Raw genomic sequence first — 56,339 nt, 5'->3', positions numbered from 1 at the left:
GAGGTCTTCGGCCCGGACCGTCCGTCCGACCGCCCGCTTCTCCTCGGCTCCTCCAAGTCCAACATCGGCCACGCGCAGGCGGCCGCCGGGGTCATCGGCGTGATCAAGATGGTGCTGGCCCTCCAGCACGCGACCCTCCCGCGCACCCTCCACGCCGACGAGCCCAGCCCCCACATCGAGTGGGACGGCAGCGGCCTCTCCCTACTTCAGGACTCCACCCCGTGGCAGCGCGGCGAGCGCGCCCGCCGCGCCGGTGTCTCCTCCTTCGGGCTCAGCGGCACCAACGCCCACCTGATCCTGGAGGAGGCCCCGACCGTCCAGGCGGCCCCGGAACCGGAGCAGCCGACCGTCCTCCCCGTCCTCCTCTCCGGCCGCGACGAGCCCGCCCTGCGCGCGCAGGCCGCCCGCTGGGCCGACTGGCTGGAGGCCAACCCGGCCACCCCGCTCACCGCCGTGGCCGCCACCGCCGCCCACCACCGCACCCACTTCGAGCAGCGCGCCGCCGTCATCGCCGCCACCACGGCCGACGCCGCGACCGCGCTGCGCGGCCTGGCCGAAGGCCGTCCGGCCGCCGGTACGGTCACGGGCAGCCCGCTCCAAACCCCGGGCCTCGCCGTGCTGTTCACGGGGCAGGGGAGTCAGCGTCTGGGGATGGGGCGTGGTCTGTACGAGTCCAATGCGGCGTTCCGCGTCGCCTTCGACGAGGTCCTGAGCGCTCTGGACGCGTACGCGGCCCGTCCGCTGAAGGAGGTCGTCTTCGGCGAGGATGCGGGGCTGTTGAACCGTACGGAGTTCACTCAGCCCGCGCTGTTCGCTCTGGAGGTGGCGCTGTTCCGCCTCTGGGAGTCCTGGGGCGTCACGCCTGCCGCTGTGGCCGGTCACTCGGTCGGCGAACTCGCCGCAGCTCACGTCGCGGGAGTGCTGTCCCTGGACGATGCGGCGCGTCTGGTCGTGGCGCGGGGCCGGCTGATGCAGGCCTGCGAGAGCGGCGGTGCGATGGCCTCGATCGAGGCGGGTGAGGAGGAGGTCCTCGCCGTCCTGGAGGGCCGGGTCTCGGTCGCGGGCGTCAACTCTCCGACGCAGACGGTGGTCAGCGGCGACCCGGAAGCCGTCGAGCGACTCATCGCCTCGATGCCTGGGCGTCGTACGCGCCGTCTGGAGGTGTCGCACGCGTTCCACAGTGCGCACATGGACGCGATGCTGGAGGAGTTCACCGCCTTGGTCGCCACCTGCGACCTGCGAGCCCCGCGCATCCCGCTGGTCAGCACCCTCGACGGCACCCGCATGACCGCCGACCTCGCCCCCGGCGAGGGCCTCCGCGACCCGCAGTACTGGGCCCGCCAGGCCCGCGAGGCCGTCCGCTTCCTCGACGCCATCCGCGAGCTGAACGCCACCGGCATCCACCGCTTCCTGGAGTGCGGCCCCTCCGGAGTCCTCTCCGCCATGGGCGCCGCCTGCGCCGACAACGCCACCTTCGTCCCCACCCTGCGCGCCACCGAGGACGAACCCACCGCCCTCCTCACCGCCGCCGCCACCCTCCACACCACCGGCCAACACCTCGACTGGACCACCACCCTCCCGACCACCAGCACCCCCACCCCCCTCCCCACCTACGCCTTCCAGCGCCGCCCGTACTGGCTCGACGCCCCGAAGGCGGGCCGCGACGCCCGCTCCTCGGGCCTGGTCGCCGCCGCCCACCCGTGGCTGGCGGCGGTGACGGCGCTGGCCGGCGGCGAGGGGTTCCTGCTCAGCGGCCGGGTGTCGCCGGCCGACCACCCGTGGCTGGGGGACCACACCGTCTTCGGCGCGGTGCTCGTGCCCGGCGCCGCCCTGCTGGACCTGGCGCTGTCCGCCGCCCACCAGGTGGGCGCACGCCGGGTGGCCGAGCTGACACTGGCCCAGCCGATGGTGCTGCCCCCGGCCGAGGGGCTGCGGCTCCAGGTGAAGGTCGGCCCGGCGGAGGAGGACGGCGCCCGTACGGTCGGGGTCCACAGCCAGCCCGAGTCCGCCGCCGCCGACGCCCCGTGGACCCTGCACGCCGAGGGCCGCCTGGCCGAGGACGGCAGCGACCTCGGGATCACCCCCGCCGACGGGACGGCCGACCGGGAGCCCGTCGCCCTCGACGGCCTCTACGCCGCCCTGGCCGACCAGGGCCTCGGCTACGGCCCGGCCTTCCGCGGCCTCGTCGAGCTGCACCGCACCCCCGGCGCCCGCGTGGCGTACGGCCGGGTGGTGCTCCCCGAGGGCCTGGGCGTCGACGGGCACACCGTCCACCCGGCGCTGCTGGACGCGGCCCTGCACACCCTCGCGGGCGTGGACGGTCGGGCGGACGCGGAGGAGGGCACCGTCCTCCTGCCCTTCGCCTGGTCGGACGTCACCCTCCACGCGACGGACAGCACCGAGCTGCGCGTCCGCGTCGAGCTGATCGACGAGCTGGCCGCCCGGGTCGAGGTGACGGACGCGGCCGGCGAGCCGGTGCTCGTCGCGGGCCGCCTGGAGGTCCAGCGGGCCCGGGCCGAGCAGCTGCGCGGCAGTGCGGGAGCGGCCGGGACGGAGCACCTCTACCGGGTCGAGTTCCAGCCGCTCCCGCAGAGCGACGCGCAGCCCGAAGCCGAGCCGACGGCGGCCCCCGACACCGTCGTCATCGGCGCCGCCCTCGCCGCCGCCCTGGGCCTGCCCGCCGAGCCCGCCCTGGAGGCGGTGCTCACCCGCCCCGCCCTCCCGGCCCGGCTGCTGATCGACGGCACCGGGGCGCCCGTCACCACCGCCCTGGAGCAGGTCAAGCTCCTGGTCACCGACGTGCGCTTCGCGGCCACCGAGGTCGTCTGGCTCACCCGGGGCGCCGTCCCGGCCCGCCCGGAGGACGAGGTGGACCGTCCGGAGCAGGCCGCCCTGTGGGGCCTGCTCCGGTCCGTCCGGGCCGAGCACCCGGAGCGCCGCCTGCGCCTGCTGGACCTGGACGGGGACACCGAGCGGGCGCAGGTCCTCACCGCCCTCGCCGCCCAGGACGAGCCCGAACTCGCCCTCCGCGGCAGCGCCGTGCTGGTCCCGCGCCTGCGGCCGGTCGCCACCACGGACCGTACGGCGGACGCGACGCTCCTCCCGCCGCCCGGCGCCGGGGCCTGGCACCTGGACATCCGGGAGAAGGGCCGCCTGGACACCTTCGCCCTCGTCCCGGTGGCCGACCGGGACCGGCCCCTCGGCGAGTACGAGATCCGCCTGCGGGTGCACGCCTCCGGCCTCAACTTCCGGGACGTCCTCAACGCCCTCGACATGGTCCACGCCCCCCAACTGGGCCTGGAGTGCGCGGGCGTGGTCCTGGAGGCCGGTCCGGGCATCGCGCACCTGAGCCCCGGCGACCGGGTGATGGGCCTGACCGTCGGCACCTTCGGCACGGAGGCCCGGGCCGACGGCCGGATGATGGTGCGGATCCCGGACGGCGTCGGCTTCGCCGAGGCCGCGACCGTCCCGCTGGCCTTCCTCACCGCCCACCACGGCCTGTTCGAACTCGGCGGGCTCACCGCCGGGGAGCGGGTGCTGGTGCACGCGGCGGCCGGCGGCGTCGGCATGGCGGCCGTCCAGCTGGCCCGGCACGTCGGCGCCGAGGTGTGGGGCACGGCCAGCGCCGGCAAGTGGCCGACGCTGCGCCGGCTCGGCCTGCCGCAGGAGCGGATCGCCTCCTCCCGCGACACCGGCTTCGCATCCCAGTGGCGGAGCGGCACCGGTTTCGACCTCGTCCTGAACTCCCTCACCGGCGAGTTCGTCGACGCCTCCCTCCGCCTCCTGGAGCCGCGCGGCGGCCGCTTCCTGGAGATGGGCAAGACGGACATCCGGGAGGCGGCGCAGGTCGCCGCCACGCACCCGGGCGTCTCCTACCGGGCGTTCGACCTGATGGACGCCGGCCCGGAGCGCATCCTCCAGATGCTCACCGAGGTCGCCGACCTGCTCGCCCGCCGGGTGATCGCCCCGCTGCCGTACGCGGCGTACGACGTGCGCCGCGCGGCCGACGCCTTCCGCTTCATGGCGCAGGGCCGGCACATCGGCAAGCTGGTGCTGACCTCCCCGCGCCCGCTCGACGCCGACGGCACCGTCCTGGTGACCGGCGGCACGGGCGAGCTGGGCCGGCTGGTCGCCCGCCGCCTGGTCACCGGGCACGGCGTGCGCCACCTGCTGCTGACCTCGCGTCGCGGCCCGGCCGCCGAGAACACGCCGGCGCTGGTGGACGAGCTGCGCGCGGCGGGCGCCGAGTCCGTCCGGGTGCTGGCCTGCGACGTGGCCGACCGCGCCCAGGTGCAGGCGGCCCTGGCGGCCGTCGACGCCGCCCACCCGCTGACCGGGGTGGTCCACCTGGCCGCCGTCATCGACGACGGCGTGGTGGTGAACCAGACGGCCGAGCGGTTCGGCCGGGTCCTCGCCCCGAAGGTGGACGGCGCCCGCCACCTGCACGAGCTGACCGGCGGGCTGGACCTCGCCGCCTTCGTGCTGTTCTCCTCCGTCGCCGGCACCCTCGGCTCCCCGGGGCAGAGCAACTACGCGGCGGCCAACGCCCACCTGGACGCCCTGGCCGCCCACCGCGTCCGCCTCGGGCTGCCCGGCACCAGCCTCGCCTGGGGCCTGTGGGAGCAGGGCGGCACCGGCCTGACCGCCCACCTCGGTGACGCCGAGCTGGGCCGGATGCGCCGCCAGGGCGCCCAGGCGCTGAGCGTCGAGCAGGGGCTCGCCCTGTTCGACGCGGCGCTCGGACGGCCCGAGCCGCACCTCGTCCCGCTGCGGCTGGACCTGGAGCGGCTGCAGCGCGGCGCGGGCGCGGAGGGCGCCGAACTCCCGCCGCTGCTGCGGGCGTTGCTCCGTTCCCCGCTGCGCCGTGCGGGCCGTGCGACGGCCTCGGCGGTGGACGGGCTGCGCGAGCGGCTGGCCGGGCTCCCGGGCCCGGAGCGGGTCGCCGCGCTGACCCTGCTCGTCCAGCAGGAGGTCGCCGCCGTCCTCGGCCTGTCCGGCATCGAGAGCGTCCGGGCCGAGCAGCCGCTGCGCGACCACGGCTGGGACTCGCTGATGGCCGTCGAGCTGCGCAACCGGCTCTCCGCCCACGCGCAGGTGCCGCTGCCCAGCACGCTCGCCTTCGACTACCCGACGCCGCAGGCCATCGCGGACTTCCTCAACGTCCGCCTCGACCTCGGCGCCGCCCGCCCCGAGGAGCCCCAGCCCCAGCAGTACGGCGCCCCGCCGCAGGAGCCGGAGCAGGCCGCCCGCTGGGCGCTGTCGCGCATCCCGGCGGACGAGCTGAGCCGCAGCGGCCTGCTCGCCCAGCTGCTCGAACTCGCCGGGGTGCCGCAGGCCGCCCCGGCGGGCGGGCGGCCGGAGGCGCTGCGGCTGGCGGAGGAACTGACCGTCGACGAGATGGACCAGGCCCTGGACGCCGTCCTCGGCCGGGCCCTCTGAACCCCTGACCCCCCTGACCCACCCTGACCCACCCCGACCCACCTGCGGCGGGCGGCCCCGAGCAAGGGCCGCCCGCCGTACGCACCCGACCCCGGAGGTCACCTCGTGTCCACCACCACCGTGCAGGAGGCCGTGCGGCCCGCCGCCGCACCTCCCGCCCCCGCCCCCGAGGAAGCCGAGGAGGAGGCCTCCGCGCCGCTCAGGCTGCGCTGGCTGCTCCTCGCCGTCGTCACCGGCGCCTCCTTCCTGGACAGCCTCGACGTCAACATCGTCACCGTCGTCCTGCCCGCCGTGCAGCGCGACCTGGGCACCGGATTCGCCACCGCCCAGTGGACGCTGGCCGGTTACGCCCTCGCCTTCTCGCTCCTGCTGATCACCGGCGGCCGCCTCGGCGACATCCACGGCCGCAAGCGGGTGTTCCTCGCCGGGGTGGCCGGGTTCACCCTCGCCTCGGCCGTCTGCGGCTTCGCGCCGAACGCCGAACTCCTCGTCGCCGCCCGGCTGGTGCAGGGCCTGACGGCGGCGCTGATGGTGCCGCAGGTGATGTCGGTGATCGTCACGCTGTTCCGGCCCAAGGAGTGGCCGGTGGCCTTCGCCGTGCTCGGCGCGGCGCTGACCCTGGGCAGCGTCGGCGGCCCGCTGCTCGGCGGGCTGCTCACCGGGCTGGACCTGTTCGGCCTCGGCTGGCGGGTGATCTTCCTGGTCAACGTGCCGCTGGGCGCGCTGATCACGGTGCTCGCCGCCCGCCTGCTGCCGGAGACCAGGCAGGAGGGCGGCCCCTCCCGGCTCGACCTGCCCGGCGTCGCGCTGCTCACCGCGGCCGCGTTCGCCCTGATGTACCCGCTGGTGCAGGGCCGCGAGCAGGGCTGGCCGGCCTGGATGCTGCTCTGCGCCCTCGCGGCGCCCGTCCTGCTGACCCTCTTCGCCCTCCAGCAGCGCCGCCGCCACGCCCGGGACGCCGGTGCCCTGGTGCCGCCGCCGCTGTTCGCCCGGCGCAGCTTCGCCGTCGGCCTGGCGGTGACGCTGCTGGCCTTCACCGGCATCGGCTCGCTGGCGCTGATCCTCACCTACCACCTGCAGTACGGCCTGGGCTGGTCGGTGCTGCGCACGGCGCTGGCGACGGCGGCCTGGCCGGTCGGCATCGCCGTGACCTTCCAGATCGCCTGGCGGCACGGGATGCGGCGCGGCCGGCTGTTCGTCGGCGCGGGCGCGGCGGTGATGGCGGCCGGCTCGCTGCTGCTGATGGCGGCGGTCCGTACGTCCGGGGCGGGCCTGTCCTGGTGGCAGGTGGCCGGGGCGGAGCTGGTGGTCGGCTTCGGGATGGGCCTGTGCTCGCCGGTGCTGGCCTCGACGGTGCTCAGCGAGGTGCCGCCGCAGGACTCGGGGGCGGGCTCCGGGGTCGTCAACGCCGTCACCCAGTTCGGCTCGGCGGCCGGGGTCGCGGTGGTCGGCGCGATCTTCCTCTCCGCGACCGGCGACCTGGGGGCGGGGGCCGAGGCCGCTGCCGACCCCGCCCGGATCGACCGCTTCTGCTCCGCCACCGGCGCGACGCTCTGGTACAACGCCGCCGCCTTCGCGCTGACCGCCCTGCTCAGCCGCCTCCTCCCGGGCCCGGCGCCCGCTCCGACCGAAGGAACCAGCTCATGACCTCCTCCAGACCCGCGATCGCCCCGCTGTCCGCCTTCCACCCGCTGTTCCGCCCACTCACCACGGAGGTCCCCATGACCGCGAACACGTCCGCCGAGCTCACCGCCGCTGCCGCCCCGCAGGACGACCTGCGCCGCCGCTTCCAGGAGGCGCTCGGCCAGAAGGGCGCCGCCGGCCAGGCCCGCGAGGCGCAGCAGGCCGGCCGCAGCAAGGTCGGCGACCTGCACGGACCGGCCGCCCGCAAGCGCAGCTTCCGCCGCAAGACCGGCTGAGCGCCGGAACACGGGCGGATCGGACGGCGGGCGGGGCTCCCCGAACAGGGGCCCCGCCCGCTCTCCGTCGGCCCCGATCCCTCTCGATCCCTCTCGATCCCTCTCGATTCCTCGAACCATGAAGGTGTGTGAGGTGCCGTGATAGAAGACATCCTGCCGGCCGAGGTGGCCTCGGCCGAGGCGTTCAACGACAGCCTGGAGGGCCCGCTCTACCCCGAGGAGGCGGCGCAGATCGCCCGGGCGGTGGAGTCCCGGCGGCGCGAGTTCACCACGGCGCGGCTGTGTGCCCGCCGGGCGCTGGCCCGGCTGGGGCTGCCGCCGGTGGCGGTGCCGCCGGGCCCGCTGGGCGAGCCGCGCTGGCCGGCCGGGGTGCTGGGCAGCATCACCCATTCGACGAACTACCGGGCGGCGGCGGTGGCCAGGACGGCGGACGTGCTGGCGCTGGGCATCGACGTGGAGCCCGATCTGCCGTTGCCCGAGGACCTGTTGGAGTCGATCGCCTCCCCGCAGGAGCACGCCCGGCTGCTCGACCTGGAGCGGGCCGCCGCCGAACCGGTGAACTGGGGGCGGCTGCTGTTCAGCGCGAAGGAGAGCGTCTACAAGGCCTGGTTCCCGCAGGGCCGGCGCATCCTGGACTTCTTCGACGCGGACGTCACCTTCGGCCCCGAGGGGTCCTTCCGCGCGCGGCTCCTCCTCACCCCGCTGGAGCGGGAGTTGGGGCTGCGGGCGGACTACGCGGGCCGCTGGCTGGCACGCGGCGGGCTGCTGCTGACCACGGTGGTCACGCTCGCGCCCGCCCGCGTGCCGCAGCTGGCGACCGGACCGGTGACGAATGTAGGGGCGCCCCTGGGGGCATCGAACGGGGCGCCCCGGCTCGGGGGTTACGGTGTGCGCTGAGACGTACGGGCCGTCACCAGGTGCTGCCGCAGGACGTCCGTCACCGCGGCGGCCTGCTCGACGAGGTAGAAGTGCCCACCCGGGAAGTCCCGCGTGGCGAAGCCTCCGCCCGTGTGCCGGCCCCAGAGCAGCACCTCCTCGTGCGGTGCCTTGGGGTCGGTGTCGCCGTTGAGCGCGGTGATCGGGCAGCGCAGGGCGGCGTCCGGGCCGCAGCGGTACGTCTCCACCGCGGTGTAGTCCGCGCGCAGGGCCGGCATGACCATCCGCAGGAAGTCCGCGTCGGCGAGCAGCGCGGCGTCCGTCCCGGCGAGGCCCTGGAGTTCGGCGACGATGCCCGCGTCGTCGCGCAGGTGGACGGTGCCGGTGCGCGGCACGGACGGGCCGCCGCGGCCGGAGGCGAACAGGTGCACCGGCTCCAGCCCGTCCGCCTCCATCCGGCGGGCGACCTCGAAGGCGACGACGGAGCCCATGCTGTGCCCGAAGAGGGTGACGGGCCGGGCGGCCAGCCGGGGCCGCAGCGCCCCGTACACGAGGTCGGCGAGGACGCCGATGTCGCTGGGCGCGGTCTCGTCGTGGCGGTCCTGGCGGCCGGGGTACTGGACGGCCACCACCTCGGCCACGTCCGCGAGTTCGGCCGAGAGCGGGTAGAAGAAGCTGGCCGAGCCGCCGGCGTGCGGGAAGCAGACCAGCTGGCCGCCCCCGTCCGGGGCGGGGTGGTACGTCCGGGCCCAGAGGGAGTCCTCGGTGGCGGTGGTCATGCGGGGTCTCCTCCTCGGAACCGGGTCAGGTGGTGCGGAAGCGGTCGATGGCGGGCAGGTGCCGCGCGCGCATCTCGTGGTCGCGCACGCCGAGCCCGGTGCGCGGGGCGAGGCCGAGCACGCCGACCTTGCCGCTGTGCAGGTTGCGGTGCACCGCGCGGGCGGCCTCGCCGACCTCGTCGAGCGGGTGGGTCACGGACAGCGTCGGGTGCACCATGCCGCGGGCGACGAGGCGGTTGGCCTCCCAGGCCTCGCGGTAGTTGGCGAAGTGGGTGCCGACGATCCGCTTGAGCGAGGTCCACAGGTACCGGTTGTCGAACTGGTGCTGGAACCCGGAGGTGGAGGCGCAGGTGACGATCGTCCCGCCGCGCCGGGCCACGTAGACGCTGGCGCCGAAGGTCTCCCGGCCGGGGTGCTCGAACACGACGTCCGGGTCGTCCCCGCCGGTGAGTTCGCGGATGCGGGCGCCCAGGCGCTTCCACTCGCGCGGGTCCGGCGTCTGCTCGTCCTTCCAGAACCGGTAGCCCTCCCGGGCCCGGTCGATGACGAGCTCGGCGCCCATGGACCGCACCAGGGCCGCCTTGCGCTCGTCGGAGACCACGCAGACGGGGATGGCGCCGCCGTTGAGGGCGAGCTGGGTGGCGTACGAGCCGAGGCCGCCGCCCGCGCCCCAGATCAGCACCACGTCGCCCTGCTTCATGCCGGCGCCGTTGCGGGAGACCAGCTGCCGGTAGGCGGTGGAGTTGACGAGCCCGGAGCAGGCCGCCTCCTCCCAGGTCAGGTGCTCGGGCTTGGGCATCAGCTGGTTGGCCTTGACCAGGGCGAGTTCGGCGAGGCCGCCGTAGTTGGTCTCGTACCCCCAGATCCGCTGCTCGGGGTCGAGCATGGTGTCGCCGTGGCCGTCCGCGGACTCCAGTTCGACGCAGAGGCAGTGCGCCACGACCCGGTCACCGGGCCGCCAGCGGGTCACCCCGGGGCCGGTGCGCAGGACCACGCCGGCCAGGTCGGAGCCGACGACGTGGTACGGGCGGTCGTGGTGCGCGGCGCCGGGCCGGGTGCGGCCGTAGCGCTCCAGGAACCCGAAGGTGGGCACCGGTTCGAAGACGGCGCTCCAGACGGTGTTGTAGTTCACCGCGCTCGCCATCACGGCGACGATCGCCTCGCCGGGGCCGAGCGGGGGAGTGGGGACGTCCTGGACGCGCAGGGACTTGCCCGGGTCCTTGTCCCGCGAGGCCATCCCCTCGAACATCCCGGCCTCGTCCTTGAGCACCACCGCGCCCCGGTACGACTCGGGAAGCCTCAGTGCCGCGAAGTCCGCGGCGGTGGCGGTGTCGGCCTGGATCGTGCTGATGATCTCTTCCACCGGTCCCCCTCGTGATCGCCCGTGGTCGTCTGTTCGGTTGCCTGGTCGCCTGGTTGCCTGGTCACCAGGTCGCCTGATTGCTGTGTGACGGAGGCTCAGCCCCAGTGGGTGTCGGCCGGCTTGACCGGGCCGCCGCCGGTGCCGCCGGTGGTGCTGGTCACGGTGGTGTCGGTGGCGCCGGCGCCCCAGTGGGTGTCGTCGGTGAGGCCGGTGGGGGCGACGACACCGAGGCCGATCACGCCGGCGAGGGCGGTGCCCGCGACGACGCCGGCGACCTTGCGGAGCTTCTTGGTGGTGTCGAACATGTCGGTTCCTCCGTGGTGTGTGCTGCTTCGTGCTGCTTCAGATTGCTTCGCGCTGCTTCGTCCCACGAGTCCCGGCTGCTGCGCCGTCCTCGTGGTGACCACACAACCGTTCGCCGCCATCGAGCCCCTTTCGAGCGGTCCTCCACCACCGAAGCCCGGGCGACTGCCCGCCGATAGCGAACGGATAGCCCCATCGGCCACAGCCGCCCCGGGCGTCGGAGCCGACGGTCCGTCAGCCCTGGAATTTCCGTACGGCCCGGGGCCTTTCCCCCACCGGACAGCCCTTGTCCGCCGACCACTTGGGGGCCCTGGCATGGCAGAGCAGCAGATCCGCGTGGGCATCCTCGGCGCGAGCCCCGACCGGGGATGGGCCGCCCGGGCACACGTCCCGGCCCTGGCCGCGCTGCCCGGCTATCGCCTCACCGCCGTCGGCACCAGCCGCCCCGAGAGCGCCCGCGCCGCCGCCGCGCTCTTCGGCGCGGAGCACGCGTTCACCGACGCCCGACGCCTCGCCGAGCACCCCGAGGTGGACCTGGTCGTCGTCACGGTCAAGGTCCCCGCCCACCTCGACCTGGTCGGCGCCGCCCTCGCGGCGGGCAAGCACGTCTACTGCGAGTGGCCGCTCGGCGTCACCACCGAGGAGGCCGTCGCCCTCGCCGACGAGGCGCGGGCGGCCGGCGTCCACCACGCCATCGGCCTCCAGGGGCGCTACGCCCCGGCCGTGGAGCGGGCCCGCGAGCTGATCGCGGCCGGGCGCCTGGGCCGGATCACCTCCGTCACCGTCCACGCCACCCGGCCCAAGGGCGCCGGCGGGCGGATCCAGGCCTGGGCCGCGTACACCCTCGACCGGTCCACCGGCGCGGGCACCGTCGAGGTCGCCGGCGGCCACACCCTCGACGCCGTACGGCACCTGCTCGGCGCCGAAAGCGCCGAACTCGACCACCTCTCGGCCTCGCTCTCCCTCCAGGCGCCCACCGTCACCGTCGCCGAGACCGGCGAGACGGTCGAGGCCACCAGCCCCGACCACCTGCTGGTGAACGCCGTGCTCACCGGCGGCGCCGTCCTCTCCGCCCACATCCACGACGGGCGGGCGACGGAACCGGGCACCCGGGTGGAGGTCTCCGGCACCGAGGGGGACCTCGCCCTCCTCTCCGCCGGCCCCCAGGCCCCCGCCGGCCTCCAGATCGGAGAGCTGCGCCTCCTCCTCGGCGAGGGCGGCGCGTTCCGCGAGGTCCCCCTGCCCGCGCCGCACCCCCACGGCGAGTCCACCCACGTCGGGCGCCTCTACGCGGCCCTCGCCGAGGACATCCGCACCGGCGCCCGGACGGTCCCCGACTTCGCCGAGGCCGTGCGCCTGCACCGCCTGCTCGACGCCGTCCGGAGCGCGTCCGCCGTTTAGCCGCCCACCCCCTCGCGCAGCCGCCCCAGCGCCGGCCGCGGCTCCCGGCGGGTGCCGAGCGGGAGGATGGCGGCGCGCCCGGGTGCGGCCGGGCCCGTCCGGGGTGGCGGCCATGCCGATGACCAGGAAGCGGCTCTGCAGCCGGCACCAGCCCGGCCGGAGCACCCCGTCGAAGCGGGCCCGCAGGCCCTACCGGCTGCGCGCCGGCGCCACCAGCCGTTCGCCGTCCGCGCGCACTATCCGTACGGTGCTCATGTCGTGCTGGAAGCGCCCGAACTCGCCCTCCAGGTCTCCCATCACCGCCCACACCCGGGCGAAGGGCGCGTCGACCACCCCTTCGGTGACCCGGGCGCCGCGCACCCCCGCCGCCAGCACGCTGCCGCCGCCACCAGCAGCACCCCGGCCGGCGGCAGCAGCACCGGCGGCGTGAACGGCACCTCCGCGTTCAGCACCGCCTGCGACAACCCCCGCGCGTCCCCGGCCGGCCACCGACCGGGTTCAGCAGGGTGACGGCGGCCCCGTCCTTGCGCCGTTTCCCGCTCCCGATGCCCCGGCATAGCGTTCAGTCTTAGGTCAATGCAACGATCAGGCGGCCGCCCATTGCATTCGATTCATCGCCGATGCAACGATTTCACCGCTCTCACCTGCTGTAATACAAATTCTCTGCGACGATTCTGTTGCGCGATGTGTGAACGCAACGTAGCTTTTCCGTTGTCGGAAACAAACGCAGGAGGAGAGCACGATGCAGAAGTTCGACACCACCACCCCGATCACCGCCGTCCTGGACATCCCCGCCGGCCGGGTGCAGCTCATAGCCGCCGACCGGACCGACACCGTCGTCGAGGTCCGCCCCGCCACTCCGTCCAAGAGCCGCGACGTCCGGACCGCCGAGCAGACCACCGTCACCCACGCCGACGGCGTCCTGCGGATTCGCACCGGCGAGGCCGAGAACGCGCTCCTCGGCTCCGGCGCCATCGAAGTCACCATCCAGCTGCCCGCCGGTTCCCGCATCGAGGCCCGCACCGACGCCTGCGAACTGCGCGGCGTCGGCCGCCTGGGCGACGTCGACTTCCAGGGCGCCTACCGCCACATCAAGATCGACGAGGCTGCGAGCGTGCGCCTCGCCGCCGTCGACGGCGACATCGAGATCGGCCGCCTCACCGGCCCCGGCCGGATCGACACCAGCCGCGGCGATATCCGCATCGCCGAGGCCGTGTGCGGCACCCTCACCCTGCACAGCGAGGCCGGCGACATCACCGTCGTCGCCGCCGCCCGCACCTCCGCCTCCCTCGATGCCGGCACCGCTCACGGTCGCATCACCAATGCCCTGCGCAACGACGGCACCACCGACCTCGACATCCGCGCCACCACCAACCACGGCGACATCACCGCCCGCAGCCTCTGACCAGCACCGTCCACCCCGGGCCGAGCCCATCGCGAGACAAGGAACGATCATGAGTGAGTCCCTCCGGACCGTCGAGAACACCGCCGCGCAGGACCGCCCCGAGCTGAGGGCGGCCATCCAGGAGTGCGTCGATGCCGGCTTCGCCGGGATACAGATGCGCGTGCACGACGAGCGCGGTGAGTGGGTCGGCAGCGCCGGGGTGCGCAAACTGGGCGAGAGTGCCGTGCCGTCGACGGACGGGCAGTTCTGGGTGGGCAGCTCCACCAAGACCTTCACCGCGGCCCTGGTGCTGTCCCTGGTCGCCGACGGAGCGATCGGGCTGGACTCCCCGGTGGCCGAGTACCTGCCCAGGTTCGGGCTGGACGAGCGGATCACCGTACGGATGCTGCTGCAGCACACCAGCGGGCTGTACAACTGCACCGGCGAGCTCGACCCCGACGGGACCTTCGTGCCCGGGCTCCCCTCGATAGGCAAGGAGTGGGTGAACAACCGCTTCCACAACTACCGGCCGGACGAACTGGTGCGGTTCGGCCTGTCCCAGCCCGCGCGGTTCGAGCCGGGGACCGACCAGAGCTACTCCAACACCAACTACACGCTGGCCGCGTTGTTGGTCGAGGCGGTCACCGGGCACTCGTACGCCGAGGAGATGGAGCGGCGGATCCTGCGGCCGCTCGGGCTTCGGGACACCGTGATGCCGGGCGACTCGTCGGAGATCCCCGGCCCCCACGCCCACGGCTACTACCGCTACGAGGACGGCGGGGAGTGGAAGGCGGCGGACGTCTCTCGCCAGAACCTCTCGCTCCTGGTCGGCGCCGGGGACATGATCTCGACCACCCGGGACCTCCACACCTTCTTCGCCGCGCTGCTCGGCGGCAGGCTCCTGCCGACGCCGCTGCTGGACGACATGCGCACGCCGCACGGGATGCTCGGCTACGGCCTCGGGCTGTTCGTGCAGGACCTGGGCCCGGACCACGGCATCATCGTCCACCACAACGGCGGCGCCCCGGGCGGCTACGGCGCGCTGATGATCGGCACGCCCGACGGCGGCAGGACCCTGACCGCCGGCCTGACCACCGGCGACGCCGCCATCGACCTGGCGCAGGTGTTCCCGAAGGCACTGGGCCGGCTCATCGACGCGGTGTTCTGTGACGGGCAGGCCGCAGGCTGACGGTCGCCACGACCTACGTGGTGATGCTCCTGAACCTCATGGCATCAGGTGACCGACGGTGGATGAGGACGAGGTCCACGGGTTCAGGGGAGGGGCCGTCGGGTGAGGTCGTGGAGGCGGCACGGGAAGAGAGGGACACCTGCCCCCGAGGATCTTCGGTGGCACCCGGTTAGGGTCGATGGCATGCGACTGAGTACGGTGATCCTCCCCATCCACCGGTGGGCCGAGGGGCAGAAGATCTGGCGGCGGGCCGAGGACCTCGGGTTCCACGCCGCCTACACCTACGACCACCTGAGCTGGCGGTCCTTCCGCGAGGAGCCCTGGTTCGGCTCCCTCCCGACGCTGACGGCGGCGGCCTGCGCCACCGAGCGGCTGCGGCTCGGGACGCTGGTGACCTCGCCGAACTTCCGCCACCCGGTGACGCTGGCGAAGGACCTGATCACCCTGGACGACGTGTCCGGCGGGCGGATCACGCTGGGGATCGGGGCCGGGGGGACGGGGTTCGACGCGACGGCGATGGGGCAGGAGGCGTGGTCGCCCAAGGAGCGGGCGGACCGCTTCGGGGAGTTCCTGCCGCTGCTGGACGAGTTGCTGAGGAACGATGCCACGACGCGTGAGGGTGCGTACTACTCGGCGGTCGAGGCCCGGAACATCCCCGGCTGCGTGCAGACCCCGCGCCTGCCGTTCTACGTGGCCGCGGCCGGCCCGCGCGGGATGCGGCTGGCGGCCGAGTACGGGCAGGGCTGGGTGACGTACGGGGACCCGAAGGGCCCGGCGGACGTGCCGGTGGAGCAGGCGCCCGACGTGATCAGGAGCCAGATCGCGAAGCTGACGGCGGCCTGCGAGAAGACGGGCCGCGACGTGGCGACGCTGGAGAAGATGCTGCTCCAGGGCTCGACGGCGGAGAAGCCCCTGGAGTCCCTGGACGCCTTCGTCGACTGGGCGGGCACCTACCAGGAGCTGGGCATCACCGAGCTGGTGATCCACTGGCCCGTCCCCGACTCGATCTTCGCCAACGACCTCGCCGTCTTCGAGCGGATCGCCACCGAGGGCCTCGCCCAGCTCACCTGAGCCCCTCCCATGAGCGGGCCCGCACACACGCCGGGCCCGCTCATGGCGCCACCGCGCCGCCCGCGACGGTGGCGACCAGCCGTTCGAGGAGGCGCCGCCCCTCCTCCCCGGCCGAGGCGCCGGTCATGAGCAGGTGGTGCACGGTGCCGACGATCGCCAGCGCGATGACCGCGCGGTCCGCCTCCTCGCGGACCCGCCCGAGCCGTTGCTCCGCCGCCAGGTAGTCGGCGATCAGCCCCTCCACCGCGCCCGGCCCGGGTGCCCCGCCCGCCCACTCCTCCCGGACCCGCGCGGCCACGCCCGGCCGCGACATGGCCGCCGCGGTGAGCGCCGGGCCGTTCGAGCCGAGGAGCGTCCGGGCCGCCCCGGCCAGGTGGCCGAGCACCTCGCCCGTGCCCGCGAGGGTGGGCAGGGGGGCCAGTTCCTCGGCGACCTGCCGGAACCGGTTCAGGACGAGCTGGGTGACGAAGTCGTCCAGGTCGGTGAAGTGGTTGTACAGCAGCCCCTTGGCGCAGCCCGCCTCCTCCGTGACGGCCCGGTTGGTCAGGCCCGCGGGCCCGCCGCGTTCCAGCACGCGCTCGGCCGCGTCGAAGAGCCGCTCCCGGACGTTCGGCACCGCAATCCCACGAGGTGACAAGACTGGCCTCCCACAAGGCACTTGAAAGTATGGGCGCCTGCCCATACTTTGAATGAGCAGGCGCCCATACTAGGGGGCGTCCGCTCGGACCTGCACCGACGGCAGGACATACGGGGAGCCGAACCGATGACCGGTCACATCGTCAACACCGAGCAGTCCCAGGCCTGGAACGGGTACGAGGGCCACCACTGGAGCGACCACGCCGACCGCTGGAACGCCGTGAACAGCGGCTTCAACGCGCCGCTGCTCGCCGCGGCGGCCGTACGCCCGGGCGACACCGTCCTCGACATCGGCTGCGGCACCGGCCAGACGAGCCGCCTAGCGGCCCGGGCAGCGAACGGGGGCACGGGCACGAACGGGGGAACCGTCCTCGGGCTCGACATCTCCGGGCCCATGCTCACCCGCGCCCGGGCCCTGGCGGCCGAAGAGGGCCTGGCCAACCTGGAGTTCCGGCAGGGGGACGCCCAGGTCCACGCCCTGCCGGCCGACGGCTTCGACGTGGCCCTCAGCCGCTTCGGCGTCATGTTCTTCGCGGACCACGCCGCGGCCTTCGCCAACCTCGCGGGCGCGCTGCGCCCCGGCGGGCGGCTCGCCTTCGTCTGCATGGCGGACCCCGCCCGTACGGAGTGGGTGCCGATCTTCGCCGCCCTGCGCGACCTCGCGCCCACGCCCCCGGCCGACCTCGCCTCGGGCCCCGGCATGTTCTCCCTCGCGGACCCGGACCACCTGCGCCGGCTCCTCACCACCGCGGGCTTCTCCGCCGTCGACGTCGAGGCCGTCGAGGCCCAGGGCATCTGGGGCGGCGACGCCGAGGACGCCGCCTCCTTCCTCCTCGCCTCCGGCCCCGCCCGCCACCTCCTGGCCCACCTCGACCCGCACACGGCCGCCCGGGCCCGCACCGCCCTCACCGACCGCCTGCGCACCTACGAGACCCCTGCCGGAGTCGCCCTCCGCAGCGCGGCCTGGCTGGTCACCGCCACCCGCGCCTGAATCCGGCCGCCGACCTCGGCCCGGGCTCACACCACCGCGAGCCCCTCCGGCCCGCCCGGGCAGTGGAGTGGGCGCTCGGCGGCGCGGCGGGCGAAGTCGCGGGCCAGTTCGGCCATGCGGGAGGAGTCCGGGCCGTCCGGGAGGAGCCTGTCGTCGGGGCCGGTGAGGCGGACGAGGGCGTGGTAGCGGGCGTCGCCGCAGACGAAGGAGGCGGAGCCGACGCCGTCGCCGCCCCGGCGGGCGGGGCCGGGGGAGGCCTCGGCGGTGAGCCGGCGGCCGCCCGCGCCGGTGACCGAGCAGGTGACGGTCGGGGAGCCGGTGTCCCGGTGGTCGGTGCGGACGCGGACGCGGGGCTGCCCGCCGAGGAGATCGGGGAGGGAGGGGTCGTCGAGCAGGCCCAGGCACTCGCCGTGGCCCAACTGGACGGCGGCCGGCCGGTAGGAGGTCCGGTCGAGGTACACGTGCCAGCCGAGGAGCCCGCCGCCGAGGGCGAGGGCGGTGACGCCCGCGACGACCGTACGGGGGTGCTTCATCGGCAGAGCTCCTTCGCCATCGAGGGCAGCAGGCCGCGGGTGAACTCCTCCAGGTCCGCAGCCGCGCCGCGCGCGGCCTCCCCGGTGTGCGCCTCCACCTCCAGGTACCCGGTCGGCTGCTCGACGCAGTTCAGGGCGACGGCCGCCCCGCCGGGCCAGGAGGCGGACAGCCCGCCGGCCCCGAAGGGGTGCGCGTCCGGCCGCTTCGCGCCCTCGCTCGCGAGCGTGAGCTGCCCTTCGCGCCGGACGGCGTCGACGGCGACCACCGTGCGCCCGTCGACCCGGACGACGCAGGAGCCCGTGGCCGTCCCCGCCGTCCAGTCCTCCGTGTCCTGCGCACCGCCCTCCGGCAGCAGCCGCCCGAGCGCGGTGCCGGCCCCGGTGGGCTGCCGGCACAGGAAGGCGGAGCGGCCGGGGGCGTCCTCGGGCCGGTGGCCCTGCCAGTCCCGCCAGCCGACGTACCCGGCGGACGCCGCCAGCACCGCCAGCACCACGGGCAGCGCCCACGGGCCGTCCCGCCACACGGAGAACCGCAGGGAGATCCGATCGGCCGCGAACCGTCCGATCCGGCCGACGAGTTCACGCACAGGGCCCCCTAGGTCAAGAGTTCGGCAAGGGTACCGGCCCGCGCCGAGCCCCCGACCCCGAGGCCCCCGCCCGCGAACCCCTAGGGGAGAGGCGCCCCGGAGTCATACCGCAGCATCAGCGACCCGCCGCAGACCTCGTCATTCCAGCTCATGGCCCTTGCCGCGCCCGCCCGTTACGTTGTGAGGCGTGTCCACAGCTGTCATCAAGACGGACGGCCTCACCAAGAGGTTCCCCCGCGTCACGGCCCTCGACCAGCTCACCGTCGAGGTGCAGCCGGGGGTGGTCGGCCTGGTCGGGGCCAACGGCGCGGGCAAGTCCACGCTCATCAAGATCCTGCTCGGGCTGGCCCCGGCGACCTCCGGCCGGGGCGAGGTCCTCGGCCTGGACATCGCCACCCGCGGCTCCGAGATCCGCGAGCTCGTCGGCTACATGCCCGAGCACGACTGCCTGCCACCGGACGTCTCCGCCACCGAGTTCGTGGTGCACATGGCCCGGATGGCGGGCCTGCCCGCCACCGCCGCCCGCGAGCGCACCGCCGACACCCTGCGCCACGTCGGCCTGTACGAGGAGCGGTACCGCCCGATGGGCGGCTACTCGACGGGCATGAAGCAGCGCGTCAAGCTCGCCCAGGCGCTGGTGCACGACCCGAAGCTGGTGCTGCTGGACGAGCCGACCAACGGCCTCGACCCGGCCGGCCGCGACGAGATGCTCGGTCTGATCCGGCGCGTGCACAGCGACTTCGGCATCTCGGTGCTGGTCACCACCCACCTCCTCGGTGAGCTGGAGCGCACCTGCGACCACCTGGTCGTCATCGACGGCGGCAAGCTGCTGCGCTCCTCCTCCACCGCCTCCTTCACCGAGGCGACGGCCGTCCTCGCCGTCGAGGTCACCGACCACCCGCGGGACCAGGCGCTGGAGCCGGGCCCGGCCGTCCGCGAGCGCCTCGCCGCCGCCGGGCTGTACGTGCAGCCGGAGGGCTCGCACGTCCTGCTGGTCCGGCTGGCCGGCGAGGACACGTACGACACCATCCGCGACGCCGTGGCCGAACTGGGCCTCGGCCTGGTGCGGTTGGAGCAGCGCCGCCACCGCGTCGCCGAACTCTTCACGGACGGCGCCGAATCGACCGACGCACCGCAGACCAGGGGAGGTACGGACGATGTCGCTGCCTCCTGACACCAGGCCCACCGGCACCACGCCCGCAGGCGCAACGCCCACCGGGACCACGCCCGCCGGCACCACGCCCGCCGACACCGGCGTCATCCACGACATCGGCTACCGCGGCTACCAGGGCCCCCGCCTCGGCCGCGCCTACGCCACCCGCTCGCTCTTCACCCAGAGCCTGCGCGCCGCCTACGGCCTCGGCCGCTCCGGCAAGTCCAAGGTCCTGCCGATGCTGGTCCTCGGCGCGGTCACCGTGCCCGCCGCGATCATGGTCGCGCTCGCCATCACGACCAAGCAGGACACCCTCCCCGTCGAGTACACGGGCTACCTCTCCGCCCTCGGCCTGGTCATCTGGATCTTCCTCGCCGCCCAGACGCCCGTCCTGCTCTCCCGGGACCTGCGCCACCACACCGTCCCGCTGTACTTCTCCCGCCCGATCACCCGCGCCGACTACGTCCGCGCCAAGTCCGCGGCCATGTTCTGCGCGCAACTCCTCCTGATGACAGCACCGTTGGTGGTGCTGTACGTCGGCGCGCTGCTCGGCGGGATGGACTTCGGCGACAACACGGAGCACTTCCTCCAGGGCCTGTTCGCCGCCGTGCTCTACGCCCTGGTGCCGACCTCGATCGCCCTGGTGATCGCGGCGAGCACCCCGCGCCGGGGCTTCGGCGTGGCCGCCATCATGGGCTACCTCGCGGTCAGCGCCACGGTGGCGGCCGTCTCCGTCGGCATGACCCGGGGCACGGACAGCGCCGACGCCGCGCAGTGGACGGCCCTGATCTCGCCGGACAGCCTGGTGGAGAGCCTGGTCAACGAACTCTTCGACCTGGGTACGGGGTTGGACCGCCGCCACGCGCCGGGCGGGCTCGGCCTGATGGTGTTCGCGCTCGTCGCCGTGGCGATGGTGGCCGGTTCCCACCGGCTGCTGCTGCGCCGATACAAGACCATCTGAGAGGGCGGCATGGCCACCATCACCATCGACAAGGTCTCCCGCTGGTTCGGGAACGTGGTCGCGGTCAACGACGTCTCCATGACGATCGGCCCGGGCATCACCGGCCTGCTGGGCCCCAACGGCGCCGGAAAGTCCACCCTCATCCACATGATGAGCGGCTTCCTGGCCCCCTCCAGCGGCTCGGTCACCCTCGACGGCGCGCCGATCTGGCGCAACCAGGAGGTGTACCGGCGGATCGGCCTCGTCCCCGAGCGCGAGTCGATGTACGACTACCTGACGGGCTGGGAGTTCGTCCTCGCCAACGCCGAGCTGCACGGCCTGGAGCACCCCGGTGCCGCCGCCCGCAGGGCCCTCGACCTGGTCGAGATGGACTACGCCAAGGACCGCCGTACCGGCACCTACTCCAAGGGCATGAAGCAGCGCGTCAAGATGGCCTCCGCGCTGGTCCACGACCCGTCCGTGCTGCTGCTCGACGAGCCCTTCAACGGCATGGACCCGCGCCAGCGCCTCCAGCTCATGGAGCTGCTGCGCCAGTTCGGCGCGGACGGCCGGACGGTGCTCTTCTCCTCGCACATCCTGGAGGAGGTCGAGCAGCTCGCCCGCCACATCGAGGTGATCGTGGCCGGTCGGCACGCCGCCTCCGGCGACTTCCGCAAGATCCGCCGGCTGATGACGGACCGCCCGCACCGCTACCTCGTCCGCTCCAGCGACGACCGCCGCCTCGCCGCCGCCCTGATCGCGGACGGCTCCACCTCCGGCATCGAGGTGGACGAGCGCGAACGGGCGCTGCGCATCGAGGCGGTGAACTTCCAGGGCTTCACCACCCTGCTGCCCGCCGTGGCCCGCGAGGCCGGCATCCGGCTGTACACCGTCTCGCCGGCGGACGAGTCGCTGGAGAGCGTCTTCTCCTACCTGGTCTCCGCATGAGCGGCCTCAGGGACAAGCACCCCGACCACCCGAACCCCGACCGCCCGCACGACCACTGGACCCGGGAAGGGGCCGACCGACCATGAACCCGACCGTCGCCAGGCTGACGGTACGCGGCCTGCTGGGCCGCCGCCGCGGCCTGCTGCTGCTGGTGGTCCCCGCACTGCTGCTGCTCGTCTCCGCCATCGCCGCGAGCACCGACGGCGACAAGCTGGACCTCACCGTCAAGATCCTCGGCCAGCTCGACCTCGGCACCCTGGTGCCGATCCTGGGCCTGGTCGTCGGCACCGGCGTCATCGCCACCGAGATCGACGACGGCTCGATCGTCTACCTGCTCGCCAAGCCGCTGCCGCGCTGGAAGATCATCACCACCAAGCTGACCGTCGCCGTCGTCACCACCTGGGTGTTCGCCGCCGTCCCGACCCTGATCGCCGGGCTGCTGATGTACGGCACCAAGGACGGGCTGGCGCTCGGCTACACCGTGGCCGTGCTGGTTTCGGGCGCCGCGTACAGCGCGCTGTTCCTGATGCTCGGCGTCATCACCCGGCACGCGGTGGTGGCCGGGCTGGCGTACGCGCTGGTCTGGGAGGCGCTGGTCGGCAACTACGTCGAGGGCGCCCGGACGCTCAGCATCCAGCAGTGGGGGCGGGCGGTGGCCGAGGCCGTCGCGGGGGAGACCACCAACCTCAACCCCGCCGTCTCCTTGGGCGCGGGCGTCACGCTGCTGGTGCTGGTCACCGTCGGCGCGACGGCCTTCGCCTCGGTCAAGCTGGCCGGCCTGACCCTGGCCGCCGAGGAGTAACCCGCACAACAGAACGACACGAGGGCGTGCCTCCCCGAGGAGGCACGCCTTCACCCGCGTCTAGAGCGTCCGGTCGCGCCCCGCGCCCCACCCGGCCACGCCCACGACGGCGGCCAGCACCAGCATCACCGTGAGCGGAGCCGTCCACCCGCCGGTCAGCTGGTGCAGCGCACCGGCGCCGACCGGGCCCGCCGCCGCGACGACGTAGCCGATCGCCTGCGACATCCCGCCCAGCTGTGCGGCCCCGGCCGCGCTGCCCGTCCGCAGCACGATGAACGCCAGGCCCAGGCCCAGCGAGCCGCCCTGCGCGATCCCGAGGATCGCCGCCGCGACCCAGGCGCCGGAGAGCGGAGCCGCCAGCAGCACGGCGATGCCCAGCCCGTTCAGCACGGCCATCGTGACGGCCAGGGCGCGCTGGCGGGTCATCCGGCCGGCCATCAGCGGCACCAGGAAGGCGCCCACGACCTGCAGCAGGTTGGAGAAGGCGAAGGCCAGCGCGGCCTGCCCGCGGTCCATGCCCTGGTCGGCCAGGATGGTCGGCATCCACGCGACGACGATGTAGACCAGCAGCGACGAGATGCCCATGAAGAGGCTGATCTGCCAGGCCAGCGGCGTCCGCCACAGGCCCTCGATCGGCTTGCCGGGCCGGACGGCCGCCACCCGGGCCTGCTCCTCGTCCCGCTCCTGCCGCGAGCGCAGCACCTGCGGCAGCCAGGCGACGGCGGCGACGACGGCGAGCAGCGACCAGACCCCCAGCGAGGCCTCCCAGCCGCCGCCCAGCGCGTGCTCCAGCGGGACGGAGAGCCCGGCGGCGAGCGTCGCGCCGACGAGCATGGTGGTCGAGTAGACGCCGGTCATGGTGGCCGCGCGGTCCGGGAACTCCCGCTTGACCAGGCCCGGCATCGACACGTTCAGCACCGCGATGGCCACGCCGATCACCATGCAGCCCAGATAGAGCGCGTACACCGAGGGCAGCACCCGCAGCAGCACGCCCGCGCCCAGCACCAGGACGGCGCCCAGCACGACCCGCTCGGCGCCGAACCGGCGGGTCAGCCGGGGCGTGAGCGGCGCGCCGACGCCCTGGAACAGCACCGGCACGGTGGTGATCAGGCCGCTCGCGGTGGCGGAGAGGCCGAAGGTGCGCTGGATCTCGGCGACCATCGGGGAGACGGCGGCCAGGCAGGCGCGCATGTTGAGCGCGACCAGCAGGATGCCGGTCAGCAGCAGGGCGGGGTGGGCCAGCCGGGAGCGGACGGGGAGCGCGGCGGGGGTGGTGACCACCGGCTGCTGGGCACGGGTGACGGCCATGGGTGTGCGGTTCTTTCGTGACAGGGCGTACGGGCGGACGGCGGAAGGGGGCTCGCGCCGTCCTACTTCCGCGCCGCGATGGCGGCGAGCAGCTGCTCGACGGCCGCGGTCGGCTCGGCGAGCAGCGCGCGACAGGCCGTCTCGGCCCGGTCCGGGTCGCCGCTCTCGATCGCGTCGACCAGTGCCGCGTGGGTGACCACGTCGACCTCGGGCATCTCGTGGTCGCCGAAGGCCGTCCGCATCGACTCGCGCACGGAGGCCCCGAAGTACCGGTACACCTCGGCCAGCGCCGGGTTGTGCGCGGCGTCGACGACGGCGGTGTGGAACTCCAGGTCGTGCTCGACGGTCGCCTCGCGGCCGGCCCGCTCGGGGTTCGCCGCCATGACCTCGGCCTCACGGGCCAGCGCGGCCCGCATCCGCCGGACGTCCTCCGGGGTGTGCCGCACGGCGGCGAGGCGGGCGGCCTCGGCCTCCAGTGCGGCGCGGACCTCCAGGACGTCCCGGATTCCGGAGCGCTGGACGCCGCGCAGCACGGCGGCCGGGTCGCTGGTGGAGCGGACGAACGTGCCCTCGCCCTGGCGGGAGACCAGCATCCCGGCGTGCACCAGCACCCGGATGGCCTCCCGCACGGTGTTGCGCCCGACCTTCAGCTGCTCGGCGAGCTCGTGCTCGGTGGGGATCTGCGACCCGACGGGCCAGATTCCGCCGACCACCTGCTCGCGCAGCCGGTCGATGGCGGTGTCCACCAGGGAACGCCGTCCGGCCGCCTGCAGGCTCTCGCCGCCGCTCATCCCGGGCCTCCCCACGTCCACCGCTCATCGGTCGTCGGTCATCCTACAACCACTTGCCCGGTCATCCTACAACCCCTCCCGACCTGCGGTGATCAGCCGAAGATCGCGGTCGGCTCCCCGGTGAACCAGGTGTTGTCGATGCGCATCCGCCGGATGACCCAGCGGTGGCCGTCGCGCACCAGCTCCACGGCGTAGGGGTTCTTGAGCAGCGCGCGCACGGCCGGGTCGGCCGTGAGCAGGTGCTGGGCCTCGACGAGGGCGGTGAGGCGGGCGGTGTCCCCGTCGATCGCGATCCGGGGGTTGGTGACCTGGTGGGTGGTGTCCACCCGGCCGGTGAACATCGACAGGATGGTGTCGACGATGAAGTCCCGGCCGGACATCACCGGGGGCTCGCCGCCCCACTTGGCGGCGGCCGGGCGGAAGTCCAGCTCGGCGTCGGCGGAGAAGGCCGAGGCGAACAGCTCCCGGTCCTTGAGGTCCTGGCCGAGGCCGAAGCGGTACAGGGCGTCGACGATCTCCGCGCGGTCGCGCAGCTCGGCGACGGCGGCCGCGAGGTCCTCGGCGGGGGCGGTCAGGGCGTGGTCGGCGGTGACGTACATGCTGGACTCTCCTCGGTCGGGCGGTACTTCGACACCGGTGATCTTTCCGTTCGCCGGGCTGGTGATCAACGCGCTTGTGAGGCACGATCGTTAAGCCCAGCTTGACGATCAGAAGGGGCCGGGGGGCCACGATGTTGGAGCGGTACGAGCTGGAGGCCTTCCTCACGCTCGCCGAGGAGTTGCACTTCGGGCGGACGGCCGAGCGGCTGCACGTCTCCACGGCCAGGATCAGCCAGACGATCGCCCGGCTGGAGCGCAGGATCGGCGTCCCGCTGTTCCACCGCACCAGCCGCCGCGTCGAACTGGCCGCCGCCGGGCGGGAGTTGTACGAGGAGCTGCGGCCCGCCTGGGAGCGGATCACCGCCGCCGTCGACCGGGCGGTGGAGGCCGGGCGGGGCCTGACCGGCCGGCTGAGGGTCGCCTTCGCCGGGCCGGCGGCGGGCCAACTGCTGGTCGGCGTCGCGCAGGAGTTCCGCGACCGGCACCCGGACTGCGAGGTGCACCTGCGCGAGGCCCAACTGCCCGAGGTCCTGCCCTGGTTGCGCGAGGGGGTGGTCGACCTCGCGCTGACCTGCCACCCGGTACGGGCGGAGGGCGTCGCCCTCGGACCGGTCCTGGTGCGCGAGGCGCGGATGCTCGCCGTACCGGCCGGGCACCCGCTCGCCGGGCGCGGCGCCGTCCCCGTCGCGGAGCTGGACGGACTGCGGGTGCTGCGGCTGCCCGGGGCGCCGCCGGAGCGGGAGCCGGCCCGGGGGGACCTGAGGTCGGCCGGGCGGCTCGTCCCGCTCGGCCCGGAGAGCATGACGTTCAACGAGGCCCTGACCCTCGTCGGCGCCGGGGAGGGCGTCCTCGAGGTGGGCGCGCACATCCGCCGGTACTTCGCCCGCCCGGACGTGGCCTACGTGCGCCTGGCGGACGCCGAGCCGGTGGAATGGGGCCTGCTGTGGCCGGCGGACGGGGCCACCGCCCGCGTCCGCGCCTTCGGCGAGGCGGCCCTCGCCGTCGCCCGCCCCGAGCGGTGACTACCGAGCGGTGACCACCGGGCTGTGACGACCGGACTGCGACCGCCGGGCTGTGACGACCGGGCTGCGACGACCGGGCTGTGACTACCGAGAGGGGAAGAGCCGCTCCAGGACGAGCGCCACGCCGTCCTCGTCGTTGCCCGCCGTGACCTCGTCCGCGACGGCCAGCAGTTCCTCGTGCGCCCCCGCCATCGCCACGCCGTGCGCGGCCCAGCCGAACATCGGGACGTCGTTGGGCATGTCGCCGAAGGCGATGGTGTCGGCCGCGCGCACGCCCAGGCGGCGGGCGGCGACGGCGAGCCCGGTGGCCTTGGAGAGCCCGAGCGGCAGCAGCTCCACCACGCCGGCCCCGGCCATCACCACGCCGACCATCCCCCCGGCGGCGGCGCGGGCGGCCTCCGCGAGGGCGTCGTCGTCGAGCCCGGGGTGCTGGATGTAGAGCTTGCTGACGGGCGAGGCGAGCAGTTCCCCGCGCTCCACCCGCACGACCGGCAGGTCCGAGCCGATGATCAGCTCGTACCCGGGCCCGGCGAGCACCTGCCCGTCCAGGCCGTCCTGGTTGGCGGCGACGGCCAGCGGCCCGATCTCGGCCTCGATCTTCTCGATCGCGAGCGCGGCGAGGCGCCGGTCCAGGGTGAGCGAGGTGAGCAGCTTGTGCGCCCCGGCGTCGTAGACCTGGGCGCCCTGGCCGCAGACCGCTATGCCGGTGTACCCGATCTCGTCGAAGACGGGCCGGGCCCAGACCGCGGAGCGGCCGGTGACGACGATGTGGAGCGCGCCCGCGCCGGTGGCCGCGGCCAGGGCGGCGCGGGTGCGCTCGGAGACGGTCTCCGCGCTGGTGAGCAGCGTGCCGTCCAGGTCGGTGGCGACCAGCCGGTAGGGCAGGTCGCCACCGCCGTGGTTCGCGCCGTCCGGGAGTGCGGGGCTGATGGTGCTCATGGGCCGTACGTCTCCCGGGAGTTGCGGGTGGAGCGGGTGGAGCGGAGGGGGCGGGGCGCCGGTTACTTGACCGGCTCCAGGACGGTCCGCCCGCCGAGGAACGGCCGCAGCGCCTCCGGCACGACGACGGAGCCGTCGGCCTGCTGGTGGTTCTCCAGGATCGCCACGATGGTGCGCGGGACGGCGACCAGCGTGCCGTTCAGGGTCGCGAGCGGGCGGGTCCTGCCCTCCTCGCGCATCCGGATGGAGAGCCGGCGGGCCTGGTACTCGGTGGTGTTGGAGGTCGAGGTGACCTCGCGGTACTTGCCCTGGGTGGGGATCCACGCCTCGATGTCGAACTTGCGGGCGGCCGAGGCGCCGAGGTCGCCGGAGGCGACGTCGATCACGCGGTAGGGCAGCTCGAGGGCGTTGAGGAAGTCCTTCTCCCACTGGAGCAGGCGGCGGTGCTCGTTCTCCGCCTCCTCCGGCGTGGTGTAGACGAACATCTCCACCTTCTCGAACTGGTGGACGCGGATGATGCCGCGGGTGTCCTTGCCGTAGGTGCCGGCCTCGCGGCGGAAGCAGGAGGAGTACCCGGCGTAGCGCAGCGGCAGCTTGTCCGCGTCGAGGATCTCGTCCATGTGGTACGCCGCCAGCGGCACCTCGCTGGTGCCGACGAGGTACCGGTCGTCCTCGGCGAGGTGGTACACGTTCTCGGCGGCCTGGCCGAGGAACCCGGTGCCGTCCATGGCCGCGGGGCGGACCAGGGTCGGGGTGATCATCGGGATGAATCCGGCCGCGGTGGCCTGGGCGATGGCCATGTTGACCAGGGCGAGCTCCAGCAGCGCGCCGACACCGGTCAGGTAGTACGAACGGGCGCCGGCGACCTTGGCGCCGCGCTCGGTGTCGATCGCGCCGAGGATCTGGCCCAGCTCGACGTGGTCGCGGGGCTCGAAGCCCTCGGCGGCGAAGTCGCGCGGGGTGCCGATCTCCTCCAGCGTGACGAAGTCCTCCTCGCCGCCGACCGGGGCGGCCGGGTCGATGAGGTTCGCCAGGGAGCGCAGGAGGCGGTCGGCCTCCTCCTTGGCCGCGCCCTGTTCGGCGTCGGCGGCCTTGACCTCGGCGGCGAGGTCCTTGGTGCGCTGGAGCAGGGCCGCCTTCTCGTCGCCCTTGGCCTGGGCGACCTGCTTGCCGAGCACCCGCTGCTCGTTGCGCAGTTCGTCGAAGCGACTGCCCGAGGACCGGCGCCGCTCGTCGGCGGAGAGGAGGGCGTCGACGATGTCGACGTCCTCGCCACGGACGCGCTGCGAGGCGCGCACTCGGTCAGGGTCCTCACGGAGCAGGCGAAGGTCAATCACAGGCCCTAGCGTACCGGGCGGAGTCCTCCCCACCGGTACCGGATTTCCCCTGGGGATAACTCCGCCCGTCCTGTGGATAACTCCTGTGGGGAGCCGCCCCGGGTCGAGTTATCCACAGGTTCCGGCGTGAGCCTGTGGAGAAACGGGCGCGGCCGTCCCCCGGGATTCGGAACCGGTGAATTGAGGTTTCAAACCTCAATCGACCCACTCGGGCGAGGGAATTGAAGAGTGGAGAAGCACTCACACGGGTGATTTGCAGGCAACCGGGTGACTCTGGTCCGATTAGTCATCTCTGCGACGCAAACCGATGGTCCGACCGGGTCTGGGCAATGGCTATACCGGTTTGTCGACTCGTCCCCAGGTCTGTGGATAACTCGGAGCTGTGGACAGCCACGGGGCCTGTGGACAGCGGGCCCCGCCCGGGCGGGGCCCTGTGGACGACGGTGGAGCGGCCGGCGGGGCCGCGGTGGAGCCGCCCGACCCGGCCCGATCGTCGCGATCGGAACCGGTCGAAAACATCTGGAAAAGAACAGAAAGACGTCAGGCGTCCGCGCGCCCGTCCAGGCAGCGCGAGAGCCAGTCCGAGGCCTCGACGAAATCCTCGTCCGAGGTGCCCGGCCTCCGCAGGGTCGAGACCTGCTTGTCCGCGCGCGGATAGGAGCCCAGGTAGCGCACCTGCGGGCAGATCCGCTTGAGGCCCATCATCGCCTCGCCCACCCGCCGGTCGGACAGGTGGCCCTCGCAGTCGATGAGGAAGCAGTAGCTGCCCAGGCCCTCGCCGGTCGGCCGGGACTCGATCCGCATGAGGTTGACCCCGCGCACCGCGAACTCCTGGAGCAGCTCCAGCAGTGCACCGGGGTGGTCGTCCGGCAGCCAGGCCACCAGCGAGGTCTTGTCCGCGCCGGTCGGCGAGGAGATCCGCCCGGGCCGGCCGACCAGGACGAACCGGGTGGTGGCCGTCTTGGCGTCGGCGATCTCCTTGACCAGCGGGTCCAGCCCGTAGATCGGCGCCGCGAACTCGCCCGCGAACGCCCCGTCGTAGCGGCCCTCCGCGACCAGCCGCGCGCCGTCCGCGTTGGAGGCGGCCGACTCCCAGACGGCGTCCGGCAGGTTGGCGGCCAGCCAGCGCCGCACCTGCGGCTGGGCGACGGGGTGGCTGGTCACCGTCTTGATGTCGGACAGCGCGGTGCCCGGCCGCACCAGCAGCGCGAAGGTGATCGGCAGCAGCACCTCGCGGTAGATCATCAGCGGCGCGCCGGAGGCGAGCTCGTCGTTGGTCGCGGTGACGGCGCCCTCGACGGAGTTCTCGATCGGCACGAACGCCCCGGAGGCCTCCCCGACCCGCACCGCCTCCAGGGTCAGCGCCACGGAGGACAGCGGGACCAGCTCCCGGGTCGCCGCCTCGGGCAGGGTGTGCAGCGCCGCCTCGGTGAAGGTGCCGGCCGGGCCGAGGTAGGTGTAGCGCGTGGCCGACATGACGCCTCCGGGGATCGGTACGAGCGGATCGGTACGAGGGGATCGGTGCGAGGGGACGGGAACGGGGTGGCTGCGGCGCCGATCGGCCCCCGCCCACACCGCCACCCTAGCGATTCCCGCCCCGTGGAACGGACCGGTTCCGGAGGGCGGGACGCTCAGGGGAGGCGGAGCTCAGCCATCCGTCAGCTGCTGCCCCAGGAACCCGCCCGCCGGCACCCCCGGCAGCACCGCGTACAGCCCGCTCGCCTCGTGCCGCAGGAAGCGCGACAGCCCGTCGCCCCGGGCGAGCTTGCGCTGGACCGGGGTGAAGCCCCGGCGCGGATCGGCCTGGAAGGCGAGGAAGAGCAGCCCCGCGTCCGGGCTCCCGTCCGCCGACAGGCCGTCGTGGTACGAGAACCCGCGCCGCAGCATCGCCGCCCCGCCGTTCGCCGAGGGCGCGGCGACCCGGATGTGCGCGTCGGCCGGGACGGCCAGCGCGTCGTCCTGCCCCCGCGCGGCGAGGTCCACCGGGGTGTGCTCCCCGGCCCCGGCGGGCGCGCCCAGCGGGGCCCCGTCCGACTTTCGCCGCCCGACCACCCGCTCCTGCCGGTCGACGGGCAGCGCCTCCCAGTGGTCCAGCAGCATCCGGATGCGGCGGAACACCAGGTACGAGCCGCCCGCCATCCAGGCCGGCTGGTCCCCGCCGGGGGAGCAGAACACCTTGGCGGCGAAGCCGTCCTCGGAGGGCTTGGGGTTGTTGGTGCCGTCGATCTGGCCCATCAGGTTGCGCCCGGTGACGGCCTTCGCGGCGGCGCCGGGCGTCCGGGCGAAGCCGGCCGACTGCCAGCGCAGCGCCGCCGTCCCGGCCGCCAGCCGCTGGAGCACCCGCAGGGCGTGCACCGCGACCAGCGCGTCGTCGGCGCCGATCTGGACGAACAGGTCGCCGTCGCCGCGCGCCGGGTTGAGGGCGTCGCCGGGGAAGGCGGGCAGCGGTTCGAGGGCGGCCGGGCGGCGGTCGGCCAGCCCGGCCTTGTCGAAGAGGGTGGCGCCCACGCCGACGGTGACGGTGAGCGAGCAGGGCCCCGCGTCCAGCGCGACCTGGTCGTCCACCTCCTCGGCCGGCTCCCCGGCGGTCAGCCTCTCCGCGGCCCTGGACCAGCGCTGGAGCAGGCTGCGCAGCCCGTCCCGTCCGACGCCCTGGGCCAGGTCGAAGGCGGCCAGTTGCACCCGGGCCTGCTGCGGATCGAGGACGCCCGCCTGATGTTCCCCGTGGAACGGCACCCGGGCGGCCCCGAGCGCTCCGGCGGCGGGGGCTGCGCCGGTGGCGGCCGGCCGGTCCAGGGCGACGGCCCCGGCCACGCCCGCCCCGGCCCCGGCGAGCAGCCCGGCCCCGGCGGTGCCCAGCAGCGCCCGCCGGGTGAACCCGTGATCGGTGAACTCTGGGGAATCGGTGGAGGTCTCCACGGCCGTCACCCGATCCTGAACTGCTGGGTCGGGGTGGTCTGGTCGATGTCGGAGGAGCGGATCTGCGCCGACACCACCCACGTCCCGGCCAGCGGCAGCTGCGTGGTGCCGCTCCAGCGGCCCGGGCCCTCGGGGGTGAGCGCGACGGGCAGCGGGCCGAGGTCGCGGTCCGGCAGGGTGAAGGCCAGTTGGATCTCGGGCACCTCGACGGGCTTGCCGTCCACGCCGTCGAGCGCCAGCTTCACCTCGTTGGGGCCGGTCCTGGCCGGGTTGAGGGTGACGGTCGCGGTGCCCTTGGCGTTGGGCGTGCGGCCCTTGGTGTCGTACGGGAGCTTCAGCTCCACCGTGCGCCCCGGCTCGGTCTGCGGGGCGGCCCCGGCGGCGCCACCGGCGGGAGCCGTGGCCCCGGCCGCCTTGATCTCGCCCGCGACCCGCCCGGGCGGGGAGTTGGTGAGCATCGTGGTGACGACGAGCACCGCCACCGCGACCAGCGCCTCCACCAGCACCGAGCGGCGCAGCCCCGCCCGCGTCGGGGTGAGCCCGCGCTCGCGGCCCGCGCTCTCCCGTGCGGCCCGCTGGCGCTCCAGCTGCGCCTGCCGGGCCGGGTCCTCGCCCGCCGCCGCGACGGCGACGGGTTCGGGCAGCTCCGCCTTCTCGACCTCCGCCGCCTCGGCCGGGGCCGAGCGCAGCCGGGCCAGCCAGGTGCGGGAGATCCAGGCGACGCCGAGCATCACCAGCACGCAGCCGGTCTTCACCAGCAGCAGCCGCCCGTACTCGGTGCCGTTGAGCGCGCTCCAGCTGCCGAGGCCGCGCCAGGACTGGTAGAGGCCGGTGGCGACCAGCACGGCCACGCAGCCGAACGCGATCTTCGAGAACCGGTCCACCACCTCGGCGCCGACGCCCTCGCGCAGCGCCACCAGCAGCGCGGCCAGCCCGCCCAGCCACAGGGCCATCGCGATCAGGTGCAGCATGCCGAGCGGCAGCGCCAGCCAGACCTGGATGCCGACGGAGGCGTGGTCGGCGCCGACCCAGGTCGCCGAGAGGGCGACGGCCAGCACCAGCCCGGCCACGCCCAGGCCCAGCCTGGTCTCCCGCTGCGGCCGCTCGGCGGCCCGCCGCTCCAGCTCCCGCAGCTCCGCCTCCTCGGCGTCCTCCGGCTCCCCCTGCGCGGTGGCGGCCGACCGCACCGGCTGCCCCAGCTGCCCGACCAGCAGCGACAGGAACACCCCGCTCGCGGCGAGCAGCAGCAGCCGCGCGGCCAGCGCCGTGCCGATCCGCTCGTCCAGCGTGGCGCGCACCAGCGACAGGTCGAAGGCCTGCCCGACCCCGGAGCCGCGCTCGTACGGGCCGCGCAGCATCAGCACCGCGACGGTGGAGACCAGCAGTGCCGTCCACCCCGTCATCAGCAGCCGCTGCAGGGAGCGCCGCGCCGTCCCGCCCGGCCAGCAGACCAGCGCGAACGCGGCCGCGCCGACGAGCAGCGCGAACGCCGCGTACGCGACGGTGCGCCCGGTGCCGTAGAGGGCGGCGACCAGCCCGTCCGCCTTCGCGCCCTGGAGGGCGGAGGTGGAGACGGAGGTGTCCGAGGGGGCGCCGATGGAGAAGGTGAAGGCCCCGCCCACCGGGTGCGAGTCCGCGGAGACGGCCCGCCAGGCCACGGTGTACGTGCCGTTGGCGAGGCCCGCGTCGAGGGAGACGCGGGCGGTGTTGCCCTTGCCGTCCGCGTGCGCGGGGTTCCCGGCGTCCACGGCCTTGCCGGCCGGGTCGAGGACCCGGACGGAGTCGCCGGAGAGCGACACCTCCTCGCTGAAGGTCAGGGTGACCGTCTGCGGAGCCGTGGCGACCACCGAGTTCTGCTGCGGGTCGGTGGAGTCCAGGGTGGCGTGCGCGGAGGCCGGGCCCGCGGCGGCGAGCATCAGGGCGAGCAGCGCGCCGAGCACCCCGATGAGCCCGGTGACGCGGCGGTGGACGATCCGGCGGGGGGAGGCCGTTTCCATGCTGGCGGGTCCTCTAGTTCTGGCCGGGGCGGTAGGTGAGTTCCTTCACCGGCACCTTGACCGCGACGGTGCCGGACTTGGCGAACGTCAGGTCCAGCTCCACCTCGTCGCCGAGGGCCGGGGCCTTCTGCCATCCCATGATCATCAGGTGGTTGCCGCCGCGGGCGAGCTGCAGCGCGCCGTGCGCGGGCACGTCCAGGCTCTCGACCTGCTCCATGCTCGACGGCGTCGAGCGGTGCATGGTGATCGACTCCGCGCCCGGGCTGCTCACCTTGACCAGCTGGTCCTGGCCGCCGTCGTTGCGGACGGTCAGGTACCCGGCGGCCATCCCGCCCGCCGGGGGCAGGGGGATGTACTGGTCGGCGACGCTGATCCGCGCCGGCCCGTCCCCGGCCTTCGCGTCGGCCTGGCTGCCCGAGCCGCAGGCGGCGAGGATCGCGCCGGCGCCGAGGGCGGTGGCGAGCGCCGCGCCGGTCAGCGCGGAGCGGCGGAAGCGCCGGGCGGTGCCGGTCACGCGGCCACCCCCTTGGCGAGCAGCGGCAGGTCGTGGGTGTAGGTGGCCACGTCGGTGCCGCTCATGTAGAGCACGTGCGCCTTGTCGTCCGAGGGGAGGAAGGCCAGCACCTGCGCGCCGTGGGTGGAGGTGACGGTGCCGTCCGCGTTGACCACCGGGTCCTCGATCATGATGCCCAGCGACTTGGCGGCCGTCTTCACCTTCGCCAGGTCCCCGGTGAGGCCTATGAAGTCCTTGCCCATCGAGTCCAGCCAGGTGCGCAGCACCTTGGGGGTGTCGCGCTGCGGGTCGGTGGAGACGAAGACGACGTCGACCTTCTTGCGGTCCTCCTCGGGGAGCGACTTCATCGCCACGCCGATGTCGCCCATGGTGGTGGGGCAGACGTCCGGGCAGCTGGTGTAGCCGAAGAAGAGCAGGGTGGTGTGCCCGTTGGTCTGCCGGCGCAGGTCGAAGGGCTGGCCGGAGGTGTCGGTCAGCTGGAGGTCGGGCTTCTCGAAGTTCTTGGCGAGCTTGGTGCCCTGGTAGGGCGTGTTGTCCTTCTGCTGGACGACCTTGGCGGCGGTGTCGCCGCCGCCGTTGGAGCCGCAGGCGGACAGGGTGAGGGCGGCGGCGAGCGCGAGGGCGGCGGCGCCGGCGAGGCGGGTGGTGCGGGAGGTGCGGGGCATCAGGGGTTCCGATCGTGCGCGCTGGACCGCCGGCGGGGCCGTACCGGGGGTACGGCCCCGCCGGCGCTTGGATCAGGAGGCGGAGCCGCTCTTGCGGCGCAGGCCCGCGATGCCGACGGCGGTGCCGATCACGCCGACGACGATGCCGACGACGCCCAGGGTGCGGGCGGTGGAGTCGCTGGAGGTCTTGTCGCCGTCCGAGGCGGCGGCGTGGTCCGAGCTGTCGCCGTGGGCGCCGGCGGCCGGGGAGGCGGTGGCGGTGGCGCCGTGGGCGTCGCCGGCGGTGGCCTTGGTGAGCTTCAGGACGGGCGCCGGGTGGGCCGGCTCGGGCTGACCGTCCTTGGACTCGTCGATCCAGCGGACGACGTCGCCGTTGTCGTAGGTCTGCAGGGCCTTGAAGGCCATGCTGTCGGCGTCGGTCGGCAGCGGGCCGAGGGAGACGCGGAACTCCTGGAACTGACCGGGGGCGACCTTGACGCCGGCGTCGGCGGTCCAGGTGATCTTGGCGACGGCCTCGGTGACGTCGCTGCCGTGCACCTTGATCGGCTTGTCGAGCTTGGCCTTCTCGACGGCGGCGGTCCAGCCCGGCATCGGCAGGGTGCGGACGGAGGCCAGCGGGTGGTCCAGCGGCAGGTTGACCTCCAGCTTCACCGTGCTCGCGGTGTCGCTCTCGTTCGGCACTCGGAAGTCGACGGCCGTGTAGCCGCCCTGGGCGGCCGAGCCGGGGTTCACGGTGACGTGCGCGAACGCGGGGCCGGCCAGCGCCACCACGGAGGCGGCGGCGGTCAGGGCGACGGCGGCGAGACGACGGGCAGGAAGGGTACGCATGATGCGGGGTCTCCGATCGGAGGGAGGACGTGTGGGGGTGGAGCCGCGGGCCATCGTTCGTGATCGAAGGAAGGCCAGGTCACCGCGCACACCCGTACCCCGGGAAGGCCGTACGGTCAGGGCCGTCGAGCCTGGGGGGAACGCCGGGTCAGTGCGCGAACGCCCCGCGCGGCGGCCCCCGCCGCACCACGCAGTGCCGCAGCACCGCACCCACGGGCAGCGGCCGCTCGCCGCTCCCGCGCCCGAACCCGCGCCGCGGGCCCGCCGTTCCCACCAGCCCGCGCAGCAGCGCGGCCGCCAGCAGCAGGGCCGAGCGCAGCGGCGCCGCCCAGTGCTCCCGGGCCGCCGAGGCGGCCACCCGCAGCAGCCGCCACAGCGCGGCCTCGCCGCGCCGCAGCCACCAGCCCGCCACCAGCGCGGCCGCCAGGTGGCCCGCCAGCATCGAGGGCGTCATCCCGAGCAGCCCGCCCTGCCACCACGGCGCGGAGCCGAAGGCGTGCGGGTCCAGCCCCGCCGAGGAGACCAGCTGCTCGGCGGACGGACCGCCCGGCAGACCCGCCAGCGTGCCCGGCCGGGCCTCGTTGCAGATCAGCCTGGTGGCCACCTCGGGGACGCCCATCGCGTGCCCGCCGCCGTGGTGCATGCCCGCCATCGTGGTCGCGCCGAAGCCGTGGAAGAGGCAGTGCAGCCCCAGCTGGCCGGCGCCCAGCGCCCCGGCGATGCCCGCCAGTGAACGCTCCCGTCCGCCCAGCGCCACCGCGCACACCAGCACCGCGGCGAAGCCCGTCGCGAGGGCGAGCAGCGGGGGGTTCCCGCCGCCGGCCAGCGCGTGCCCGGCCGCCGCTATCAGCGTGCAGACCAGGGCGAAGGGGAGGGCCCGGGCAACCCGCAGGTCCCAGGCGGCGGCCCCCACCGGCCGAGCCGGGGCGGAGGCGCCCGGGAGCGGGGCGGCGGGGTGGGCGTTCATGGCCGGGACATCATCTCATCGCCTACCTCGCCGACACGGGCAGGGTGGGAAATCCCTACGAATGCCCCGTTCGGCGGCGGCGCGAGGGTCCCGGTGTGCGCCGCTCGGCACAGACCCCGGCCCGAGTCCATCCGCCGAACGAGCGGTAGCGCCCCGGCGGCACGGTTCACCGCGGAATCGCCCGGAGATACCTAGTTGTATGTGGAGCCGCAGCCAGGAGGGACCTCCCGTGGACATCTGGTGGACTCTGCACCTCAAGCGCGACCCGGCCAGCGTTCCGCTGGCCCGTCGCATCCTGCTCGGTGCCATGGCGACGGCGGGCGTCGACCCGCAGATCGCCCACGACCTCGGGGTCGCCCTCAGCGAGGCCTGCGCCAACGCCGTCGAGCACGGCGCCTGCGGCCGGCCCGACGGCGGGTTCCAGGTCACCGCCTCCATCTGCGGCGACCGGCTGCGCATCGAGGTCACCGACTCAGGACCGGGCCTGCCCGCCGCCCCGGCCGCCCCCCGCGTCCGGCGCCCCGCCGTCCCCGAGGCGGCCCCGGTCCGCCCGGCCCCGCACCCCCGCCCCCGCCGTGGCCGCGCCAGCGTCCCCGCCCGCGTCCTCACCGCGCACCGCCCCCGGCGCGAGGGCCACCCGTACGACACCCACGTCCTGCCGCACCGCCCCGCCGCCCCCACGCTGCGCCCGGTCGACCTCGACACCCTCCCCGACCTCACCGCCGAGTCGGGCCGGGGCCTCTTCCTCATCCACGCCCTCACCGACCACGTCCAGCTCCGCAACCACCCCCTGCGCGGGGCCATCGTGAGCTTCGACAAGATCCTCAAGTGGCAGGACGGCGCGCTCCTGCGCGCGGCCTCGTAGCGGCGGTCAACTCACCTGTGAAGTCCGGGATGTGAGTGAGGGTCAGCTAAGTACGGAGGTGCCCCCCGGGGTGCGCGGGCGCAGTGCGGCGTGAGGGTGCTCGCGCCCCCGGAGGACGGTCGCACTTGACCAAAGTTGACAAGGACATGCCTCACCTGGGCTTTTCCCTCGAATCCCGGAATCGATTTGAGGCGAACGGTGCGACGGAATTGCGCCGGAGTGGTCGGAAGATCTTGCGACGCGTTGATGTGCGTTGAATGAGAAAACTCTAAACAAGCCCTGTAGCCTTGCGGCGCTTAAGGGGAGCGGCATAGTGTCCGATGCGCTGGATGACCTGACCATGACGGCTCGGGGCGTCCGCCGTACGTCGGCCGATCGGCTGGTTGCCGGTTGTCCGGGCAATGATGTGAATCAACTGTTAAGGCGCTGTGACTGCAGGCGGAACGAGCAGTTCGACGGGTGGGGGAGTGTCGAACGCCCGGCACCGGTTCGGTTTGGCCAAGATCATGGCTGACCTGCGAGGACCACCGGTGCTCCGGGACGCCGTACGGGATCCGCGACGCCCGTCGGCAAAGAAATCGTCAACACTTCCCAGATATCTGCTCAATTCGGCAGCCGGATGAATTCGGACGCTGCTGCAGTCGCTCTCGTTCTCCTGTGAATGCGAGGGATCATGCCGAGATCGGAATCGTCATCGCAATTACGCACGACAAACAGTGCTTCGAGTGCCCCGGAGGATTCGGAGCAGTGGGACCTGCCCCTGGTCCAGGGGCTGGCCCAATTCTTCGAACGGACCTGTGACCGCGTTCCGGGAAACACCGCCGTCGACTGCGGAGCCGTACGCCTCACCTACGCCGAGCTGGACCGACGGGCCAACCGTCTCGCCCGCCTGCTGCGGCAGCGCGGCGCCGGTCCGGGGCAGAGCGTGGGAATCCTGCTGGAGCGCTCCCCGGACAGTTACGTCGCCCTGCTCGCGGTTCTGAAGTCCGGCGCGGCCTATGTGCCGCTGGACCCGTCGTACCCGGCCGACCGGGTCGGGTTCATCGCCTCCGACGCCGGGCTGTGCGCCCTGCTGAGCACCTCCGCCATGCGGCACAGGACTCATGAACTGCCCTGCCAGGTGCTGGAGTTGGACGAGCTTGCAGCCGAGGTGGCCGGGCAGTCCGGGGAGCGCCCGGACACCGCGATCGACCCCGGCTCGGTCTGCTACGTCATCTACACCTCGGGCACCACCGGCAGGCCCAAGGGCGTGGCCGTCTCCCAGGCCAGCATCGTCAACTTCCTCCAGGCCGTGGCACCGATCTACCAGGTCCGCGAGGAGGACCGGGTCTACCAGGGCCTGTCCCTCGCCTTCGACTTCTCGGTCGAGGAGATCTGGCCGGCCTGGGTCGTGGGCGCCACCCTGGTGGCCGGGCCGACCAACGAGCGGCGCATCGGCGAGGGGCTGGGCGCCTTCCTCGTCGAGCAGGCGATCACCGTGCTCTGCTGCGTGCCGACCCTGCTCACCACCATCGAGGCCGAGGTCTCCACGCTGCGCAGCCTGCTCGTCAGCGGCGAGGCCTGCCCGCCCGACCTGGTCAAGCGCTGGTCCCGGCCCGGCCGCCGCTTCCTGAACGTCTACGGCCCGACCGAGTCCACGGTCAGCGCGACCTGGGGCGAGCTCTCGCCCCGCCGGCCCGTCACCATCGGCAGGCCGCTGCCCAGCTACCGGGTCTACATCCTCGACGAGGAGCTGCGCCCGGTGCCGGAGGGCGAGAGCGGCGAGATCTGCATCGGCGGGCCCGGTGTGGCGATCGGCTACCTCAACCGGCCCGAGCTGACCGCGGAGAAGTTCGTCGTCAACCCGGTGGCCCGCGACCGGGAGGAGTACCCGCGGATCTACCGCACCGGGGACCTCGGGCGGCTGACCCCGACCGGCGAGATCGAGTTCCTGGGCCGGATCGACACCCAGGTCAAGATCCGCGGCTACCGGATCGAGCTGGCGGAGATCGAGGAGGTCATCCGCGAGGACGCGGCGGTGGAGAACGCCGTGGTCGTCCCCCGCGAGCACGACGGCGTCGTCCAGGACCTGGTCGGGTACGTCACGCTGACCGACCCCCGGACGAGGGACGACGACGCACTGCGCGAGCGCCTGCACGCCACCCTGCGCGGCCGGCTGCCCGCGTACATGATCCCCTCGTTCGTCGAGGTGCTGGAGCAGTTCCCCCTGCTGGCCGCGGACAAGGTCAACCGCGCCGCGCTGCCCGCCCCCACCTCCTCCCCGCTGGCCAAGCGCGCCCAGCCGCACGCGGCCCCCGCCACCGACACCCAGCGCCGGCTCGCCACGGTGTGGCAGGAGGTCCTCGGGGTCGGGCGGCTCTCCGTCGAGGACGACTTCTTCCTCGACCTGGGCGGCCACTCGATGGCGGCGGCCCGGCTGATGTCCAGGCTGCGCCTGCTGCCCGAACTGGCCCACCTGGCCATGGCGGACCTCTACGCGCACCCCACCGTGCGCGCCCTGGCCGAGTTCATCGACGACGCCGCGCCCGAGACCGCGCAGTCCTCGCCGGACCGGGTCGACGGGCCGGCCCCGCTCCGCCACTCCACCCTCCGGGTCGCGGCCTGCGGGGCGGCCCAACTCGCGCTCCTGTACAGCTGGTTGCTGGTCTTCGGGGCGCCCGCCCTGGTTCTGCTGTACCGGCTGCTGGTCTCCTGGAACCAGCCGACGCCCGGCGTGGGCACCGGCGGCCCCCTCGGGTTCCTCGCGCACCTGGACTACGGGGAGTTCGTCCCGCTGGAGATCGGCTGGCTGCTGCTGGACGTCCTGGTGATCCCGGTGGTCGGCTGCCGACTCCTGCTGGCCCGGGTGCGCCCCGGCCGGTACCCGCTGTGGGGCGTCACCTACCTGCGCTTCTGGCTCTACACCAAGGTCATGGCCAGCTCGCCCGTCGGGCTCCTGGCCGGATCGCCGCTGCTGCCGCCCTTCCTGCGGCTGCTCGGGGCGAAGGTCGGGCGCGGCTGCCACGTGTCCGCCCCCTTCGGCCTGCCCCGGTTCGTCGAACTCGGCGACCACGTGAGCGTGGGCTACGGGGCGCGGGTGCAGTCCTTCGCGGTCGAGGACGGCTGGCTCCGGCTGGCGCCCGTCCGGCTCGGGACCGGCAGCTCCGTGGGGACCAACAGCGTCCTGCTGCCCGGCGCCGCGCTCGGCGAGGACGCCACGGTGGGCGAGCAGTCCCTGATTCCCGCCGACGTGGCCGTACCCGCCGGCGAGCACTGGGCCGGCTCCCCGGCCCGCGCCCAGGAGGCCACCCCGCCGGTGCTCCAGGCCATGGCGGAGCAGCCCGACGACCGGCCCTGGCCGCTGCGGGTGCTGGCCGGCTTCGTCCTCGGCGCCCTGGCGCTCATCCTGGTGCCGCTGGTGATCGCCGCCACCGGCTCGGCCCTGATCGGCTGGGTGTGGTGGGCGGACGGCCCGCGCTGGGCGCTGCTGTCCACCCTGGCGGTCGGGCCGTTGTTCGTCCTGACCACCTGCACCCTGGTGGTCCTGGTCAAGCGGGCGGTGCTTCCCCGGGCCCGGGCCGGCATCCACGCCCAGCGCAGCGGCTTCGGGGTGCGCAAGTGGATCGCCGACGGCCTCCTGACCACCAGCCTGACGCTCACCCACTCGCTCTACTCCACGCTCTACCTCGTCCCGTTCCTGCGCCTGCTCGGCGCCAGGACCGGCCGCTGGTCCGAGGTCGCCACCGTCAGCTTCGTCGACCCGGACATGCTGATCATCGGCGAGCGCAGCTTCGTCGCGGACGTCAGCGTGGTGGCCCCGGCGGTCTTCCACCGCGGCCGGATCGCCCTGGCCCCGGCCGAGGTCGGCGAGCGCAGCTTCGTCGGCAACGGCGCGCTGCTGCCCGGCGGCTGCCGGATGGGCGACAACAGCCTCCTCGGCGTGCACTCCATCGCGCCCGGCAAGCCGATCGACCCGGAGACGACCTGGCTCGGCTCACCGGCGATCTTCCTGCCCCGGCGCGAGGAGAGCCAGAACTTCCCGCCGAAGTACACCTTCGACCCCAGCCCGGGCCTGATCGCCGCCCGGCTGGCCATCGAGTACCTGCGCGTCACCCTCCCCACGACCATCGGCGCCGTCGCCGCGCTCGGCTCCCTGTACGTGGGCATCCAGCTGGGCCGCACCACCTCGCCCCTGCTGCTGCTCCTGCTCGGCCCGGCCCTGCTGCTGGGCGTCGGGGTCCTCTCCACCCTGCTGGTCGTGCTCCTCAAGTGGCTGGTCATCGGCCGCTACCGCCCGCGGGTGGAACCGCTGTGGGGCATCTGGGTGCGGCGCACCGAGCTGATCACCGGGCTGTTCGAGAACCTCGTGGTGCCCACGCTGCTCAACTGGCTCACCGGCACGCCCATGGCCTCCTGGGTCATGCGGCTGTTCGGGGCCCGGATCGGGCGGCGGGTCTGGCTCAACACGACGTACCTCACCGAGTTCGACCTGGTCGAGGTCGGCGACGACGCGGCCGTCGGGGAGTTCACCTCCCTGCAGACCCACCTGTTCGAGGACAGGGTCATGAAGATGTCCACGGTCGTCGTCGGACCGGCCGCCTCGATCGGCGCGCGGTGCGTGGTCCTCTACGACGCCGAGGTCGGAGCGGGCACCAGCCTGGACGCGATGTCCCTGGTGATGAAGGGCGAGCACCTTCCGCCCCGGACCAACTGGCGCGGCATTCCCGGCCGCCGCTGCTGACCAGCCGCAGCTCCCCGTCCCCCGTCACGGCCGTGGCTCACCCCGCCGCGGCCCCGCAGTCGGCGAGACACGACCTCGCCCCGACCGATCTCCGTCCGCCCCCCACCCCGGAGGCTCACATGACCCCGATCCAGCGACTCGACGCCCTGACCGCTCCTCAGGTGACCGGCGACCTGCCGGGCCCGCGATCCGCCGCGTTCCTCACCCGCCAGGCGGGCTACGAGTCCAACGCCCGCAGCTACCCCCGGCGTCTGCCGATCGCCATCGAGCAGGCCTCCGGCAGCCTGGTCCGGGACGTGGACGGCAACGTCTTCATCGACTTCCTGGCCGGCGCGGGCGTCCTCTCGCTCGGCCACAACCACCCCGAGCTGGTCGCCGCCGTCACCGCCCAACTCGACGTGCTCACCCACGGGTTGGACTTCCCCACCCCCGTGCGGGAGGAGTTCGTCGAGGCCCAGCTCTCCATGCTGCCGGAGTCGATGCGCTCCCGGATGAAGATCCACTTCTGCGGGCCCACCGGCGCCAACGCCGTCGACGCGGCCCTCAAGCTGTGCAAGACCGCCACCGGGCGCGGCGACGTGATCTCCTTCCAGGGCGGCTTCCACGGCAGCACCCACGCGGCGATGGCGCTCACCGGGCTGGTCTCCCAGAAGCGCCCGGTGCCCAACGGCGTCCCCGGCGTCCACTTCTTCCCCTACTCGTACTGCGCCCGCTGCCCCGTGGGCCTGACCCCCGACGCCTGCGCCACCAACTGCGTCACCTACCTGGAACGGGCCCTGACCGACGGCAACGGCGGGGTGCCGCTCCCTGCCGCCGTGGTGATGGAGATGATCCAGGGCGAGGGCGGCATCATCCCCGCGACCGTCGACTTCGCCCGCCGGGTCCGCACGCTGACCAGGGAGCTGGGCATCCCGCTGGTGGTCGACGAGGTCCAGACCGGCTGCGGGCGCACGGGGACGTGGTTCGCGTTCGAGGAGTACGGCATCGAGCCGGACGTCGTCATCGCCTCGAAGGCGCTCAGCGGCATCGGCACCCCGGTCGCGCTCATCCTCTACGACGCCGCGCTCGACACCTGGGCCCCCGGCGCCCACACCGGGACGTTCCGCGGCAACCAACTCGCCTTCGCCGCCGGGGTGGAGGCGGTGCGCATCGTCCGGCGCGACGACATCCTCGGCAACGTCGTCCGGCGCGGCGAGCAGATCGCGGACAGCCTCAAGCCGCTGCTGGACGAGCCGTGGGTCGCCGAGGTGCGCGGGCGCGGCCTGATCTGGGGCATCGAGTTCGCCGACCCCGAGGACGGCAGCCCCGCGGGTGGCCTCGCCACCGCCGTCCAGCGCGCCGCGCTGCACGGCGGGCTGATCGTCGAGGTCGGCGGCCGCGACGACGCCGTGGTCCGGCTGATGCCCCCGCTCAACGTCACCGAGGCGACCGTCGACACGGCCTGCTCGATCCTGCTGCACGCGATCCGCACCGCGAAAGCCACTCACCGGAAGGTCTGAGCAGATGAGCCTGATCGTGCAGAAGTACGGTGGTTCCTCCGTGCACAGCACGGAGCGCGTCAAGCGGGTCGCCGAGCACGTCGCGGCCACCCGCCGGGCCGGCCACGACGTGGTCGTGGTGGTCTCCGCGATGGGCGACACCACCGACGAACTCCTCGACCTCGCAGGCGCGTTGACGGACAACGCGGCGCCGCGCGAGCTGGACGTGCTGCTGACGGCGGGGGAGCGGATCTCCAACGCCCTGATGGCCATCGCCATCGACTCCCTCGGCGTCGAGGCGCGCTCGTTCTCGGGCGCGCAGGCCGGCATCCTCACCACCAGGACGCCCGGGCGGGCGCGCATCGTCGAGGTGCAGCCCGACAGGGTCCGCCAGAGCCTCGACCGGGGCGCCGTCGCCCTGGTCGCGGGCTTCCAGGGGATCAGCGCCGAGACCGGGGACGTCACCACCCTCGGGCGCGGCGGCTCCGACACGACCGCCGTCGCCCTGGCGGCCGCGCTCAAGGCCGACCTCTGCGAGATCTACACGGACGTCGACGGCGTCTACTCCGCCGATCCCCGCATCGTCCCCGACGCGCGGCTGCTGACGCACGTCAACTACGACATCATGCGGGAGCTCGCCGCCAACGGGGCCAAGGTGCTGGCGCCCAGGAGCGTGGAGTACGCCAGCCGGCACCGGGTCCCGATCCGCGTCCGCTCCTCGTACAACGACGGCCCCGGCACCATGGTGACCGGCGCGGCGACCGACCCGTCCGCCGAGTACTCCAACGTCGTCGGCGTGGCCCACGACGCCACCGGGGCGAGGATCACGCTCAGCAACGTCCCCGACTCCCCCGAACTCACCAGCCGGGTCCTCCAGGTGGTGACCGACATCGAGGCCGGGCTCCAGTTCACCGTCCAGGACACCGCCGGGGCCTCGACCGGCACGACCGACATCTCGCTCCTCCTGCCCGCGCAGGACGGCCCCTCCGTCCTGCGCGCCCTCCACCCGCAGTGCCGGGAACTCGGCATCGCGGAGCCGCACTACACGGAACGGGTCGGCAAGCTCTCGCTCGTCGGCACCGGCCTGCTGTCCCAGCCCGGCGTCCTGGCCACCTGCTGCGAGACCCTGGCCGCCGCCGGCGTGCAGCTGGAGACCATCTCCACCTCGGACCTCCACATCACCGCGTTCTGCCCGGCGGCCCAACTGCCGGAAGCCGTACGGGCCTGGCACGCCGCCTTCGAGCTCGGCGCCGGCGAACTCGCCGTCGTCCACGCGGGGACGGGCCGCTGACGGGCGCGTGGTCGCACCGCCGGCCGCCGTCCCGTGCGGCGGACACCGGTTGACCGTCCCCCGGACCAGGGCCTCACCCGTGCGGGGGTGGGGCCCTACCGGTACGACCCGGCGCGGCGGTCAGTCCGTGGTCGGCCAGTCCCAGCCGAGCTGGATGAACATGCCGAGGCGGTCGCTGACGGCACGGATCTCGGCGATGCGGCCGTCGCGGACGGTGAAGATCCAGATCTGCTCGACGTCGCAGCGGCGGTGGGTGGGCTCGGGCATCCGGGCGTGGTGGCCGGTGTGGACCCCGGCGACGCGGAGGCGGGCGACGACCTCGTCGTCCTCGGCGATCAGCTGCTCGATGTGGAAGCCGTCGTCCTCGGCCTCGGTGCTGAAGGCGGCGAGCTGGAGGCGGAAGCCCTCGACGGCGGCGCCGGGGGTGTCCTCCTCGCCGAAGATGACCTTGTTGTGGTCGATCACGGTCGGGGAGAGCAGCCGCACCCAGTCCTCGCCGGTGCGGTCGTTGAGCGCGGTGACGAAGTCGCGGACGACCTGCTTGGTGGTGGCGGTGTTCGACATCGTGGTCCCCCTGCGGCTTGATTCTTACGCGGTAAGTTTCCCGGGGGAGGAGTGTTCTCTTATGCTGTAAGAAAGTCAAGCGGTCACGGGGGAGAAGCGGATGGCGCAGCAGCACCCGGCCCGGCGCGGTCGGGGCGAGCGGGCCGGCCTGAGCCGGCAGCAGGTCCTCGACGCGGCCCTCGCCCTGGTCGACCGGGACGGTCTCAAAGGCCTCACGATGCGCTCGCTCGGCGAGCACCTGGGCGTGGAGGCGATGACGCTCTACCACTACGTGCCCAACAAGGACGCCCTGCTCGACGGCCTGGTCGAACTGGTCTTCACGGCGGCGACCCCCGCCATCGACGGCGCGGCCGACTGGCGCACCGCCCTGCGCGCCTACGCCACCGCCCTGCGCGAGGGCCTGCTGCGCCACCCCGCCGTCCTCCCGCTCGCCACCTCCCGGCCCGCCGTCACCCCGGCGACCCTCGACGACGTCGAGGCCCTGCTGCGCCTGCTCGACGAGGCCGGCTTCCCGCTCGGCCGCGCCCTGCACGCGCTCAACTCCCTCGCGGTGTTCGTGATCGGCCACGCGACGGCGGAGGCCCGGATCGAGGTCGGGGCCGAGGAGGCCGGCGGCACCGCCTGGCTGTCCGCCCTGGAGGCGGAGCGCTACCCGCTGCTGATCCGCGCCGCGACCGAGGGCGTCGGCACGGACGACGCCGAGCGGTTCGCCTTCGCCCTCGACGCGCTGCTCCTGGGCTTCGAGGCGCTGCGGTAGACACCCCCCGGCCCCGGTTGCCGGGCCGTGGGGGCGGGCGGAGCATGAGGGGCATGAGGCACCAGATGCGGGCTGAGTACGGGGCGGAGGGGGCTGCGGGCGGGGTGCGGCTGTGGCACGTGGTCCGGGGCGAGGAGACCGTGGCCATGTGCGGGCGGGAGCTGGCGCCGGACGCGCGGGTGCGCGAGGCCGTGGACTGGGGCAAGACGGCGGAGCTGTGCTGCCACACCTGCGGGGCGTACTTCCTGCGCGAGGCGCCGTACCTGGCGGCCGAGCACCAGTAGTCCGCGTCAGGGCCCCTATCGTGTCCGGTATGGACGAATCCCCGCTCGGGCCAAGGTCGTTGATCGACGAGACCGCCGCGCTGCGGGCCGGGAGGCCCGCGCCGGGGGAGTACGTCGACCGGTTCCTGGCACGGCTGGAGCACCTGGACCCGCTGATCCACGCCTTCGTGCCCGAGCCCGGGCGGGCGGAGCGGCTGCACGCCCAGGTGCGGGAGGCGGCCGGGCGGGGGCCGCTGCACGGGGCGGTGGTGGGGATCAAGGACATCGTGCACGTGGACGGCCTGCCCACGCACGCCGGTTCGGCGCTGCCGCCGGGGGTGCTGGCCGGGCCGCAGGCCGCGGTGGTCGACCGGCTGCTCGCGGCCGGGGCGCTGGTCGCGGGCAAGACGACGACCGCCGAGTTCGCCGCCACCGCCCCCGGCCCGACCCGCAACCCTCACCACCCCGGCCACACCCCGGGCGGCTCCAGCAGCGGTTCGGCGGCGGCCGTCGCGGCGGGGCTGGTGCCCCTGGCGGTGGGCACGCAGACGGTCGGCTCGGTGATCCGCCCCGCCGCGTACTGCGGGGTGGTGGGCTTCCGGCCCACGTACGGGCGGATTCCGACGGCGGGCGTGATCCCGAACGCGCCGAGCTTCGACACCCTGGGCGTGTTCACCGCCGACCTGCCGAGCGCCGCCCTGGCGGCCTCCCTGGTCTGCGACGACTGGCAGGCGGCCGGGCCCGTGCCCCGGCCCGTGCTCGGGGTGCCCCGGGGGCCGTACCTGGAGCGGGCGGAGCCCGAGGCGCTGCGGGCGTTCGAGGGGTGGCTGGCCCGGCTGGAGGCGGCCGGCCTGGAGGTGCGCCGGGTCGAGCTGTTCCCCGACTTCGCCGAGATCGCACGGCAGTTGCAGGTGGTCAACCGCTTCGAGCTGGCCCGCAGCCACGCCGACTGGTTCGCCCGGTTCGGCGGCCTGTACCGGCCGGAGACGGCGGCGAGCATCCGGGTCGGCCAGGGCGTCGCGGCCGAGGACCGTACGGCGGCCCTGCACGCCCGGGAGCGGCTGCGCGAGCGGGTCGCGGAGCGCACGGCCGCCGAGGGGGTCGACCTCTGGCTGGCCCCGTCCGCGACCGGCGGGGCGCCGGAGGGCCTGCACACCACCGGGGACGGGGTGATGTCCCTGCCGTGGAGCCACCTGGGCCTGCCCGCGCTGAGCCTGCCCGCCGGGCGGACGGCGGACGGGCTGCCGCTGGGCCTCCAGGTGGTCGGCGCGCGGGGGCGGGACGAGCTGCTGCTCGCCCAAGCAGCTGATCCCGCAAGCGTGTTGGTCTAGGAGAGCGCGGGGTCGCCCGGGTCGACGGCCTCGGCGCGCAGCAGGCGCAGCAGCAGGCGCTCGGCGCGCTGGTACGGGGTGTCGTCGTCGAGCAGCACGGCCTGGTTGTTGGCCGCCTCCAGGACGGCGATGAGGGCGAAGGCGAGGTCCCCGGCCTCGGTGTCGGCGCGCAGCTCGCCGGTGGCCCGGGCCTCGGCGAGGGCGGCGGCCACGAGGTCGTGCCACTCGCGGGCGCAGGCGGCGAGGGCGTCGCGCAGGGCGCCGGGGCGGGCGTCGAACTCGGCGGTGACCTCGTAGAAGAAGCAGCCGCCGGGGAAGATCCGGGCCCGGGAGTAGTCGAGCCAGCTCTCGCAGAGGGCGCGGGCGCGGGCGAGGCCGGGCTGGGTGTCGGCGACGGGGGTGACGACGGCGTCGGAGAAGATCCGGCGGGCGGCGCGGACGGTGGCGAGCTGCAGCTCCTCCTTGGAGCCGAAGCCGGCGAAGACGCCGCTCTTGCTGAGGCCCAGGTCGGTGGCGAGCCGGCCGATGGAGAGGGCGTCGAGGCCTTCGACGGAGGCGATCTCGACAGCCCGGCGCAGGACGGCCCGGCGGGTCTCCTCGCCGCGCAGGAGTCGCCTGTCGGTGGTCGGTTCGGCCATCGTCCGCCCCGTTTCTGGTCGCCGTGGAAGCCCGTGGAAGCCCCTGGGAGCCCGTCGATGCTCGCGTCGATGCTCGCGTGGGTGCTCGTGTGGGTGCCTTGCCCAGGGTAGTGCGTGAGCGTGCCCCTTCCGCTAAAACTGTACGAACGGTCGTGCTAATATCTCGCCCGCAGGAACGCAGCGACAGGGAGGACTCGATGGACCCCGCCCGAGCACTGATCCGCACCGCCCTCAACGGCACCGCCGCCCTCGCCCCCGGCCCCGCCGGGAGGGCCGCCGTCGAGCTGTTCCGCCGCCCGCTGCGCCGCAGCCGGGTCCGCCCCGCCGAACTGGAGGTGCACCGCGGGGCCGCCCTCGAACCGCTGCGGGTCGACGGCAAGCCCGTGGTCGGCTACCGCTGGGGCGACGGCGAGCGGCCCGTCCTGATGCTGCACGGCTGGCGCTCGCGGGCCTCCCGCTTCGCGCCGTACGTGCCCAGGCTGCGCGAACTCGGCCTGAGCGTCCTCGCGTTCGACGCCCCGGGCCACGGCGACTCGGGCGGCCGTCACACCAGCGTGCTGGAGTACCGCCGGCTGGCGCTCCAACTCCAGGGCAGATACGGCCCGTTCGAGGCCGTGGTGGCGCACTCCCTGGGCGTCTGCGCGGCCTTCGGGGCATTGGCGGACGGCCTGCGGGCGGGCAGGCTGGCGGCCGTCTCCGGGGTGTCCTCGGTCGGGTTCTTCCCGGCCGCGTTCTGCGCCGGGCTCGGGCTCAACGCCGTCGTCGAGCGCGAACTGCGCCGCAGGATCGAGGAGTTGCTCCTCAAGGGCGACGCCGGCGCCTGGGAGCGCTTCGACGCCGCCCGACAGGCGGAGGCGATCGGCCTGCCCGTCCTGGTGGTGCACGACGAGGGGGACGAGGTCGTCCCGCTCGGCCAGGCGCACCGGCTGCGCCGCGCGTACGGCGACCGGCTCGACCTGGTCGTCACCCAGGGCCTGGGCCACCGGCGGATCATCGCCGAGCCGACCGTCGTTGACCAGGTGATCGGATTCATCGCCGCCGGGCAGGACACCGGCCGACCCACCGACCAGGAGGTCACCCCCGCATGACTCCCTCCGACCCGAAGCACGCGGACCCGAAGCACGCGGACCCGAAGCACGCGGACCCGAAGCACGTGGGCGCGAAGCTCGTCGAACTGCACGCGCGATCGCTGGACCTGGCCGCCGAGGTGGTCGACACCGTACGGCCGGAGCACCTCGACCTGCCCTCCCCGTGCGCCGGCTGGACGCTGCGCAACCTGCTGGAGCACGTCCTCGGCCAGCACCGGGGCTTCGCCGCGGCCGCCCGGGGCGCCGGGCCGGACCTCGCGCTGTTCGCGGACGCCCCGGTCGGCCCGGACGTGGCCGCCGAGTTCCGCCGCACCGGAGCCGAACTCACCGCCGCCTTCCGGGATGCGGCCGCCGCCGACCGGGCGCTCTGGCTGCCCGAGATCCGCGACGGGGGCCCCTTCCCGGTCGCCCAGGCGGTGGGCTTCCACCTGCTCGACACCCTGGTGCACGGCTGGGACGTCGCCGCCTCCCTGGGCACGGCGGACCGGCTGATCGCCGTGGCCGAGGCCGAGGACGCCCTCACCGACACCCTGCTGAAGGTCACCGAGATCGTCCCGGACACCCCGGAGGCCCGCGCCCCCGGCAACGCCTTCCGCCCCGGCCTGGACCCGGCCGGCGGGGGCCGGTTCGCCCGCTCCCTCGCCCTGCTCGGCCGCGACCCGCTCTGGAAGGGCTAATCCCGCTTCTCGTCGGGGAAGCGCGGCCCGCCGATCAGGAAGAGCAGTGCGGCGGTGGGGAATCCGAGCGAGGCGGCCAGCACCACGATGAACTGCCAGAACATGATCCGCTCCTCGCGTCAGTCCTGAGCCGCGCCGGCACTCGAAGGTGAAGCCAAACCCGGCCGGCCCGAATTGGCCGAAAATTCCAGCCGATATCCGACGGTATGGCCGAATCGCCCCCGCTGCCACCGGACGCCGCCCCCGACCCGCGCCACACCGGCGCACGGGTCTGGGCGCGGGCCGGTGGCGGCGTCACACTGTCGGGATGCAGCTACAGCTCGCAGGGGAAGCACGGCGGCCCGACCGGGAGAGCGAGGACTTCGCGGCGGCCTCGCCGGAGGCTCTCGTCCTGCTGGACGGCTCCAGCTCACCGGCCGGGATGGACTCCGGCTGCCGCCACGGGACGGCCTGGTACGTCCGCAGACTCGGGGTGCACCTGCTCGCCCGCCTCACCGACCGCGCGGACCGCGCGATCGCCGACTGCCTGGCCGACGCCATCGTGGAGACGGCCGCCCTGCACGGCGGCCGCTGCGACCTGGCCCACCCCAACACCCCCGCCGCGATGGTCGTCGCCGCCCGGCGGCACGGGGAGTCGCTGGAGTACCTGGTGCTCGGCGACTCCGTCCTGGTGCTGGAGTTCACCGACGCCCCGCCCCGGGTGATCGGCGACAACCAGCGCTTCCCGGACGGCGAGGAGCTGCGCCGCCGCGTCTGGTCCACCGTCCCCGGCAGTGCCGAACGGGCCGCGCTGCACCTGGAGTACGCCCTGGCCGTCCGCGCCGCCCGCAACCGCGGCGACGGCCCGTGGATCGCCGCCGCCAGCCCGCGCGCCGCCGGCCACGCCGAGACGGGCTTCGTCCGCCTCGACCGCCTGCGCGCCCTGGCCGCCCTGACCGACGGCGCCACGCGCTACACCGAGCGCTTCGGCCTGGGCAGTTGGGCCGACGCCCTGCGCCTGCTCGCCGAGTCCGGCCCGGCCGAACTCATCGCCCGCGTCCGCGCGGTGGAACGCGACGACGCCCACTGCGAACGCTGGCCCCGCGGCAAGGCGCACGACGACGCCTCCGCCGTCTACGCGTTGCTGTAGACGGCGGAGGCGTCGCGCGCGGGGGAGGAGGGGCTTACTTGGCGTCCGCCGGGATGGTGCCGAGGCGGCCGGCCTGGAAGTCCTCCATGGCCTGCTGGAGTTCGCGGTGGCTGTTCATCACGAACGGGCCGTAGTGGGCGACGGGTTCGCGGATCGGGAGGCCGCCGAGGAGGACGACCTCGAGGTTGTCGTCGCGGGAGTCCTGCTTCTCGTCGGCGCGGATGGTGATCGAGTCGCCGTCGCCGAAGACGACGGCCTGGCCGCGGTGGAAGGGGCGGTGGTCGGTGCCGGCCGAGCCGTTGCCGGCGAGGCCGTAGGCGAGGGCGTTGAAGTCGGAGCGCCAGGGCAGGGTGATCTGGGCGCCGGGGTTGACCGAGGCGTGGATCATGGTGATCGGGGTGAAGGTGGTGCCGGGGCCCTGGTGGCCGTCGAGCTCGCCCGCGATCACCCGGAGCAGCGCACCGCCGTCCTCGGTGCTGAGGAGCTTGACGCTGCCGCCGCGGATGTCCTGGTACTTCGGGGTGATCATCTTGTCCGAGGCGGGCAGGTTCACCCACAGCTGGAGGCCGTGGAAGAGGCCGCCGGACTTCACCAGCGACTCCGGCGGGGTCTCGATGTGCAGCAGGCCCGAGCCGGCGGTCATCCACTGGGTGTCGCCGTCGGTGATGGTGCCGCCGCCGCCGTGCGAGTCCCGGTGGATGAACGTTCCGTCGATGATGTACGTGACCGTCTCGAAGCCCCGGTGCGGGTGCCAGGGGGTTCCCTTCGGCTCACCGGCCGCGTAGTCCACCTCGCCCATCTGGTCCATCATGATGAACGGGTCGAGGTACTTCTGGTTGATCTTGGCGAAGGCGCGGCGGACGGGGAAGCCCTCGCCTTCGAAGCCTTCGGGGGCGGTGGCGACCGCCATGACGGGGCGGGCGGTCGAGGCGGCGGCGTCGGGGGTGGTGACGCGCGGCAGGGTCAGCGGGTTCTCGACGGTCACGGCGGGCATGTCGGCCTCCTTCGGGGGGTCCTCTCGGCCTTCGTCCACGAGAATAGTTCAACTCTCAACAACAAGCAAGTTGAAAATTGAACCATATGGTGACGAGGGAGCGCGGGGCTCCTCTCCAGGATGGGTCAGCCGTACATCCGGCGCATGGTGAAGTCGACCATCTGTTCCACCGCCTTGGCGTCGAACACCATCCGGTGCTCGCCCTCCATGTCCAGGGCGAAGCCGTAGCCGGTCGGCAGCAGGTCCAGCACCTCGGCGCCCGTGACGGTGAAGTGCTTGGACTCCTTGCCGGCGTAGCGGCGCAGCTCCTTCAGGGAGCTGAACATCGGGATCACCGGCGTCGGCGTGTTGTGCAGCGCCAGGAAGCCGGGGCGCTCGCCGCGGGGGCAGTGGACCTTGGAGGTGATGAAGATCGCCTGGAAGTCCTCGACCGCCATGGAGCCCGTCGTGAAGGCCCGGACGGCGTCCGCGAGTGAGGGCGGCGAGGGCTCGGGGTAGAGGGACTGCTGGGGGGCCTGTCCCTGTGCGCCGTAGGCGTCCGGTCCGGGCATGCCGCCCATGCCCGGCTGCGGACCCGCCTGCTGCTGGTAGGGGTCGCCCGGGTATGCGTTCTGGTCATATCCGTACACACGGACAGGCTAGCGGGAGCGCACCCGCCCGTGCGGGCGTCGATCCTGACAAGGAGTGGTCGTCCCGCCCTGTGGGACGTGACAACGGACGTGACAACGTTCATAGCGGATTCGCCGTCAGGGGCTTGCCCAAGTTACCGCTGGGTAGCATCATGATGCCTACTGGTGGGTACGGGGCGCCCGAACGCGGCGGTCACCCGGAAGCGACGAACCGGAGAAAACGGCCATGGGTCACTACAAGTCCAACCTGCGGGACGTGGAGTTCAACCTCTTCGAGGTGTTCGGCCGCGAGCAGGTCTACGGCACCGGACCGTTCGCGGACATGGACGTCGAGACCGCGAAGAACATCCTGAGCGAGATCGCGCGTCTCGCCGAGAACGACCTCGCCGCGTCCTTCGCCGACACCGACCGCAACCCCCCGGTCTTCGACCCGGAGACCAACACCGCCCCGGTCCCCGCCACGTTCAAGAAGAGCTACCAGACCTTCATGGACGCCGAGTGGTGGCGCCTGGGCATCCCGGAGTCGATCGGCGGCCAGGTCACCCCGAACTCCCTGATCTGGGCCTTCGCCGAGCAGATCCTGGGCTCCAACCCCGCCATCTGGATGTACTCCTCCGGCCCGGCCTTCGCCGGCGTCATCGCCGAGGAGGGCACCGAGGAGCAGCACAAGGTCGCCGAGCGGATGACCGACCGTCTCTGGGGCTCCACCATGGTCCTCACCGAGCCCGACGCGGGCTCCGACGTGGGCGCCGGTCGCACCAAGGCCGTCCAGCAGGAGGACGGCTCCTGGCACATCGAGGGCGTGAAGCGCTTCATCACCTCGGGTGAGCACGACATGTCCGAGAACATCGTCCACATGGTCCTGGCCCGCCCCGAGGGCGGCAAGCCCGGCACCAAGGGCCTGGGCCTGTTCATCGTCCCGAAGTTCGACTTCGACTGGGAGACCGGCGAGCTCGGCGAGCGCAACGGCGTCTACGCCACCAACGTCGAGCACAAGATGGGCCTCAAGGCCTCGAACACCTGCGAGATGACCTTCGGCGCCAAGCACCCGGCCAAGGGCTGGCTGCTCGGCGAGAAGGTCGACGGCATCCGCCAGATGTTCAAGATCATCGAGTTCGCCCGCATGATGGTCGGCACGAAGGCCATCGCCACCCTCTCCACCGGCTACCTGAACGCCCTGGAGTACGCCAAGGAGCGCGTGCAGGGCGCCGACATCTCGCAGTTCCTGGACAAGACCGCCCCGCGCGTCACCATCACGCACCACCCCGACGTGCGCCGCTCGCTCCTGACCCAGAAGGCCTACGCCGAGGGCATGCGCGCGCTGGTCCTGTTCACCGCGTCCACCCAGGACGACATGACCGTCGCCAAGCTGCGCGGCGAGCGCGACGAGGCCGCCGAGCGCCTCAACGACCTGCTCCTGCCGATCGTCAAGGGCTACGGCTCCGAGAAGTCGTACGAGCAGCTCGCCCAGTCGCTCCAGACCTTCGGCGGCTCCGGGTACCTGCAGGAGTACCCGATCGAGCAGTACATCCGCGACGCCAAGATCGACACCCTCTACGAGGGCACCACCGCGATCCAGGGCCAGGACTTCTTCTTCCGCAAGATCGTCAAGGACGGCGGCCAGGCGCTGACCGCCCTGTCCGAGCAGATCCAGAAGTTCCTGGGCTCCGCCGAGGGCGGCGACGCCCTGGCCACCGAGCGCGAGCTGCTCGCCAAGGCCGCGGGCGACCTCGAGGCCATCGTCGGCAAGCTGCTGGCGGACCTCACCTCGGTCGAGCAGGACGTCAAGAACATGTACAAGGTGGGCCTCAACACCACCCGCCTGCTGATGGTCTGCGGCGACGTCGTCATCGGCTGGCTGCTGCTGCGCCAGGCCGTGGTGGCCCTGGCCAAGCTGGAGGCCGGCGCCTCCGAGAAGGACGTGCCGTTCTACCAGGGCAAGGTCGCGGCCGCCCGCTTCTTCGCCAGGAACGTCCTCCCGACCGTCGCCCCGCAGCGGGTGATCGCCGAGGGCGTCGACAACGCGATCATGGAGCTGGCGGAGGAGGCCTTCTAAGCCCCCCTGCCCCTCTTCTGGGACTGCCTGACGACACCCTCACACCGAAGGGCCCGGCTGCCACCGGGCCCTTCGGTGTTTCCTCATGCGCTCCGGAGCGCGGTGAGCGGGTCCGTACGGGCGGCGCGCACGGCCGGGTAGAGGCCCGCGAGCAGGCCGACCACCGAGCCGATCAGCGGCGCGGGCAGGGTGGTCGCGGGCTGGAGGACGGCCGTCCACTCGCGGGCGGCGGCCACGGCGACCACCGTCACCACGCCCAGGCCCGTGCCGACCAGGCCGCCGAGGGTGCCCAGGGCCGTCGACTCGGTGAGGAACTGGGCGGCGATGTGCCCGGTGCGGGCGCCCAGCGAGCGGCGCAGGCCGATCTCCTGCGTCCGCTCCAGCACGGCGACCAGCGTGGTGTTGGCGATCCCGACCGCGCCGACCAGCAGGCAGATCCCGGCCAGCGCCAGGAACAGGCCGGTGAGGTCGGAGGTCACGTTGTCCTGGAGGCTGTGCGGGTCCGGCGGCGGGACGACGGTGAAGGCGTCGGGGGCGTCCGGCCGCAGGGCGAGCGGGAGTTGGGCGGCGACCACCCCGGCCGCGCCGACCCGGGTGGAGACCAGCCCCTGCGCGCCGCGGTCCGGCTGCGGGGCCGGGTCGCCGTACCGCTCCAGCGCCGTACTGGCAGGGATGATCAGGCCGAGCAGGGCGCCCGGCTGGCGCTGGACGTCGGAGTAGATGCCGATGACGGTGTACGGGACGCGGTCGATGAAGACGGCCGGCTGGGCGTCCAGCCGGCTCACCCCGAGGCGCTCGGCGGCGGCCTCGCTGAGCAGCACCACCGGCTGTGCGGTCTTCTGGACGAACTCGTCCAGCGTGACCCCGGCGGTCAGGGTCGGCTCCATCGCGGCCACCGCGCCGGGGGTGGCCGCGAGGACGGACAGGCCGGTGCCCTCGTCGGGGCCGTCCGGGCGGCTGGACATCGTGGGGGCGCCGGGCACCGGCCACCAGACGCCGCCGGTGCGGACGCCGTCGATCGCGCGGATCCGTCGGTCCGCGTCCGCGGGGAAGTCGCTGGGCGGGTTGGCGCCGGGGGCGGCGCCGTCGGTGCGCGGCCGGTCGGTCACGGTGACGGTGGTGGCCTTGGTGAGGCTGAACCGCTCGCCGATCTGGCCGGCGGCCGTCGCGGTGAGGCCGAGGACGGCGACGAAGGCGCCGATGCCGAGCACCGTGCCGAGCATGGTGAGCACCGAGCGGCCCGGGCGCTGGAGGATGCCGGACAGGGCCTCGGAGAGCAGGTCGCGCGGGCTCAGCCGGGAGGGCGGCTCGGGGAGCAGGGCCGGGCCGCGTCGTCGTCGCCGGATCACTGGACGGCCGCCTCCGCCTCGCTCAGCACGCCGTCGTGGATGGTCACCCGGCGCCGGGCACGGGCGGCCACGGCCGGGTCGTGGGTGATGACGACCAGGGTGTAGCCCTGTTCGTGCAGCTCGTCGAACTGGGCGAGCACCGCCTGGGCGTTGGCGGAGTCCAGGTTGCCGGTCGGCTCGTCGCACAGCAGCAGGCTGGGCCGGTTCACCAGGGCCCGGGCGATCGCCACCCGTTGGCGCTCGCCGCCGGACATGGTGCCGGGCAGGGCGTCCGTGCGGTGGCCGAGGCCGACCATGTCGAGCGCCGCCA

At 73.8% G+C, this 56,339-nt stretch carries 50 protein-coding genes (2 of these 50 running past the window's edge); 25 read left to right on the top strand and 25 right to left on the bottom strand.

Annotated elements, in window-relative coordinates:
- From ACIRRS_RS16555 to ACIRRS_RS16540, 4 genes are all read left to right on the top strand, one after another.
- Nucleotides 1–5,439 carry the 3' end of an SDR family NAD(P)-dependent oxidoreductase gene (locus ACIRRS_RS16555; protein WP_402970873.1) on the top strand. 6,177 nt of this gene lie to the left of the window's left edge, so the window shows 5,439 of its 11,616 coding nt (coding positions 6,178–11,616); its start codon lies off the left edge, out of view; the stop codon is at nt 5,437–5,439.
- Nucleotides 5,440–5,544: 105 nt separating this feature from the next.
- Complete coding sequence (locus ACIRRS_RS16550; protein ID WP_402970870.1) at nt 5,545–7,086, top strand: MFS transporter; 1,542 nt, start codon at nt 5,545–5,547, stop codon at nt 7,084–7,086.
- Complete coding sequence (locus ACIRRS_RS16545) at nt 7,083–7,358, top strand: DUF5302 domain-containing protein (RefSeq protein WP_402970868.1); 276 nt, start codon at nt 7,083–7,085, stop codon at nt 7,356–7,358. Before ACIRRS_RS16550 ends, ACIRRS_RS16545 begins: the two co-directional genes overlap by 4 nt.
- A 138-nt stretch (nt 7,359–7,496) precedes the next feature.
- Entirely contained in the window at nt 7,497–8,255 is a 759-nt protein-coding gene (locus ACIRRS_RS16540) for a 4'-phosphopantetheinyl transferase (RefSeq protein ID WP_402970865.1), read from the top strand.
- Here ACIRRS_RS16540 and ACIRRS_RS16535 read toward each other — a convergent pair.
- From ACIRRS_RS16535 to ACIRRS_RS16525, 3 genes are all read right to left on the bottom strand, one after another.
- Nucleotides 8,240–9,013 (bottom strand): thioesterase II family protein, encoded by a 774-nt coding sequence (locus ACIRRS_RS16535; RefSeq protein WP_402970863.1) that lies wholly within the window; start codon nt 9,011–9,013, stop codon nt 8,240–8,242. The genes ACIRRS_RS16540 and ACIRRS_RS16535 overlap by 16 nt on opposite strands.
- A gap of 25 nt (nt 9,014–9,038) precedes the next feature.
- Nucleotides 9,039–10,376: a crotonyl-CoA carboxylase/reductase gene (gene ccrA / locus ACIRRS_RS16530; RefSeq protein ID WP_402970860.1), complete on the bottom strand. Its 1,338-nt coding sequence runs from the start codon at nt 10,374–10,376 to the stop codon at nt 9,039–9,041.
- A gap of 95 nt (nt 10,377–10,471) precedes the next feature.
- Nucleotides 10,472–10,681 carry a hypothetical protein gene (locus ACIRRS_RS16525; protein WP_402970858.1) on the bottom strand — a complete coding sequence of 70 codons (210 nt, stop codon included), beginning with the start codon at nt 10,679–10,681 and terminating at the stop codon, nt 10,472–10,474.
- Nucleotides 10,682–10,994: 313 nt separating this feature from the next.
- Between ACIRRS_RS16525 and ACIRRS_RS16520 the strand changes: the two genes are divergently transcribed.
- Complete coding sequence (locus ACIRRS_RS16520; RefSeq protein WP_402970855.1) at nt 10,995–12,080, top strand: Gfo/Idh/MocA family protein; 1,086 nt, start codon at nt 10,995–10,997, stop codon at nt 12,078–12,080.
- A gap of 189 nt (nt 12,081–12,269) precedes the next feature.
- Here ACIRRS_RS16520 and ACIRRS_RS16515 read toward each other — a convergent pair whose 3' ends face one another.
- Complete coding sequence (locus ACIRRS_RS16515) at nt 12,270–12,455, bottom strand: hypothetical protein (RefSeq protein WP_402970852.1); 186 nt, start codon at nt 12,453–12,455, stop codon at nt 12,270–12,272.
- Nucleotides 12,456–12,822: 367 nt separating this feature from the next.
- Between ACIRRS_RS16515 and ACIRRS_RS16510 the strand changes: the two genes are divergently transcribed.
- From ACIRRS_RS16510 to ACIRRS_RS16500, 3 genes are all read left to right on the top strand, one after another.
- Nucleotides 12,823–13,485 (top strand): DUF4097 family beta strand repeat-containing protein, encoded by a 663-nt coding sequence (locus tag ACIRRS_RS16510; protein WP_402970849.1) that lies wholly within the window; start codon nt 12,823–12,825, stop codon nt 13,483–13,485.
- Nucleotides 13,486–13,534: 49 nt separating this feature from the next.
- A complete protein-coding gene (locus ACIRRS_RS16505; protein WP_402970846.1) occupies nt 13,535–14,653 on the top strand; it encodes a serine hydrolase domain-containing protein in 1,119 nt (372 codons plus the stop codon).
- 102 nt (nt 14,654–14,755) lie between these two features.
- Entirely contained in the window at nt 14,756–15,724 is a 969-nt protein-coding gene (locus ACIRRS_RS16500; protein ID WP_402970843.1) for an LLM class flavin-dependent oxidoreductase, read from the top strand.
- 40 nt (nt 15,725–15,764) lie between these two features.
- Here ACIRRS_RS16500 and ACIRRS_RS16495 read toward each other — a convergent pair whose 3' ends face one another.
- The gene (locus ACIRRS_RS16495) at nt 15,765–16,340 is read right to left on the bottom strand and encodes a TetR/AcrR family transcriptional regulator (protein ID WP_402970841.1); all 576 of its coding nucleotides are present in this window, start codon (nt 16,338–16,340) and stop codon (nt 15,765–15,767) included.
- Between the two features lie 147 nt (nt 16,341–16,487).
- Here ACIRRS_RS16495 and ACIRRS_RS16490 point away from each other — a divergent pair, with 147 nt between their 5' ends.
- Nucleotides 16,488–17,351: a class I SAM-dependent methyltransferase gene (locus ACIRRS_RS16490; RefSeq protein ID WP_402970840.1), complete on the top strand. Its 864-nt coding sequence runs from the start codon at nt 16,488–16,490 to the stop codon at nt 17,349–17,351.
- Nucleotides 17,352–17,377: 26 nt separating this feature from the next.
- Here the strand turns inward: ACIRRS_RS16490 and ACIRRS_RS16485 are convergent, their stop codons facing one another.
- Together ACIRRS_RS16485 and ACIRRS_RS16480 are read right to left on the bottom strand one after the other, a co-directional pair.
- Nucleotides 17,378–17,884 (bottom strand): hypothetical protein, encoded by a 507-nt coding sequence (locus tag ACIRRS_RS16485; protein WP_402970837.1) that lies wholly within the window; start codon nt 17,882–17,884, stop codon nt 17,378–17,380.
- Entirely contained in the window at nt 17,881–18,471 is a 591-nt protein-coding gene (locus tag ACIRRS_RS16480) for a hypothetical protein (protein WP_402970835.1), read from the bottom strand. The genes ACIRRS_RS16485 and ACIRRS_RS16480 overlap by 4 nt, the downstream gene beginning before the upstream one ends.
- A gap of 187 nt (nt 18,472–18,658) precedes the next feature.
- On the opposite strand from ACIRRS_RS16480, the gene ACIRRS_RS16475 reads away from it, so the two are divergent.
- The 4 genes from ACIRRS_RS16475 (at nt 18,659) to ACIRRS_RS16460 (ending at nt 22,314) form a co-directional block, all read left to right on the top strand.
- Entirely contained in the window at nt 18,659–19,645 is a 987-nt protein-coding gene (locus ACIRRS_RS16475; RefSeq protein WP_402970833.1) for an ABC transporter ATP-binding protein, read from the top strand.
- Complete coding sequence (locus ACIRRS_RS16470) at nt 19,629–20,585, top strand: ABC transporter permease (protein WP_402970830.1); 957 nt, start codon at nt 19,629–19,631, stop codon at nt 20,583–20,585. Before ACIRRS_RS16475 ends, ACIRRS_RS16470 begins: the two co-directional genes overlap by 17 nt.
- 9 nt (nt 20,586–20,594) lie before the next feature.
- Nucleotides 20,595–21,512 carry an ABC transporter ATP-binding protein gene (locus ACIRRS_RS16465; RefSeq protein WP_402970827.1) on the top strand — a complete coding sequence of 306 codons (918 nt, stop codon included), beginning with the start codon at nt 20,595–20,597 and terminating at the stop codon, nt 21,510–21,512.
- Between the two features lie 82 nt (nt 21,513–21,594).
- Nucleotides 21,595–22,314 carry an ABC transporter permease gene (locus ACIRRS_RS16460; protein WP_402970824.1) on the top strand — a complete coding sequence of 240 codons (720 nt, stop codon included), beginning with the start codon at nt 21,595–21,597 and terminating at the stop codon, nt 22,312–22,314.
- 60 nt (nt 22,315–22,374) lie between these two features.
- Here the strand turns inward: ACIRRS_RS16460 and ACIRRS_RS16455 are convergent, their stop codons facing one another.
- The 3 genes from ACIRRS_RS16455 to ACIRRS_RS16445 form a co-directional block, all read right to left on the bottom strand.
- Nucleotides 22,375–23,622 (bottom strand): CynX/NimT family MFS transporter, encoded by a 1,248-nt coding sequence (locus ACIRRS_RS16455; RefSeq protein ID WP_402970821.1) that lies wholly within the window; start codon nt 23,620–23,622, stop codon nt 22,375–22,377.
- A 62-nt stretch (nt 23,623–23,684) separates the two neighbouring features.
- Nucleotides 23,685–24,413, bottom strand: a complete 729-nt coding sequence (locus ACIRRS_RS16450; protein ID WP_402970818.1) for a FadR/GntR family transcriptional regulator — start codon at nt 24,411–24,413, stop codon at nt 23,685–23,687.
- Nucleotides 24,414–24,505: 92 nt separating this feature from the next.
- The gene (locus ACIRRS_RS16445; RefSeq protein ID WP_402970815.1) at nt 24,506–25,012 is read right to left on the bottom strand and encodes a nuclear transport factor 2 family protein; all 507 of its coding nucleotides are present in this window, start codon (nt 25,010–25,012) and stop codon (nt 24,506–24,508) included.
- Nucleotides 25,013–25,143: 131 nt separating this feature from the next.
- Between ACIRRS_RS16445 and ACIRRS_RS16440 the strand changes: the two genes are divergently transcribed.
- A complete protein-coding gene (locus ACIRRS_RS16440) occupies nt 25,144–26,034 on the top strand; it encodes a LysR family transcriptional regulator (protein WP_402970813.1) in 891 nt (296 codons plus the stop codon).
- An 84-nt stretch (nt 26,035–26,118) separates the two neighbouring features.
- Here the strand turns inward: ACIRRS_RS16440 and ACIRRS_RS16435 are convergent, their stop codons facing one another.
- The 9 genes from ACIRRS_RS16435 to ACIRRS_RS16395 form a co-directional block, all read right to left on the bottom strand.
- On the bottom strand, nt 26,119–26,973 hold the full coding sequence (locus tag ACIRRS_RS16435) for an HAD family hydrolase (protein ID WP_402970810.1): 855 nt from the start codon (nt 26,971–26,973) through the stop codon (nt 26,119–26,121).
- 62 nt (nt 26,974–27,035) lie between these two features.
- Complete coding sequence (serS, locus tag ACIRRS_RS16430; protein ID WP_402970808.1) at nt 27,036–28,310, bottom strand: serine--tRNA ligase; 1,275 nt, start codon at nt 28,308–28,310, stop codon at nt 27,036–27,038.
- Between the two features lie 540 nt (nt 28,311–28,850).
- The gene (pheA, locus tag ACIRRS_RS16425; RefSeq protein WP_402970805.1) at nt 28,851–29,786 is read right to left on the bottom strand and encodes a prephenate dehydratase; all 936 of its coding nucleotides are present in this window, start codon (nt 29,784–29,786) and stop codon (nt 28,851–28,853) included.
- 171 nt (nt 29,787–29,957) lie between these two features.
- Entirely contained in the window at nt 29,958–31,229 is a 1,272-nt protein-coding gene (gene efeB / locus ACIRRS_RS16420) for an iron uptake transporter deferrochelatase/peroxidase subunit (RefSeq protein WP_402970802.1), read from the bottom strand.
- A gap of 5 nt (nt 31,230–31,234) precedes the next feature.
- On the bottom strand, nt 31,235–33,226 hold the full coding sequence (locus ACIRRS_RS16415; protein WP_402970799.1) for a copper resistance protein CopC: 1,992 nt from the start codon (nt 33,224–33,226) through the stop codon (nt 31,235–31,237).
- A 13-nt stretch (nt 33,227–33,239) separates the two neighbouring features.
- Nucleotides 33,240–33,740, bottom strand: coding sequence for a copper chaperone PCu(A)C (locus ACIRRS_RS16410; RefSeq protein ID WP_402970796.1), 501 nt, complete (start codon nt 33,738–33,740; stop codon nt 33,240–33,242).
- Nucleotides 33,737–34,405 carry an SCO family protein gene (locus ACIRRS_RS16405; RefSeq protein WP_402970793.1) on the bottom strand — a complete coding sequence of 223 codons (669 nt, stop codon included), beginning with the start codon at nt 34,403–34,405 and terminating at the stop codon, nt 33,737–33,739. Before ACIRRS_RS16405 ends, ACIRRS_RS16410 begins: the two co-directional genes overlap by 4 nt.
- Before the next feature lie 72 nt (nt 34,406–34,477).
- Entirely contained in the window at nt 34,478–35,233 is a 756-nt protein-coding gene (locus ACIRRS_RS16400; protein ID WP_402970791.1) for a YcnI family protein, read from the bottom strand.
- A 148-nt stretch (nt 35,234–35,381) separates the two neighbouring features.
- The gene (locus tag ACIRRS_RS16395) at nt 35,382–36,200 is read right to left on the bottom strand and encodes a hypothetical protein (RefSeq protein WP_402970789.1); all 819 of its coding nucleotides are present in this window, start codon (nt 36,198–36,200) and stop codon (nt 35,382–35,384) included.
- A 229-nt stretch (nt 36,201–36,429) separates the two neighbouring features.
- Here ACIRRS_RS16395 and ACIRRS_RS16390 point away from each other — a divergent pair, with 229 nt between their 5' ends.
- The 4 genes from ACIRRS_RS16390 to ACIRRS_RS16375 all read left to right on the top strand — a co-directional run bounded on the left by ACIRRS_RS16390 (nt 36,430) and on the right by ACIRRS_RS16375 (nt 44,554).
- Nucleotides 36,430–37,065 carry an ATP-binding protein gene (locus ACIRRS_RS16390; protein ID WP_402970786.1) on the top strand — a complete coding sequence of 212 codons (636 nt, stop codon included), beginning with the start codon at nt 36,430–36,432 and terminating at the stop codon, nt 37,063–37,065.
- A gap of 754 nt (nt 37,066–37,819) precedes the next feature.
- On the top strand, nt 37,820–41,785 hold the full coding sequence (locus tag ACIRRS_RS16385) for a Pls/PosA family non-ribosomal peptide synthetase (protein ID WP_402971064.1): 3,966 nt from the start codon (nt 37,820–37,822) through the stop codon (nt 41,783–41,785).
- 119 nt (nt 41,786–41,904) lie between these two features.
- Complete coding sequence (locus ACIRRS_RS16380) at nt 41,905–43,284, top strand: diaminobutyrate--2-oxoglutarate transaminase family protein (RefSeq protein ID WP_402970783.1); 1,380 nt, start codon at nt 41,905–41,907, stop codon at nt 43,282–43,284.
- Nucleotides 43,285–43,288: 4 nt separating this feature from the next.
- Nucleotides 43,289–44,554, top strand: coding sequence for an aspartate kinase (locus tag ACIRRS_RS16375; protein ID WP_402970780.1), 1,266 nt, complete (start codon nt 43,289–43,291; stop codon nt 44,552–44,554).
- 120 nt (nt 44,555–44,674) lie between these two features.
- Here ACIRRS_RS16375 and ACIRRS_RS16370 read toward each other — a convergent pair whose 3' ends face one another.
- On the bottom strand, nt 44,675–45,118 hold the full coding sequence (locus ACIRRS_RS16370) for an ester cyclase (protein WP_402970777.1): 444 nt from the start codon (nt 45,116–45,118) through the stop codon (nt 44,675–44,677).
- A 100-nt stretch (nt 45,119–45,218) separates the two neighbouring features.
- Between ACIRRS_RS16370 and ACIRRS_RS16365 the strand changes: the two genes are divergently transcribed.
- The 3 genes from ACIRRS_RS16365 to ACIRRS_RS16355 are packed head-to-tail and all read left to right on the top strand — an operon-like array spanning nt 45,219 to nt 47,469.
- Nucleotides 45,219–45,875 carry a TetR/AcrR family transcriptional regulator C-terminal domain-containing protein gene (locus tag ACIRRS_RS16365; RefSeq protein ID WP_402970774.1) on the top strand — a complete coding sequence of 219 codons (657 nt, stop codon included), beginning with the start codon at nt 45,219–45,221 and terminating at the stop codon, nt 45,873–45,875.
- 53 nt (nt 45,876–45,928) lie between these two features.
- A complete protein-coding gene (locus ACIRRS_RS16360; protein ID WP_402970771.1) occupies nt 45,929–46,159 on the top strand; it encodes a hypothetical protein in 231 nt (76 codons plus the stop codon).
- Between the two features lie 29 nt (nt 46,160–46,188).
- Entirely contained in the window at nt 46,189–47,469 is a 1,281-nt protein-coding gene (locus tag ACIRRS_RS16355) for an amidase (RefSeq protein ID WP_402970768.1), read from the top strand.
- On the opposite strand, the gene ACIRRS_RS16350 is transcribed toward ACIRRS_RS16355, so the two are convergent.
- On the bottom strand, nt 47,466–48,107 hold the full coding sequence (locus ACIRRS_RS16350) for a TetR/AcrR family transcriptional regulator (protein ID WP_402970766.1): 642 nt from the start codon (nt 48,105–48,107) through the stop codon (nt 47,466–47,468). The two genes, ACIRRS_RS16355 and ACIRRS_RS16350, sit on opposite strands and share 4 nt — an antisense overlap.
- Before the next feature lie 197 nt (nt 48,108–48,304).
- Here ACIRRS_RS16350 and ACIRRS_RS16345 point away from each other — a divergent pair, with 197 nt between their 5' ends.
- The 3 genes from ACIRRS_RS16345 (at nt 48,305) to ACIRRS_RS16335 (ending at nt 51,001) form a co-directional block, all read left to right on the top strand.
- The gene (locus ACIRRS_RS16345) at nt 48,305–49,195 is read left to right on the top strand and encodes an alpha/beta hydrolase (protein WP_402970763.1); all 891 of its coding nucleotides are present in this window, start codon (nt 48,305–48,307) and stop codon (nt 49,193–49,195) included.
- Nucleotides 49,192–49,872: a TIGR03086 family metal-binding protein gene (locus ACIRRS_RS16340; protein WP_402970760.1), complete on the top strand. Its 681-nt coding sequence runs from the start codon at nt 49,192–49,194 to the stop codon at nt 49,870–49,872. Before ACIRRS_RS16345 ends, ACIRRS_RS16340 begins: the two co-directional genes overlap by 4 nt.
- Before the next feature lie 307 nt (nt 49,873–50,179).
- The gene (locus ACIRRS_RS16335) at nt 50,180–51,001 is read left to right on the top strand and encodes an integrase (RefSeq protein WP_402970757.1); all 822 of its coding nucleotides are present in this window, start codon (nt 50,180–50,182) and stop codon (nt 50,999–51,001) included.
- Nucleotides 51,002–51,035: 34 nt separating this feature from the next.
- On the opposite strand, the gene ACIRRS_RS16330 is transcribed toward ACIRRS_RS16335, so the two are convergent.
- Complete coding sequence (locus ACIRRS_RS16330) at nt 51,036–51,995, bottom strand: pirin family protein (RefSeq protein ID WP_402970754.1); 960 nt, start codon at nt 51,993–51,995, stop codon at nt 51,036–51,038.
- Nucleotides 51,996–52,120: 125 nt separating this feature from the next.
- Nucleotides 52,121–52,624 (bottom strand): SseB family protein, encoded by a 504-nt coding sequence (locus tag ACIRRS_RS16325; RefSeq protein WP_031072267.1) that lies wholly within the window; start codon nt 52,622–52,624, stop codon nt 52,121–52,123.
- A 226-nt stretch (nt 52,625–52,850) separates the two neighbouring features.
- Between ACIRRS_RS16325 and ACIRRS_RS16320 the strand changes: the two genes are divergently transcribed.
- Entirely contained in the window at nt 52,851–54,680 is a 1,830-nt protein-coding gene (locus ACIRRS_RS16320) for an acyl-CoA dehydrogenase (protein WP_402970751.1), read from the top strand.
- An 83-nt stretch (nt 54,681–54,763) separates the two neighbouring features.
- On the opposite strand, the gene ACIRRS_RS16315 is transcribed toward ACIRRS_RS16320, so the two are convergent.
- Entirely contained in the window at nt 54,764–56,029 is a 1,266-nt protein-coding gene (locus ACIRRS_RS16315; RefSeq protein ID WP_402970750.1) for an ABC transporter permease, read from the bottom strand.
- On the bottom strand, nt 56,026–56,339 hold the 3' end of the coding sequence (locus ACIRRS_RS16310) for an ABC transporter ATP-binding protein (RefSeq protein WP_402970747.1). 421 nt of this gene lie beyond the right edge of the window; the window shows 314 of its 735 coding nt (coding positions 422–735); its start codon lies off the right edge, out of view; the stop codon is at nt 56,026–56,028. The genes ACIRRS_RS16315 and ACIRRS_RS16310 overlap by 4 nt, the downstream gene beginning before the upstream one ends.

Origin of the sequence: Kitasatospora sp. NPDC101183, assembly GCF_044767945.1 — a bacterium.
GTDB lineage: Bacteria > Actinomycetota > Actinomycetes > Streptomycetales > Streptomycetaceae > Kitasatospora.
Note: the sequence above shows the minus strand (reverse complement) of the source record. Positions and strands in the feature narration are given on the sequence as shown.

Excerpts from the sequence above, each read along its gene's own strand:
- ACIRRS_RS16445 (WP_402970815.1), bottom strand. The coding sequence starts at position 25,012 with ATGTACGTCACCGCCGACCACGCCCTGACCGCCCCCGCCGAGGACCTC.
- ACIRRS_RS16320 (WP_402970751.1), top strand. The coding sequence starts at position 52,851 with ATGGGTCACTACAAGTCCAACCTGCGGGACGTGGAGTTCAACCTCTTC.
- ACIRRS_RS16395 (WP_402970789.1), bottom strand. The coding sequence starts at position 36,200 with ATGAACGCCCACCCCGCCGCCCCGCTCCCGGGCGCCTCCGCCCCGGCT.
- ACIRRS_RS16535 (WP_402970863.1), bottom strand. The coding sequence starts at position 9,013 with ATGACCACCGCCACCGAGGACTCCCTCTGGGCCCGGACGTACCACCCC.
- ACIRRS_RS16415 (WP_402970799.1), bottom strand. The coding sequence starts at position 33,226 with ATGGAAACGGCCTCCCCCCGCCGGATCGTCCACCGCCGCGTCACCGGG.
- ACIRRS_RS16455 (WP_402970821.1), bottom strand. The coding sequence starts at position 23,622 with ATGGCCGTCACCCGTGCCCAGCAGCCGGTGGTCACCACCCCCGCCGCG.
- ACIRRS_RS16335 (WP_402970757.1), top strand. The coding sequence starts at position 50,180 with ATGCAGCTACAGCTCGCAGGGGAAGCACGGCGGCCCGACCGGGAGAGC.
- ACIRRS_RS16485 (WP_402970837.1), bottom strand. The coding sequence starts at position 17,884 with ATGAAGCACCCCCGTACGGTCGTCGCGGGCGTCACCGCCCTCGCCCTC.
- ACIRRS_RS16370 (WP_402970777.1), bottom strand. The coding sequence starts at position 45,118 with ATGTCGAACACCGCCACCACCAAGCAGGTCGTCCGCGACTTCGTCACC.
- ACIRRS_RS16490 (WP_402970840.1), top strand. The coding sequence starts at position 16,488 with ATGACCGGTCACATCGTCAACACCGAGCAGTCCCAGGCCTGGAACGGG.
- ACIRRS_RS16520 (WP_402970855.1), top strand. The coding sequence starts at position 10,995 with ATGGCAGAGCAGCAGATCCGCGTGGGCATCCTCGGCGCGAGCCCCGAC.
- ACIRRS_RS16355 (WP_402970768.1), top strand. The coding sequence starts at position 46,189 with ATGGACGAATCCCCGCTCGGGCCAAGGTCGTTGATCGACGAGACCGCC.
- ACIRRS_RS16465 (WP_402970827.1), top strand. The coding sequence starts at position 20,595 with ATGGCCACCATCACCATCGACAAGGTCTCCCGCTGGTTCGGGAACGTG.
- ACIRRS_RS16350 (WP_402970766.1), bottom strand. The coding sequence starts at position 48,107 with ATGGCCGAACCGACCACCGACAGGCGACTCCTGCGCGGCGAGGAGACC.
- ACIRRS_RS16440 (WP_402970813.1), top strand. The coding sequence starts at position 25,144 with ATGTTGGAGCGGTACGAGCTGGAGGCCTTCCTCACGCTCGCCGAGGAG.
- ACIRRS_RS16400 (WP_402970791.1), bottom strand. The coding sequence starts at position 35,233 with ATGCGTACCCTTCCTGCCCGTCGTCTCGCCGCCGTCGCCCTGACCGCC.
- ACIRRS_RS16330 (WP_402970754.1), bottom strand. The coding sequence starts at position 51,995 with ATGCCCGCCGTGACCGTCGAGAACCCGCTGACCCTGCCGCGCGTCACC.
- ACIRRS_RS16435 (WP_402970810.1), bottom strand. The coding sequence starts at position 26,973 with ATGAGCACCATCAGCCCCGCACTCCCGGACGGCGCGAACCACGGCGGT.
- ACIRRS_RS16525 (WP_402970858.1), bottom strand. The coding sequence starts at position 10,681 with ATGTTCGACACCACCAAGAAGCTCCGCAAGGTCGCCGGCGTCGTCGCG.
- ACIRRS_RS16450 (WP_402970818.1), bottom strand. The coding sequence starts at position 24,413 with ATGAGCGGCGGCGAGAGCCTGCAGGCGGCCGGACGGCGTTCCCTGGTG.
- pheA (WP_402970805.1), bottom strand. The coding sequence starts at position 29,786 with ATGTCGGCCACGCGCTACACCTACCTCGGCCCGGCCGGCACCTTCACC.
- ACIRRS_RS16365 (WP_402970774.1), top strand. The coding sequence starts at position 45,219 with ATGGCGCAGCAGCACCCGGCCCGGCGCGGTCGGGGCGAGCGGGCCGGC.
- ACIRRS_RS16345 (WP_402970763.1), top strand. The coding sequence starts at position 48,305 with ATGGACCCCGCCCGAGCACTGATCCGCACCGCCCTCAACGGCACCGCC.
- ACIRRS_RS16510 (WP_402970849.1), top strand. The coding sequence starts at position 12,823 with ATGCAGAAGTTCGACACCACCACCCCGATCACCGCCGTCCTGGACATC.
- ACIRRS_RS16380 (WP_402970783.1), top strand. The coding sequence starts at position 41,905 with ATGACCCCGATCCAGCGACTCGACGCCCTGACCGCTCCTCAGGTGACC.
- ACIRRS_RS16340 (WP_402970760.1), top strand. The coding sequence starts at position 49,192 with ATGACTCCCTCCGACCCGAAGCACGCGGACCCGAAGCACGCGGACCCG.
- ACIRRS_RS16470 (WP_402970830.1), top strand. The coding sequence starts at position 19,629 with ATGTCGCTGCCTCCTGACACCAGGCCCACCGGCACCACGCCCGCAGGC.
- ACIRRS_RS16505 (WP_402970846.1), top strand. The coding sequence starts at position 13,535 with ATGAGTGAGTCCCTCCGGACCGTCGAGAACACCGCCGCGCAGGACCGC.
- ACIRRS_RS16360 (WP_402970771.1), top strand. The coding sequence starts at position 45,929 with ATGAGGCACCAGATGCGGGCTGAGTACGGGGCGGAGGGGGCTGCGGGC.
- ACIRRS_RS16545 (WP_402970868.1), top strand. The coding sequence starts at position 7,083 with ATGACCTCCTCCAGACCCGCGATCGCCCCGCTGTCCGCCTTCCACCCG.
- ACIRRS_RS16375 (WP_402970780.1), top strand. The coding sequence starts at position 43,289 with ATGAGCCTGATCGTGCAGAAGTACGGTGGTTCCTCCGTGCACAGCACG.
- ACIRRS_RS16460 (WP_402970824.1), top strand. The coding sequence starts at position 21,595 with ATGAACCCGACCGTCGCCAGGCTGACGGTACGCGGCCTGCTGGGCCGC.
- ACIRRS_RS16405 (WP_402970793.1), bottom strand. The coding sequence starts at position 34,405 with ATGCCCCGCACCTCCCGCACCACCCGCCTCGCCGGCGCCGCCGCCCTC.